Genomic DNA, 57,671 nt, shown 5'->3' on the forward strand with positions numbered 1-57,671 from the left:
CAACCGTTGGCATACAGAACATCTAAATCATAATCACTTATAATTTTATATAACTTAGATACTTTCGATATATAATCTATTCCCATCTTGTACCTTAAACTGTTCAACTGTAGATTAATTATCTTAACTTTCTTATTTATCTCTTTTATATATTCCGTATCACCAGGACAAAGTAAATAAAGATTAAGATCTTCTTCTTTTGATAGACTGTTTATCAAAAGTATCATACTTTGTTCTGCTCCACCTTTTTTAGGTGAATGAGTCATAAAAAGTACATTCATTACGTAATCACCAATTATCTTATATATTTTAAAAGTAATTCTTCTTGATTGTAGTTCTCTTTAATAAATTCTTGAGACCTATCAACATAATTCTGAGATAATTCTTTTGAGCCTAATAATTCATTAATAGCATCTGCATACGCCTTTTCTTCATCTCTTACAATTAAGTGTGTATCATTTATTAAGCCCGTACCCTCATTACCAATTGTAGTAGAAACTACAGGTAAGCCATTCATTATAGCTTCAATTGTTTTAAGTTTAACTCCAGCACCGTTTAGCATTGGATTCACAAAAACTCTACCTTGTTCATAAATATCATCTAGAGACTCAGGTGAATCATGAATAGTTATACAATTGTCATGCTTCGCCAACTTAATTAACCAATCTATACTATTATTGCGAGAGTTACCTGCTACAATAAACTCGTATTCAGAATTGCTTCTTTTTACAAGAGGATGTACCTTTTCTATATACCATTCAATTGCTTCCTTGTTATTTGTCATAAATAGCGATCCAATAAATACCACTTTTTTTGTATCTAATTTGCGAAGGTGAAATTTATCACCAGTAGGAGGCGGTAAAAAATATGTTTTTTTATCTTTGTATTTTAAGTCGAATTGCATCTTTTCTTTATTAGAAATAAACAAATAATTTTCTATTTTTTTATTAACTGATTTAGATATAAGGCTAAATTTGACCATTTCAGATAGAAAATAAATTTTCTTCAACCACTTTTTTTCGCTATTCTTAAGAGATTTAAGATAAACAAGCTCATCATTGTGTACTCTTAAATAAACTTTTGCTCTATCACTTTTCATAGCTTTCAGTACTGGATATGTATATTCTCCTTCTAAGAGAACAATGTCATAATCTTCTTCTATATTTATTTTAGATAAGGATCCCCTTGAGGTCATTTGGTAAGGGGCTATTGATAATAAATTTCTCACCTTAAAATCTCTTTGAATACAAGTTATTTTCTCAACATATTTTTGAACTACTTCTTTATCATTTACTGTGGGCGTTGCTTCAGGACTTGTAGTACAAATTAAATCGATTTTATATCCTAGACTACTTAATTTTTTTATCCTACCCCAGATGTCTACTCGACCACCATGGTTAGCAGGATAAGGAAAGTCACTTGAAACAATAAGAATTTTTGTCATGTCCGACCCCTTACTTTCGTTTGTAAACTTTAATTGTTTCTATAGCTACGTGATTCCAATTTAACTTATTATCTAATTCTAAAAAGGCCTCATCGTTAAAATCGGTTTCCATAGCCAATAACATTTTAGAAAGTAAATCTTCATTTGAATTATTTTCGTAAAGAAGAGCCATATCTTCGTTAAAATATTCTTCAAAAAAACGTCCCTTTGGTGCTATTATTGGCCTTTGGAAACTAGTTGCTAGTATTGCTGTACCTGATGTTGTAATCTCTTCATACGGTAAAACAACAATATTTGATGCTTGTATTATACTTACTATTTCGCTATCCGGAATAAATCTTATGTCCATGACAATATTCTCTGAGTTACTTTGTTTCAAATAATCATACTTAGCGTCGGGTTTGCCTGCGATGACTAAAGTCGCTTTCTTGCTCTCTATTTTCTTAAAGGTATTAATTAATTTTTCAACACCCTTATATTCCTTTATTGCACCAATAAATAAAAACACGAAGGAATTTCTATTTATATCCTTTTGTTCTCTATAATCATAGTTCGTCTCCTCATAAGCTTCTTTGTAATGTCCGTGCGGCACAACTTTAATTTTATTTCCATTGATATTATATTCTTTGATAATTTCGTCCTTTATAAATTCACCAGCAGCAATTAGATTATTGCAGAAGAACATAACCATTTTTCTAGCAAACTTTTCAGCCTTTTTGTATTTAAGTTTATGAGGATATAAGTTATGTACAGTCCAAATTAACTTAATGCCTTTAAATTTTAAGAATATCAATGTAATAATCATAATAAATATTTTAAAAAGTTGTACTAAATATATATTTGATTGGTACATGCGATGAATCCAATGAAAGTGTAGAATTTCTCCTTTTTTTAATTTAAAAAGGTAAATCCATCTAAAATGCTCTACACTATGCCCATTACGTTCCAATGAACTGCTCAATAATTCACTATACATATTTGTTGTACTAGTTTTTGGCCACATCCAAATTTTCATTTTTTTACCTCTTTAGTAAGCATCTTTTGATCCAATTAAAACTGTAAAAGTTTTAATTATAAGTTTTAAATCTAAAAGTATACTTTTTGTCTTTATATACCTCAAGTCTAGCTCTACCTGTTCATTAAATCCTAAATTACTTCTCCCATTTACTTGCCATAAACATGTTAATCCTGGTTTAACATTTAATCTCTGTCTTTCATATTTTGTATAAAATTTTACTTCACGTGGTAATGCTGGTCGAGGACCAACTAAAGACATTTCTCCTCTTAATACGTTAAATAACTGAGGTAATTCATCAATACTCGTTCTACGGATAAATCGTCCAACTTTAGTAACTCTCGGATCTTCTTTAATCTTAAATAAAGGCCCAGTTGCTTCATTTTTCTCTATTAATCCGTCCAGTAAATCCTCAGCATTAGAAACCATTGACCGAAACTTATACATACTAAAGGTCCGACCATTTTTTCCGACTCTTTCTTGTTTAAAAATAACTGAACCTTTTCTATCTTCCATTTTAATTAGAAATATAATTAATATAAAAATAGGGACAAGTAAAGTAATACCTATTAATGACAAAGAAACATCAATGGACCTTTTAATTATGTGATATGATTTATTATTACTTTCTATTGAATTATCAATATCTACACTATCAAATAATTGCTGATGTTTAGATTCTGCCATACATTAACCTCCTATCAAAAAATACCCAAGAACTTCTTCCTTGTGATTTTTTCTGGAATGTCTCCGACAATAGTTTCTCCTTCTAGCACTTTATAGGCATTATCTTGAAATGCGTAAATAATATCAATTCCATATTTTTCTTTCATATCTTCTAATGCTTCCTGCATAGCAAAGCCTCTACTGCGCACATTATGTGCATCAGAAGCTATAAAATGAGTAAGATTAGCTTGTATTATTTCATGGCTGAAATTCTGTATTTTCTTTCCAAACTTCCCAACTAGGCTTGCAGCTGTGACTTGAGTCAGCACTCCGCTTTTGACAAGTTCATAGAGTTTATCTGGTTTTGATAGCAATTCACTGTTACGTTCTGGATGAACAATAATTGGTGTATAACCTTCCACCTGAAGATCATAAAGCAGTTTGTTCGTATACTTAGGAACAGTTGAAGTAGGTAATTCAACAAGGATATAAGGAGTATCAAGATTCACGGGTAAAATTTCTTTGGCTGATAACCCCTCAGCAAGGTCACCGTAAATTCTGGTTTCTTGTCCTGGCAGGATATTAACTTCTATATTTTCTTCCTCTAAGATTCTGTTTAATTCATCAACACGCATAAGGATGTCTTCTCGATAATTATCAAATTGATTATTGCGGTGATGCGGGGTAGCGACAATGGTATGAATACCTTGTTCCGCTGCTGCTTTTGCCATCTCTATACTGTCTTCCAATGTTCTTGCTCCATCATCAACACCCGGAAGTATATGGCAATGAATATCTATCATACGATCTACACCCTTCATTTCCCCAAATTATTCAAAAAAGTAATGACATATTTCCTATATCCCGCGCGAAAATATATCCTCGTTAATCGAGGACATATTTTTGCTTAGGTTAACTACCATAATAGTAGTAAGTATTCGACTTCTTTTGCGCTACATCATTCAGCACAATTCCAAGCAGCTTAGCATGTGCCGGTTCAAGCAGCTCTTTTGCTTTTTGAATCGCATCGTACTCCGTCTGTTCGCTCCGCACGACGATTAGAGCTCCGTCACACGTATTAGCTAGGATCTGTGCATCTGTTACAGCCAGTACTGGCGGTGTATCAAAGATAACCATGTCATACGTTTCTTGTGCTTTTAGAATCAATTGTTTCATAGCGTTAGAACCTAATAGCTCAGATGGGTTTGGAGGAATTGGTCCGCATGTCAGGATGTCCAAATTCGGAACATCTGTTTCCTTGGTTGCTTCCTCTAAAGGTTTCTCGCCCACTAGTACAGTGCTAAGGCCCGCACGGTTATCTAGCTTGAATGTGTAATGTACAGTTGGCTTACGTAAATCGGCATCAATTAACAATACCTTTTTACCCTGTTGCGCAAAGACAACAGCCAGGTTTGCAGTAGTAGATGATTTCCCTTCAGATGGACCCGACGATGTCACAAGAAGTGAACGCATCGTTGCATCCACTGATGCAAATTCAATATTCGTACGGATTGTACGATATTGTTCAGAAATAGGAGACTTGGGATTAAACTTTGTTATGAGAGAACGGACATTTGTCTTAAACTGTTTTTTTCTTTTGGCCACTGTACTCTCTCCTAACTTGTCTCTTATTAGCAGACGCTGTATATTGCTTATTTGTTTTCATGTCTTCCTCGGTCATATGGCTAATGATACCGATAACTGGGATACCAATGCGTTTCTCGATATCAGCCTCTGTTTTAACAGTATTATCAAGATACTCTAATAGGAATGCCAGACCGATTCCCACCATTGCACCCAGTACAAGAGCAATAGCAGTATTCAATAGGATGTTTGGACTAGCCGGTGATGGATCTTCTACTGTTTCAGCTAAAGATAAAGGCTTAACGTTTTCTAAATTCATTAATTCCGGAATTTCTTTTTGGAAAACATCAACTGTAGTGTTGGCAAGCTCTGCAGCTTTTGCCTGACTTGTATCTGTTGCGGTTACGGTGATGATCTGTGTATCAGCTTCGGAGGCAACTTCCAGCTTCTCCGCCAATTCGCTGGAAGAGAGGGATAAGTTCATTTCCTTTGCGACTTCATCCAGGATGACTGGGCTTGTCATGACAATCTTATATGTATTGATTAAGCTGATATTGGATTGGATAGCATTATTCAGAGTGGAAACATCCACGTTTTCTTCCTGATTGACTACGACAGATGCACTAGCTTGGTAGGTCGGGGTAATTAAAAAATAACTTACTAAAAAAGCGATAGCAGCGAAACTAACGATCAAAGATAAAATCATCAGCGCTCGTTTTTTCAATACTGCAAAAATTTCCTTTAAAGAGATTGTCTCTTCCATTCATGTCCCTCCGATGAGTTGTACTAAAAAATAAGTCCAAAGACAAAGAAAAATGCTAACTTTTAGAAATTTATATGTACTTTTTTATTATATAAGGTTTCCATAGCCTTGCAATGACTGTTTTTGTCGAAAATATGTAAGCGCTACAATAGTCACTTGCATCTTGTCGAAACATCGATATAATATATAGTCCAATTTTCTTAGTCAGCAATTAAAAACATGAAAAGTATACCACAAATTTCCCAGATACAACATAGAATTACCAAATTATAATAAAAAAACCGAACCCACTTGCGCAGGTTCGGTTTCTTCTTATTTGTTTTCTGTTACAACACTGTTATTCAGATATTCCTGAAGCTGATCTTTTAAGTCAGGACGATCAAGTGCGAATTCGATTGTCGCTTTGATGAATCCAAATTTATCACCAACGTCATAACGATCGCCAGTGAACTCACAGGCGTAAACAGCTTGCTTCTTGTTCAATTCCTTGATCGCATCTGTCAGCTGGATCTCTCCGCCAGCACCTGGAGGAAGAGTTTCCAAGATATCGAATATCTCCGGAGTCAATACATAACGACCCATGATAGCGTAGTTAGATGGAGCTTCTTCTTTTTTAGGCTTCTCAACCAAGTCACTGACTTGCATCAGGTTCGGCTCGCTTGTAGAACCTTGAGGTGCAACAACACCGTACTTGGATACTTCAGATTCAGGTACTTGCTGAACACCAACAACAGAACCGCGATACTTCTCGAATGCCTCTGTTAATTGTTTCAATGCTGGTGTGCCTTCTGTTTTCACAATGTCATCACCTAGCAATACTGCGAATGGCTCGTTGCCGATGAATTTCTTAGCAGTAGAGATTGCGTGGCCAAGACCTTTTGCTTCTTTTTGACGGATATAGTGGATATCAGCCAGATTGGAGATGCCTTGGATTTCCTCAAGCATCTTCATTTTATCCTTCTTGATAAGCTGATCCTCTAATTCGTAGGATTTATCGAAGTGGTCTTCAATCGCACGCTTACCGCGGCCACTGACAATGATGATATCCTCGATACCTGATTTTACGGCTTCTTCAACAATGTACTGAATTGTCGGTTTGTCGACGATCGGCAGCATTTCCTTTGGCTGTGCTTTTGTTGCTGGCAGGAAGCGTGTACCTAATCCTGCAGCTGGGATGATGGCCTTTTTGATTTTCATACGTTCTGCACCTCTTTATGTAATGTATGTAGATAGCGTGTAGAGTGTTTCGTACAAATTATACTTCCCGATGCAATGAAGATAAAACATATTTCCATACGGTAAAGTGCAACTCATACTAAAGTCCCTATACTTTTACTGAATCTGTAAAAATAGTAACATACTTTTCAGAATTGGCTCAATAGATAACTTTCTACATTTCCCTACAATATACGAGTTTAATATTACAGTTACATTACAACTGCGTAAATTCTGGTAATCTATGTGCCAAATTATGCTATAGTATGATTAATTTCTATGGATTATGAAAATAAAGGAGAACGTTATTAGAATGAAAAAGACGATTGTTACCCTTGCTGCTACTGCGGTAATTGCTAGTTCATATGCCACAACTGTTGACGCTGCATCTTACAAGGTTCAGAAGGGCGACTCGCTCTGGAAGATCGCTAGCCAAAATAACACTTCCGTTTCTAAGCTGATGGAAATCAATGGACTGAAAAGCTCCATTATCTTCCCTAACCAAGTATTGCAGACTTCTGGTTCATCCAGTTCATCTAAATCTACTACGAAAACATCTTCATCATCTTCTAGCAGTGCTTCTACTTATACTGTTAAATCTGGTGATACGTTGAGTGGTATTGCATCTAAGCATAAAATCTCTTTGAGCAACTTGAAAAAATGGAATAATATCTCCGGATACTTGATTTATCCTGGCGACAAGCTGAAGGTTTCTGCAGGAGGTTCTTCTTCATCGAATAACTCTTCCTCCAATTCTGGAAGCTCATCCAACAATAACAGCAGCTCTTCTTCTACTTATAAAGTGAAGTCTGGTGACTCACTATGGAAGATCGCTAACAACAACGGCGTATCTGTTGCGAACCTGAAAAGCTGGAACAACCTATCTTCTGATGTGATCCGTGTTGGTCAAACATTGAAGATCAATGGCAAAGCGAGCAGCGGTTCATCTTCTTCTTCGAAGCCTGCGAATAACACACAAGTGGATTCCGCTAAGACTTCTAAGAGTGTGGACAAGCTGATCAGCGTTGCTAAATCCCAGCTTGGCAAACCATATGTATGGGGCGGCTCTTCAACTGCTGGCTTCGACTGCAGCGGATTCATCTATTATGCTTTCAAGAACGCTGGATATGATATCTCCCGTACATCTGCGGAAGGTTACTTCAACCGTTCTTACTATGTAAACTCACCGCAGCCTGGTGACTTGATCTTCTTCAAAGGTACGTATAAAGCTGGTATCTCCCATATGGGTATCTACCTTGGCGGCGGCCAGTTCATCCATGCGGATAACGACGGTGTACGTATCACAAGCACAAGCAACTCTTACTACGCGAAGCACTTCGATAGCTACAAGCGTTTCTATTGATCATAAGAGCTTGGGACAGAACCTTCTGTCTCAGGCTTTTTTATTTTGCTTTCTGGAGAAATGAGCTGGCGCAGGTCCGTCAGCTGACGCGCTACTTCCGCCACCAGGAATAGCATAACAAGTACACCTATTACATAGATAACGAGCTGAAGCATTTGTTTCCCCTCTCTTTATTCTTGTTATCTATTAGACGGTTCAGAACCGTGCTTGGTTTCATATTTACTATAAAAAAAGGCTTATTCCTATATTCGGAATAAGCCTTTTGTATGAACGATCCGGTATTTGGCTACTTCTACACGTGTACCTTCCGTTGTGGAAGACGTAATATCAAAGTTGTCCATAAGTCGCTTCACTCCTGGAAGGCCGCGTCCCAATCCGCCACCTGTCGTATAGCCATCCAGCATGGCTTCCTGCAGGTTTTGTATACCAGGGCCGTTATCTTTGGCTGTAATATGAATGCCAATCCTTCTTGTATCCTGTTCGCTGCGGATACAGATTGTTCCGCTGCCTGCATATTTATATATGTTACGGGCAAGCTCTGAGATGGCTGCAGTGATGCGTGCTTGTTCGACCGCACTGAATCCTAAGTCTGCTGCTAGCTTCCTGCCGCATGATCTGCTTGTGACAATATCTTTTTCATTTTCTATCTTCATTTCAGTCACCTTCCCCTCACCAGGAGCTGACGCCATGTGCTTACTTATATTGATAGATAGGTCTCCTTCTGATTGGCTTGGACCATTAAAATAAGCCAAAGTAAAGACGCTTCCCGCTGCCCCTACTTTGGCTTTATCGCTAGTTCCATGCCCAGCTGATTGCTAGCCAATATCTTTTAGTTTGTTCAAAGGATCGATTATAACGACTATGATGCTCCGATCTGATTCGAATTCCCAATCAGCGAACACCTCTTGTACAGCGCCTTCCAGCAGATGACTTTCTTTATCAAATGCCTTGCGGAACGCTTGCTTTTCCAGTTTACTCTTTGCTCTTCGCAATACTTCTGTCTCGCCTAGATTGAAGATTTCCTTCTCAATGTCGACCAGAATGCCATCGCGGTAGATAACTAGAGTTCTACTATTCAGTTTAACTGTTTTTACTGTATTTGGCAACTTTTGAATCGATTCCGTAATCATAGCGACCAGCTCATTGATTTGCTGAGGATATTCCATTTGTTCAAGTGCGATGATTGTTTCCCTTGTGGCTACGATAACACCGCCATTCGTCTTTATATCCCAATCATAGAAGAAGTGTTGATAGTCGCGCCCAGTCCACTTCTCAATTTGTTTTTTCAATTCAGGGAGACATTTTTCCATGAGTGTATCTCGTGTGTCGTACACCATAGCATATTGCTCTTGTTCCAGAAGCACCTTTTCAACCGGTGTCAGCAAATCCCGCACATAAATACAGACTATAGCTTCAGAAATAGAAACAAATACCCCTTCAGGTCCTTTTCCGAAATGTTTTCGCAAAAGTCCTGCTGTAAAGCCTGCCAGCTCTTTTTGTTGTTCTTTTATGTTCATTCTCGTATACCCTGTTTCCGATAGATTTTTTTATTTTAATTGTACTGTATAAGCGCCTTATTTGGATATAAAAAAAAGCCTGCACTAACGAATTTTAATCGTCATGGTGTAGGCTTCGTTGTTCTGTTCCATTGACATGGATAATTCTTCTCCTTCCAGGATAATGCGGGGCATATCGTCCAATGTCCGCTTCGCTTTCGGATTTTCATAAATGAATGATTGTGGCATAAAGAACAGGCTGTTCTTACCATCTGTTCCTTTTTCGAGTACGATGTCATGCAGATCCGGTATTTCGATCATATGATTGTCTATATATATTTTTGCGACTATTGGTTTATGGTTGAAAACGAAAAAGTAATTATCGTTGATGGACGAACCTCTTTTTGTTCTCTCGACAAAATCCTGCACACTTAACGTCAATGAAGGGCAAGTCATCTCTTACCACTCCTTTCCTTTCTATGCATATGGAAAGCTTTTTCTTAGGTGGCTTGCTACTTGTTATGTACCCTTCTACTAGAAATATAAACGAATTATCCACAGGCTTTCTGAAACTTTTGCCCCAGGCAAATGTGCTTTAAACCAGGGGTTATGATACACTAGGTGCTGTGATTTTACTTTATTCGACAACTGGGGGCAGACTTATGTATCCTGCGAACACGATACGTGAAAAAGCGTCTTTATTCTTTCACATATTATGGCCTATCCTCGTGACACAGATCAGCTACAATGCCATGACTGTGCTTGATACGATGATGTCTGGACGTGCCGGCACAGATGATTTGGCTGGTGTGGCCGTTGGCTCCAGTCTATGGATGCCCGTCTATACCGGATTGACTGGCATCATGCTGGCCATCACGCCGATGGTCGGACAGCTGATCGGCAACAACCGCCGCAGCGATGTCGGACGGACAGTTATGCAGGGATTTTATCTGGCTATTGTAATCTCACTGGTTGTACTGGCTATCGGCGCAATTGCTCTGCAGCCTGTGCTCGGAATCATGGACTTGAGTGCTGACGTACATACAGTGGCTACAGATTATCTGCACGGACTATCGATCGGTATCATCCCGCTGTTTGCCAGCGCCGTTTTGCGTAATTTCTTTGATGCACAAGGCTATACGAGAGTATCAATGGTGATTTTGTTAATGGCACTGCCAATCAATGCGTTGCTGAATTATCTGCTCATTTTCGGTAACTTCGGTTTTCCGGAACTTGGCGGGGCCGGTGCCGGCTATGCGACAGCCTTTACATATTGGTTCATATTCGGGGCAAGTGTGTTTCTGACATTCAAGCTGAAAGAGATGCGGACGCATTACCTGTTTGTCCGATGGTATAGGGTATCATTTCAGGCTTGGAAGGAGCAGTTGAAGATCGGTGTGCCAATGGGTCTCAGTACATTCTTCGAAGCCAGTATCTTCAGTGTTGTTACGCTGCTGATGGGTTCCCTATTCGATACGACTGTCATTGCAGCCCACCAGACGGCATTGAACTTTACGACACTCATGTTCATGGTACCGCTAAGCATCTCAATTGGGATGACAATCGTGGTATCACATGAGGTCGGTGCCCGACGGATGAACCACGCTAAGCAATACGCCATTCTTGGTGTCAGTTCTGCACTAGTGATTATCGGTATTTTGAGCTTATTGTTATTCATTTTCCGCGAACAGATCAGTTACTTCTACACATCTGATCGTGCGGTCGTACTGCTTGCCATGCAGTTTATGCTGTTCGCGATCATGTACCAGTTTTCCGATGCAGCCCAAGCATCCCTGCAGGGTGTCCTGCGCGGATACAAAGATGTTACTATCCCATTCATCATTGCTTTTGTTTCCTATTGGATCGTCGGTTTGCCTAGCGGTTATTTACTTTCCCGCTTCACTACATTAGAACCCTTCGGATTCTGGGTCGGCATTACGCTCGGTCTGACCTGTGCCGCTATTGGTTTCTTCCTTCGACTGCGATTCATTCAGCGCAGACAAGTGAAAGCTGCTGTATAAACACCTCCATCTCGGAGGTGTTTTTTTGTACAACTTTCCTAGTTTCCCCAATCAACGCTTCCAATCTCAAATTAATGTCTCAAAATTCAACCTACTTTCCCAATAAAAATCTACTAGGAAACATGCTATGCTTGATACAGGCAAAATCTTACAGACTAGGGAGTGTAACTGATGCGTTCTGACGTCACATTCAACTCAGAAGAGCTAAGGGAACTGCTCAATTTGTGGTATATGAATATCAAATTGAAGAAAGTCCAAGCCGCGGAAAAGCTTAAAACGGAAGTATCCGAACAGCTCGCTAAAGGTGAAGCGAATGACGACGTCGTCAAGCTAGCACTTCTGATCCATAGCCGCCACCATATCCTGTGCAAGAATTATTCCGAAGCAGAAAAGCTCATCAGCCAAGTAGAAGGATTCTCCCCTTATCTCAAGGAAGAGCACCTCTACTATCTGCATCTGTTCAAAGGCATGTATCTGTATTCGACCAAGGATTATTACAATGCCATTGAGGAATACGGGGAAGTTGAACCCTACCTCGGCTATATCCAGGATGAAATCGAAAAAGCGGAATTCTTTGATCTGTTTGCATCGGCGCTTTATTACTTGGATTATACGAATCGGTCGGCTATATATGCGGAGAAGGCGATTTATATTTATCAGTTGTATCCTGCGTATGAGAAAAAGCTGACAAGAGCTAAAATCTTGATTGCTTTAAACTATATCGATATGTGTGAATTCGATTTAGCCGAAGAATATCTTCACTCTGCTTTACAGGATACTAATACAAAACATGATGTTATGGTGCAAGTTAGTGTCTATCATAACTTAGGGATTCTTTATGATCGAAAAGGACTCAATGAGGCAGCCAAACGTTATTTAACAAAGGTCATCCAGCATGAGGACTTCGAAAATTACTTATCTACTGTTTTTCTTTTATGTGAGATATCATTTCGGGAAAAGGAATATGAAAATGGGGTTACCTACCTTAAAATGGGTACAAGACGCTTGGAACAGGAACCAGATGAAGATTACTATTGGAAATTTCAGATCTTACACGCTAAATATATTGAACCAGATAAGTATATAGATACACTATCAAAAGCTGTAGATTACTTCTCAAGTGCTCATCGCATTTACGAGACGCAAAAATACGCTGATGAGCTAGCTAGCTATTTTAGTAATGAGAGAAATTTTGAAAAAGCGAATCATTTCTATCGGTTGGCTTTAGGTAATCAAAATAATATTATTATGTTCCATTCAAGGAGGTGATGATGATGACAAAGAAAAGAATCGTAGGATTACTAGTACTTGTAACAATCCTAAGCAGCATTGCAGGCATTTCATTCAATGATACTGCTGAAAAAGGACACCTGCCTAACGCACCTGTTTTGACGGACTTCTAATACTTAAAACAGAAAAACCGGCATCCGCCGGTTTTTTTCTATTTTCCGTATCTATAGCTAGGTGCTCCTACAACATCTGTCTCATATACAAAGATACCACCAGCAAGTGGCTCCTTCTCCAAGTCTTCTTCCGTCAGACCCTGTCTTGCTGTCGTGATGTACAATGTCTTCCGTTCCGGACCACCGAACGCACAGCTTGTCACTTGACTGACTGGCAAATGTACATCCTCAAGCCGCTCACCTGTTTCAGGGTTCCATCGAGACACCTTGGATCCGCCGTAATGTGCGACCCACAGATTGCCTTCTTCATCGATCGTCATACCGTCTGGTTTACCATCCTTGAACGAAACAACTGTACGAGGGTTGCTGATCTCACCCTTCTCACCGTCGTAATCAAAGCATTGCACCTCGCCGGTTGGTGTATCTATATAGTAGAAATACTTATGATCCGGGCTCCACGCAAGACCATTGGAGTTTCCAATACCATCAATGATGCGTGTCAGCTCTTGATCCACTTCCATACGATAAAAGGCTCCTTTATGGCCGCTACCCTTTTTCGGCATCGTACCTGCCCACAGCCTTCCGTAAGGATCCGCCTTTCCATCATTGAAACGGTTGGAAGGTCTGTCCGTTTCCGGGCTGTGAAGCAGCACCTTTGCTTTTAACTCGCTATCCGTTTCATAAATGCCTTCTTCCATCGCCATAATAAGTCCGCCATCCTTTTTCAATATGACAGCTCCGATTTTCTGGTCGACTGGAATCTCCCGATGTTCTTCCGTTTTCGTATCATATACATGAATTGCTTGACCATTTATATCCACCCAATATAACTCTTCCGTTTCTTCCCGCCAAAAAGGACCTTCGGCCAAGCTCTGTTTCGCATCTAGGAATAATTTCGCTTCTGCCACTTTCTCCACTCCTTTACGTATGTATTACCTGCTATAGTAATAATACCATTATATGATTTACTTATTACCTGAATTGCTATCATCTAAGCATCCTATTGAAAAAAGGAGGGAATACCATGTTCGAAACAGAACGACTGCTTATTCGCCCGTATACAACTGAGGATCTTCCTTTTTTGGAGAGCTTGGTCAGCGACCCACGCGTGGTCCGTTATATCGGAAACGGAAAACCAAGAACAAAGGAAGGCGCCCGTTTATTTTTCAATTGGAATTTGTCTCATATGAAAGAAGAGCAGCCATTAGGGCTGCAGCTTTTGGTTGAGAAAGCTAGCGGGGAACCAGTTGGGCACGCTGGGCTGGTTCCGCAGGAGATAGATGATGTAACGGAGCTTGAAGTTGGCTATTGGATTGCTCCAGCATATTGGGGAAAGGGCTTTGCCACGGAAGCTGCTGCTGCATTCCAGGAGATGGCATTCGATCAATTGAATGAAAATAGAATAATTGCCTTGATTTATCCCGGGAATATTGCCTCCTGCAGAGTTGCTGAGAAGCTAGGTATGCATATTTGGAAAACGATCGAGCGCCATAACAAGGAAGTATTCGTTTATGCCAAAGAAAAAACCCCTCCTATTTAGGAGGGGAGGAAATTATGCATCATAGCCATTCGGACGATTCTGATGCCATCTCCACGCATCACCGATGATGTCTTTCATATCTGTTCGTGACGGATTCCATCCAAGTACTTCCTTCGCCTTCGCAGAGCTTGCGATCAAGACAGCTGGGTCACCAGCACGGCGCGGACCGACCTTGGCCGGGATTTCCTTGCCAGTCACTTCTCGTGCAACGTCAATCAACTCTTTAACAGAGAAGCCTTGGCTGGAGCCGAGGTTAAAGATATCACTCTTGCCACCTTTATCCAAGTAATCTAATGCCAGCAAATGGGCATCGATCAAGTCGACAACATGGATATAGTCGCGGATACATGTTCCATCTTCTGTTGGATAGTCATCACCGAAGATGCTAATATGCTCTCGCTGTCCGAGTGCTGTTTGCAGAATGATTGGAATCAGATGGCTTTCCGGATCATGATCTTCGCCAATCTGTCCGCTCGGATGAGCGCCAGCGACATTAAAGTAGCGTAGTGAGACATATTTAATACCGTATGCCTGGTCACACCATTTCATCATTTTTTCCATCATCAGCTTGGACTCACCGTAAGGACTTTCGGGATTCGTATCGAGATCCTCTGTAAGTGGCACAACGTTTGTATCGCCGTATGTCGCTGCTGTAGAAGAGAAGACAATTTTCTTCACTTCATGCTTACGCATTGTCTCAAGAAGAACCTGCATACCATACACATTGTTACCAAAGTACTTCAAGGGATCTTCTACTGATTCTGCAACAAGGGAGCTAGCAGCAAAGTGGACAACCGCATCGACTTTTTCCTTTGTGAATACATCATCCAGGAATGCTGCATCACGAAGATCTCCTTCATAGAAAATGGCATTCTTGTCCGCAGCTGCGGCATGGCCTGTAATTATGTTATCAATGATGACTGCCTCATGCCCTTTCTCCAAAAGCATGGCTACTGCATGGGAACCAATATAACCTGCACCGCCTGTAACTAGTACTTTCATAGATTTTTCCTCGATTCTCTTATTATTATCACTCAAATTATAGCATGCTTGCGGTCAAATAAATGGTAAAGTTTACACCTTATTCCATTCGTGAAGATGCAGACTGCGCACGCCATTAACCAAGTACGGATCCTGCTCAGCAAGAGTTCTTGCTTCTGCCTCGTTTTCTGCCTGATAGATAACCAGTCCGCCTGTTCCATCAGCGAACGCTCCTCTTGCAAAGATAAATCCCTTTTCATCCAAGTCAGCCAGGAAATCCAAATGTGCCTGGCGGTATTGCTGGTTCAATTCCGGTTTCTCCATTTTAAGAAATGCAGCAAAATATTTCATTGGAAATCTCCCCTTCTATTTTATTCTGCGGTCTTGGCAAGCATGAGTGCTCCGACAATACCTGCATTATCCTCCAGACCTGGCGGAACGAGATAATTTTCCGGCAGCGGGACATAGCGCTGCACAAGTGCTTCCAGCTCACGCTGAACCATCTCATGAAGCCCCTCCTTCTTCATGACGCCGCCGCCCATGACGATTTTCTCGGGGCTGAGCACCAAGGTGTAGCTCATGATTGCCTGAGCCAAATAATAAGCTTCCAGCTGCCATACCGCTTCTTGATGATACAGCTTTTGTGCCTTCTCCCCCCAGCGTGCTTCAATAGCCGGTCCGGCTGCCAGTCCTTCCAAGCAGTCCTTATGATACGGACATTTCCCAGGATACGCATCATGCGTATTCCGACGGACAAGCAGATGACCCATTTCCGGATGGGAGAAGCCTCTTAAGGTTTCTCCATTCACAATGGCCCCTGCACCAATACCTGTTCCAACCGTAATATACAGACAGCTTCCTGCATGTTTTGCTGCTCCGTGCATATACTCCCCTAAAGCAGCTGCGTTTACATCGGTATCCAGCTTTACCGGTACACCGAGCCTGTTTTTAAGCTCCGACAGCAGCGGATAGTCCTTCCACTGCAGCTTTGGTGTGTTGCCGATGGTGCCGTAAGTCGGGCTGTCTTCTTTTACATCAACTGGCCCGAACGCTCCGACTCCTAGTGCTTCGATCTGTCTGTCATGGAAGAAGTCAAACACCAGCTGCAGCGTTTCTTCCGGCTTCGTTGTCGGGAAAGATGCTCTTTCTTCTACATTTCCATGTTCATCACCAACAGCACAAACGAATTTTGTACCGCCAGCTTCAATTGCTCCATATCGCATCACTATCACCTCATTTGTCTCTCTTATTCTACTATGGGATTTTTCTCCTTCTCCGTCAATAGTTACCCTGGACTGTACAAATGCGGGAATTGTTATAAAATAGTAATACTGAATTGTATCTAATAATCTTAAAAACTAGATTAGTCTGTCAGAAATGGGGGATGCATGATGACTGCTCTGCAAGCAGTAACTGCATTTGCGCATGAACGCGATTTACGTAAAAGTTTTAATAAACTAGCCAGAAAAACTTTCGGCTTTGATTTTGAATTATTATATAAAAGCGGCTTGTGGAACGAACGGTATCATACCCATGCCTTCGCTGATGACAAACAAATTGTGGCGAATGTTTCTGTAAGCGCGCTCACAGTACATATCAACCAGCAGAAGACAAAGGCGGTTCAGATCGGAACCGTCATGACTGACCCAAGCTACCAGAACCAAGGACTGGCTACCCAGCTGCTGCAGCGTGTTATGCAGCAATACGAAACGGACACTGATCTCATCTATCTGTTTTCCCGTCCAGGAGTGGAAAACTTCTACGAAAAACTCGGTTTCACTGCTGTGCAGGAAAAATTGTTTTCCATTCCGGTATCTTCTGAGCCGCGTACGGTGCCGGATTATCGGAAGCTGAAGCCAGCTGTCAACCCACAGGACATGGTTGTGCTGCTTGATCGCTATGGCAAACGTCATCCGCAGTCCACCATTCTCGATGTATCAGACGGTCAGCATCTTCTTGGCTTCCACACATTATATGATCCGGAAATAGAGATTATTGAGCTATTGGAGCCTGCAGCCCTGCTGCTTTATAAAAAGATTGGGCAGACAATCCATCTGTATGAAGTGATCAGTCAAACACGGCTTGTCTGGCGGCAGATTGCAGATTACGTCTCCCAGCCAGGGATAACCGAGGTCATCTTTCATTTCACACCGACTTTTCCGGACTTGGAGCCTCTCTCTCACACGCACACGGAACGAGATTCACTCTTTGTAAACAAACCGGAGCTGCTGCCCGCAGATTTCCAGTTTCCCGAATTGTCCCACGCATAATATAATGGGAAGAAAGCTGTAATAGAAAGGAACGAAAGCAATGCTAGATTTAGAAATGCTGAAAGACAAGGTCGAATTTTTCGAAGCACATGACTTGTCAACATTAGAAAAGAAGATCAATGAACAGATTCAGCACAACAAAGCAATTCTGCTTGAGCTGCACCATGTAGCGCATAACATGCATGTAGATGAGAATGGCAGACGGTTTTTTAGTGCTGTTGCTCATTTTAAATCAAAGTGAAGAAACCACATTAAAACTTCACACTAAAATACCGTCCATTCCGGACGGTATTTTTTATATTCCTAGAAGATAATACCCGTAACAATCGCTACCGCAATTACAGCAAATGCTGTTCCGGTTGCCCAGAGAATGGTGAATCGCTGGAATTCCCCGAAATCCACCTTCGACATTCCGACGAGCAAGTATGTAGCCGGAACGAGCGGGCTGAGTAAATGGACAGGCTGTCCAAGCAAGGATGCACGTGCAATTTCCGCTGCAGAGAAGCCATAGTTAGCTGCTGCTTCTGCCAGGATCGGAACAACACCAAAGTAATAGGCATCATTAGACATAAAGAATGTGAATGGAATACTTGTGACTGCAACGATGATACTGAAAGCAGGCCCCCATGAATCAGGAATGATGGAAATAAGGCTGGAAGCCATAGCATCTACCATTTCAGTTCCTGATAGGATACCCGTGAAAATACCAGCTGCGAATACAAGCGATACAACGGCAAGTACGTTGCCAGCGTGATCAGCAATACGCTCTTTTTGCTGCTTCAGGTTCGGATAGTTGATTGTGATAGCAGCGGCAAATGCAAGCATGAACAGCACCGGCAGCGGCATGATACCTTTGATCAAACCGAACATCAAAAGTGCAGTCAATGCAAAGTTGACCCACAATAGCTTCGGACGCTTCAATGATGCATCGACTGTGGCAGCCTGCTGCTGCAGGATGCGCTGCTCTGCATCATCGAATGTAACAACACCAAGACGTTTCTTTTCGCGGCGTCCCATGATGAAGGCAGTGAAGAAAATCCAGATTGCTCCGCCAATCATAGTAGGGATTAGCGGAACGAATACATCGCCAACATCAACATTAAGGGCTGCAGCAGCACGCGCTGTCGGTCCGCCCCACGGCACCATGTTTGTCAAGCTTACACACATGACGGCGATGGCAGGCAATATGAGCGGATTCATTTTCAGGCGCTGGTACAGCGGGAAGAACGCAGATACAGTAATCATATAGCTTGTCGTTCCATCTCCATCCAAGGACACGACAAGTGCAAGAGCAGCCGTACCCATAACGATCTTCGTCGGATCTCCTTTAACCGCTTTCAAAATACGGCCGACGACTGGATCGAATAAACCTGCATCAATCATGATCCCGAAATATAGAATCGCGAATAATAGCATGATTCCAGTGGGTGCCAAATCTGTGATACCCTGCAGTGACATTTCCCCTAAGTCACCTGCATGCCCGGTCAGAACTGCAAATATAGCCGGGATGATCATCAGCGCAATGAGCGCAGATAGCTTTTTCGTCATAATCAAATACATGAATAGAAAGACCATCAAGAATCCCATTATTGCTAACATGCTAAATCCCCCTCATCGTCTCCTGAAACAATTCCCCCAAATCCTAAGCAGCGTTGAATAATATATTACAACTATTGTATGCGCTTCCAAATATATTTTCAACAGTTTTGTTACTTTTTTAAGTAAGAAAAGTAGGCAGAGAAGCTGAAATGGCTCTGCGACAGCTTTTCTTACTTAAAATCGGGTAGAATACCCTATGTTTACATCATTATAAACGCAAGTCACCCTATATACTGTATAACACTTATACATATAATGAGTTATACTACATCATCTTGCCGGATTTCCAATTTTAATAAACCTATTGCATGCTGCACTCTATAACTTTTAGCTGCTTCTATTAAAATATATGCTCTATCCAAATAGAATGCCGGCCAAATACACCACGATGGTAACAGTAATGCTGCTCAAAATTGTCGTCACCAGAACAGTCTGCGCCGCTAAATCCGGATTGTTATTATACTCCAGTGCGAATATCGAACTGTTCCGGGAAGTCGGGAATGAGCTGGCAATGAACAGTGACTGCGCGACAGTTCCATCCAGACCAAGCAGGAAAATGATACCCAAGGCTGCTGCAGGTCCGATCAGCAGGCGAGCTATCGTACTCATATAAAGCACAACATGCGGACGCTTCAGCTGAATCTGTGCTACCTGGGCTCCAAGCGTGATCAAGGCGACAGCGAGGAAGGCATCAGCGATTGACGTAATCGGATTCCATAGAATTATTGGAATGTCCACGTGGAATGATGCGCATAAAACTCCAAGTATGATAGCATAAATCATTGGCAGCCGGAAAAGTTCCTTCAATATAGCATTTCCTTGGCTTTTGACACTCACCATATTGTAAAGCCCATATGTAAAGGTGAGCAGATTCTGGTACACCATGACAATCAGCTGGATGGATACCCCTAGCGGATTTGACTGGAAAACGAGCTGGCTGACTGGAATACCGTAGTTCCCCGAGTTCATGAGCACCACGCTGTTCTTATAGGTGGCAGCCACTCCTCTTTCAAGCTTGAACAGCCTGCTCGTGATCTCCGTAAAACCAACGGAAAACACTGTGAACAGCAGCAGGAATAAAATGATTTGACCGAACACAGAAAGCGGCATACTGCTTTGATACATATTGATAAAACCATTCACAGGAAGGAAGCAATACGTCAGCAGCTTGGACAAGGTCCCAAGCTGTAATGAAAATTTTCGCTGCAGGATGACACCAACAGCCAGCAAAATCAATAAAGGCGCAATTACTTCCAGGAAAATCAATGATAATACAGCCATGTGCTCCCTCCTTTTGTAAGCGTATACAGGCTCATTATACTGCTAACATTTTCAAAACTCTATAGGAAGCAATCAAAAAAACAGCCACCTTGTTGGTGGCTGTCACGTCTATGCACGCTTTCGAAGCTTATTGATGCCAAAGAATATGACACCTGCTGCCACTAGGGCAACCCCGCCCAGCAGCCAATTGAATACATTCGTACTTGTATTCGGTAATGGCTGCCCTTCTGCATCATCCGTATCTGATTTTGCAGAAGCAGCTGTCTGTCCACTATCCTTCTCATCAGTTGCTGGATCTGTCGTTGTAGTTTCCGTTTCTTCTTCTACTGTTTCTGTCTCCTGCTTTGGTTCCTCATTTACCGGTGCAGTTGTCTCTTCTGCTGGTTCTTCCTTCTCCGGCTCATTCGGTTCTGTTACAGGCCGTTCAGGCTCTTCTTCCGGCAAAGGTTCTGGCTGTATTTCAGGCTTCTCTCCAAGTGCGTAGGCAGCAATTGTTCCTGACACTTCATGGGCCGCTAATAGCAGTGTCTGGCCAGTCGGACTTTCTTCTGCCGGAATGTATGTCAGCCCTTCCGGTGCCACATCGCCGCTTGCACTATCCACAGCTGCTTCACCTCCTTGGAAGTTCCGGCTGGAGAAATACGTCGAGAACGCCGGGCTGGCTGGATTTGTCACGTCATAAGCCATGATACCGCCTGTCCGCTCCAGACCGATGAATGCATATGTTTTGCCATCTACGTCTCCAGTAATGACTGTTTCTGGTTCCGGTCCTTTGTCGTCACTGCGGTTATCAAGCTTGTCTTCGTCGTTTGTCGTATTGAAATACTCTGGATTTGCTTCAGCTGTGATTTTCTCAAAATCAGCACCGCTATCATATACTTGCTGCAGCGAATCTGCATCCCAGATCGAGAAGCTGCGCCCGCCGAATCCGTAAACTGCTTCATATTTACCCTCTGCATTTTTCGGTGCCACAAAACTTGTGTTCAAACGTCCAAGCTTATCATCTTCAAACAGCCCATCCTGCACTAGCTGATCAAGCTGCTCCTGTGTGTATCCTTGATATAAATCCGCATTCAATGCATAAGCATCCTCTGCTGCCAGATCCGCTACCCGTACTTCCTCTGAAAAGCCTTCCCAGTCCTGGGCATCACCTTCATTGGCAGTAATGAGATACGTCTTGCCGCCTGATTGGAAAGCTGTCATCCCATCCGGCATATACATACTGAGCACCGGCCAATTGCCGATTTGGATACCCTCATCTTTATTAGATGGATCAAGTTCCACGCCCTCTTTGGAGAAATCCTTGTATCCTAAACTCTTCACCGTTGTGAAGCTGTTCGACTGTAAGTCAAGCTTTGCGATGGCATTGCTTTCCTGAATAGCAACATAAGCATAACGGTTGTCCTTGTCTACAGTTATGTATTCCGGCTCCAGGTTTTCAGCATACGTTGCGTTTTCCGGATCTGGATTCACTTTACGGACATCCGAATCGACGATGTCATCCGTAAAATTGGCTGATACCGCTGTAAGGTTGTCCAACCCACTTCCTACATCAATAATGCTGACCGAGCCCTCTGGATTGACTGTGTAATCATCGGATGGCTCCCCCTCATTGGCAACAAGCACCTTTGTGCCATCGTGCGTGAAAGTAACCATATCGGGCAAAGCTCCGACCTCGACGCTAGCAAGCTTGTTCCCGTCTGTATCTAGCAAGACGACATGACCTGGATCGGTCTTCACCTCACTAGGTACCGACACCGCTATATAATCACCTTCCGGATGGATAGCTACGCTAGTCACATCAGAAGCACTTACCCCAAACGATTCCAGAGATACCCGTTTCAGAAGCGGAATCTCTCCTTTCCCATCCTTCAATCCATTCAAATCGAGAATATCCAGAGCTCTAGCAGCACCATTCACTGAAAAGGCACGTTTTGAATTAGCATCGTACGCTACAATCTCAGTACCGCCTTCACCAATACCGCTGCCGCTGTTATAGCGGCCAATCTGTTCTACTTCAAGTGCTTGCGCTTGACCTCTGTTATATGCCTTCAGCTCTTCTGCATGCCCGACAGCAGGCAATGCTAAACTAGCCGCCGCCAGCGACATAGCCGTCCACTTCTTCCAACTCTTCACTTTCGCCACCCCAACTCTATCATTAGAATATTATGATAGTCATGATAGCTTAGTGGCGTGAAGTTCCTGTTAAAAGTGTATGAAGTTCTTGTAATGTTGCAGGACAAAAAAGAAGACTGCCATTACATGGCAGCCTAAAGGTTTCATTCACCGTATCCCTCAATGTCCCCAACGCTTTAAAGATACTATAGATTGATGGTAAATCATCGCCTGCGCATTATCTAGTAAACAGAAAATACATGGACAATAGACAAGCATAGAACAATCCAGATACCAGAATGGCATTCCACAAACCAACAAAAAAGTCGTTTTCTTTCAGGATCATTGGTCCATCCTTTCTTCAGCAACAGCAGGGTTTTCTTATATCTTATCGGTTTGTATCTGGCTCTTCTTTAGATGTTTACCAATATTCGTATGAAGTGGTTGTAAATCCACCGGTAGCGAACTGTTCCAAAGTGAAGCACATCATCAGCTCTTTTGTACCTCTATTAATTTACCTGTCACAGCAACTCGCTGTTTACCTGAGAGCGTACATGTGACTAACGTAATCTCTGGTTCATCTGTATTTTCCAGTATCGCGATATTATTAGGCTCAACAATCTTTACACTGTCTACTTCGTAGATATAGGTCGCATCCTTATCCTGAAGTTTAATTTCTGCTCCTGCTTTCACCTCAGGCAACTGTCTGAAGAAACGATCGCCACGGTATCCGCGATGGCCAGCTATCGAGAAATTGTCCTTAGCAGGATTCTGATCCGTCTTAATTTGCGTCAGTGCTGCAGCTAAATTCTCATCAGTTGTCTCATTAAGCACATATTGCTCTAATTCGATTGATGGAATTTCGAGCTTCATCATATTCGCTAATTCATCCTCCGACCACTTTTGACCTTGCTCTCCCCCTGCTTGCGGTACGTCTCCTGCCTCAATACTGGCGAATGCTTTTTCTAATTCACTTACTTCTTTCGCGTGCATTCTTTCTATAGAGAGGGGAGTGGCAACTAGCGCCACTCCTAGCAAAAGAAACACAACACCTGCTATCAGCTTCCCTTTTTTCATCCTACTGCCTCTTTCTTACTGTCTGTGTTCGGAATGCGTTCCAAATGAACAACCCTCCAACACCGAACGATATGATACCAGCCATCAGTATCAATGATAGGAGCTGCTCGCCAGTCTGCGGCAAACTTGCTGGCAGTCCATTTTGGTTATTAGCAGTTGGCTTTGCACCTTTTCCGTCACCTGCTGCAGGAACAGTAGTGTTTCCTGGAGCAGGATCTTTATCGGATTCATTTGGTGTATCACCATTTGCTGGCTGCTCAGGCGTGTTAGGCTCTTCTGGTTCCTCAGGATTCTCTGGTGTTTGTTCGCGTGTATTTGTCACCGTAACAACTACTGCTTCCGCTTGCGCTTTTTCAACTGTAAATACAATCGGCTTATCGTCTAACTGATATCCAGCCGGAGCCTTTGTTTCAACGAATTGATAGTTTCCTGGCTTCAGATCGTTAATAGTGATTTGACCAGCTTCGTCAGTAACTAGGTCTTCTTGGATTGTTTCTCCTTTGTCATTTACTAGTTTGAAAACAGCGCCTTTTAGTTTCTCAGTACTATCATCTGCATCGACTTTCTCCAATACAGCTGTTCCTGGTGTCAATTCGTTTACTGCTGTGACAACTGCTGCTTCTTTTTGACCTTTTTCTACAGTCACTTCGATAGGTGTAGTATCCAGCTCATACCCGACAGGTGCCTTCGTTTCAACGAATGTGTAAGAACCTGGTGCAAGATCTTCGACTATGATGCGTCCTTCGCTGTCTGTGTGCAAATGGTCTTTCACTACATTACCCTTTTCATCCAACAAAAGGAATTCCGCATCAGCAAGATGAGTTTCCGGATTGTCCTTATCTACTTTGACAAGCGACACAATGCCTGGCTGAAGCGTATTTTCCGCTGCTACGGCCAGTGGTGCTTGCTGCCCTTTTTCGATTGTGAAGTTTATCGGTGTTTCATCCAGCACATAATTTTCCGGTGCACTCGTTTCGATTAGCTGGTAATCTCCCGGCTTCAGATTTGTTATTGTCAGAAGACCATCGATATTCGTTGTCAGACCTTCCTGCAGTGTTTCTCCATTGCTATCCTGCAAACGGAATACAGCTCCCGCTAATCTGATGTTGTTATCCTTGCTGTCCACTTTCTCCAGGTGAACTGCTCCTGTTGAAAGTTGATTGTTCAGCTGAATCACAGCAGTTTCTTGCTGGCTGCGTTCAATTGTTACCTGTTTCGGTGTCGGATCCAAGTCATAGCCGAATGGCGCTTCTGTTTCCTTGATAATATAATCACCAGGAACTAGATCACTAAATTGCAGCTTTCCTTCTTTATCCGTCTTACCGGAAGCTATTTTTTCTCCAGCAGCTGTCAATAAGTCGAATGAAGCTCCCTCTAACTCGACTGTTTCATCCTCACTGTCAACTTTATAAATTTCCAATGATCCTTTTTTCAGATCGTTCTCTGCTGTAACTGTTACTTTTTCTGTCTGGCTTCTTTCAATTGTGAACGGAATTGGCGTGCTATCTGTCAGGAAGTCAGTCGGTGCTTCAGTCTCAACAAATTGATAGCTTCCCGGTGCCAGACCGTCGATTGTTATCTTACCAGCTTCATCTGTCGTCAAATTCTTTTCGATGACATTGCCATCCTGATCTTGCAGGTCAAATACAGCTCCCGCAAGTTTTTCGCTATTGTCATGCGCGTTGACTTTCGTCAATTCCACTCCGCCAGGGATGAGTGTATTCTTTGCTGTAATGAGTAACGGCTCTTTCTGGCTCTTCGCAATCTCGAAGTCTATCGGTTTGTCATCTAGCACATAATCTGCTGGTGCTTTGGTTTCAATGAACTGGTATGCACCAGGTTTGAGATTTTCCACTACTATTCTGCCGTTTTCATCTGTCTTCAGTTTCTCTGCCACAACGTTGCCTTTGTTGTCCACCAGCTTGAATTCCGCATCGGACAGTGTAATAGATTCATCCACGCTGTCTTTCTTTTCTAACACAACACTTCCAGGAATCATCTCGTTTTCTGCGTATACTACAGCAGCTTCCTTCTGACTCCGTGTAACTTCCACATCAATTGGTGTTGCATCCAGCACGTAATTTTCCGGTGCTTTCGTTTCAATGAATTGATACTTACCTGGTGCAAGATCTGTAACAATGATACGTCCATCTTGATCAGTGACCAAGTTTTCCTGGACAGTTGCCCCAGTATCATCAACTAGCTTGTATGCTGCTCCAGAGAGCGGCACATTTTCATTATCTTTATCCACTTTGATCAAAGATACAGCACCAGGTGTCAGTGTATTTTCCACTTCCACTGTCGGGATGACTTGCTGTCCTTTTTCAATTGTGAAAATGATTGGTGTATCGTCCAACTTATAATCTGTCGGTGCTTGGGTTTCGATCAGCTGATAATCACCCGGTTTTAAATCTGTGATGGATAGTTCGCCATTTTCATTGGTTGTCAGTCCTTCTTTAATCGTCTTGCCTGTTTCATCCTGCAATTCGAATACCGCTCCGGCAAGGCCTATCGCATTCTCTTTGCTGTCGACTTTCTTCATTAAAACAGAACCTGTTGTCAATTCGTCCACTTGCTGCACTGCAAGCAGCTTTTCTTGGCTTCGATCTACTGTTACAGGGATTGGATCCGCATTCAAGTCATAACCAAATGGCGCTTTTGTTTCGACAATCTCATAATCGCCAGGAAGCAGATCTTTGAATTGAACTTTTCCTGTCTCATCCGTTTTGCCTGTTGCAATGACGTCTCCAGCTTTTGTCCGAAGCTCGTATTCTGCGCCTTCCAGACCTTTTTCCAAATTGTCTTCGCCGACTTTAGTAATCTCGACAGCGCCTCTTTTCAACTCGTTGACAGCTGTTACAGATACTGCTTTCTCTTGGCTGCGCGCAATTTCGAATGTGATTGGTGTTGCATCCAAAACAAAGTGCTCTGGCGCTTTCACTTCCACAAATTGATATTTTCCTGGCGCTAGACCAGCTACAGCAATTTTGCCGTTTTCATCAGTCACTAGATTTTCTTTCACAACATTGCCTGCTGCATCCTTCAGAGCATATTCTGCACCAGCTAATGTTTCGCCTGTATTGTGTTTATTGACCTTCGTCAGTTCGACCTCGCCTGGCTTCAGCGTGTTCGTCTGTTGAATCACGAGCGCTTCTTTCTGGCTCTTTTCAACAGTGAATTTTATTGGTTCTGCATCCAGCTCATAATCTTTTGGTGCATCGATTTCAATGAACTGGTACTCGCCTGGCTTCAGATTGTCGACTGTGATACGTCCATCTTTGTCCGTTACCAATCTTTCATCCACAACATCGCCCTTGCTGTTCACCAGCTTGAAGGAAGCACCTTCCAGCGTGATGCTGTGATCGGCACTATCAATCTTCTCCAGTACCACACTTCCTGGAATAAGCGTATTCGCAGCAGTGACAACAGCAGCTTCTTGCTGTCCTTTTGCCACTTTCACTTCAATTGGTGTTTCGTCCAGCTGGTAATGTTCCGGTGCTTTTGTCTCCACGAAATAATAAGTTCCTGGAGCAAGATCTTCAACAACAATTCTTCCTTCTTCGTTCGTGACAAGATTATCTTTCACAACCTCGCCACTCGCATCTTGCAGTTTGTACTCTGCGCCTGCCAGACGTAGATTTTGATCATCTTCATCTACCTTGACCAAAGAAACTGCTCCTGGAGTAAGTGTATTCTCCGCTCTGACCTGGGCAGCTTCCGCTTGACTGCGCTCGATCGTAAATGGAAGTTTTTCTCCATTCAACTCATAATTCACCGGTGCTTTCGTTTCTTGGAAATAATAGCTGCCTGGCTGCAAATCGGAAACAGTCAGCTTTCCTTCTGCATCAGTCTTTAATCCTTCATGGATGAGCTCTCCATTTTCTGTATAAAGCGAGAACTCTGCGTCAGCTAGAAGAGAATTATCTCTACCATCCACTTTTGTCAAAATGACTTCTCCTGGCAAAAGCTTGTTGCTCATTTCACGCTCTACCTGGATCGTTGCTTCATTGCTTTTCTCGATTGTGAAGGCTATTGGCGTCTGATCAAGTTGATAATCCTTTGGTGCTAATGTTTCGACCAACTGATAGTCACCAGGTGCAAGCTGATCGACAACGAGTACACCAGCTTCATTTGTTGTCAAACCTTCTCTCAGCGTCTTGCCGTCCGCTGTTTGCAGTTCGAAAACGGCTCCTGCAAGCAATGTCTCCTTCTGGTCCCTATCAACCTTTGTCAGTTGAATAGCGCCAGTGAATAGCTTATTTTGAATTTTACCAAGATCAATTTCAGCCTGTTTAGCTGGATTAATTTCAAACTCATGCACTGCTGTGTCCAGCTGGTAGAATTCCGGTGCTTTCGTTTCCACGATTGCATATTTGCCTGGTCGCAAATCCTTTACTTCCACCAATCCATTTTCATCGCTTGTAAGGTTATCTTTGACGACTTTGCCTTCGGCATCTTTCAAAGTGAAGACTGCACCCTGCAATGGGTTGCCTGCTTCATCGACCTTCTGCAGTTTCACACTGCCCCTTTTGACTGCATTGTCTTTTGTGACAGTCGTCACAGTTGTCTGGTCGGATTTGATTTCAAAGTAAACAGGATCTTTATTTAATTCGTATAGTTCCGGTGCCTCTGTCTCCATAAAACGGTAATTGCCAGCATCTAAATCTGTCACGGAAATTGTTCCATCTTCATCTGTTGTCAAGTTATCCTGGATTTGTTTCCATTCCCCATCCACTTGCTGCTCCAATGCGAAAACTGCTCCTTGAAGTTTCTCTCTCGTTTCACTATCGTATTTCGTCAGTTTCACATCTCGTGTGATTTCTTTGTTTTGAATAGTCGTTTTTGTGTCGCCATCCACAGTAACTTTTTTTGTATCTTGGATGCCGACTACGTAACCATCTGGCGCTTTATCTTCTTTCAGAAGATAATCGTCATACAACAGGTTCTTGAATAACGCTTTGCCGTCTTCACCTGTTGTCACGGTTCGGATTGCAATCTTTCCTTCACTGTCGTACAACGTGAATGTTGCACCAGCTAATGCCTCGCCTGTCGCTGCATCCACTTTGGTCACTTCCAAGCTGCCATATTCCCCAGAACCAGTTCCACTGCCCCCGCTTTTGCGGACAATGATTGTCTTACCTGATTCGACTGTTTCTGTCGTGATATTTTCACCCGAGAAGGTTGCTTTATTGCTGACAGACTCGCCATTCGCGGCATTGATATACGATTGGTATTCCAGGATATAAGCACGATCAATATCATCCAGGAACGATAACTCAAACGTCTGGCTGCCATCATCAGCCGTAATGATATCGAGCTTATAAGCCTCCTTCGATACTTCCTCTCCTTTTGAAAGACCTCCATTTTGTGCGACATTCGTTTCATATAGCTTGAAGCTGTCTTCTAAAAGGATCTGGTTAGCTTGCTGTTCATCTGTCACTTTCGCTTTCGATACATGGGATTGACCTTTATTGATGTCAATCTTCCAATTGATCACATTGCCGTTCTGAGAACCATCTTTTACGTTATAGCTGCCGCCATTCGCAACGGAAACCTGCGCATTCAAATTGATTGGTTCTTTGCCATCACTCGTCAGGGTAGCGGTGTTATCGTAACGATTGACAATCAGCTCCCCAGCAAGGCTGGTTTTGTATTCGATCCAATATGCTTTACTGTTATCTTTAAGAATGTGCAACTTGAAACCAGGTTCATTCTTATCATTCTTAACAGTTTCCACATTATAATCTGTGCCTTCTTGCAGCTCTGCACCTTTTCTGACACCGTTATTGCCGCCAGTCAGCTCTACTTCATACACCTTCAACGAGCCATCAACTAAGTTTTGCTTGCCTTGGATGTAATCTGTCACAACAATATTATCCAAGTCCTTCAAGTCATAGTTGACTCCGACATTCCATGTGATTCCCTTTGAAACAGCATTATAAGAACCGTTCTTGAATCCGTTGTTTACTGTGTAGTTATCCGGATTGAATCCTGCTGCTGCCTCTTTGGTCTGGTCTTTGCCTGATTCATCTTTCCAATCAAGCTGGACATGGTTTCGGAATTGTTTTTGCTCTCCAAGCTGGTCGTAATTAAATGCAGTAGTATAGGTAATACGATACGGCGTCTTGATCTCGTTTTTGAATTTGATCGTAAATCCGTCTGCTGATACGACAAGTTCATAATCGTTTTCGGATACTGTTTCACCAGTAGCACGGTCTACTATCTTAAACGTATCCTCTTTCATCGTCAGTCCCTTGTTCGGGTACGTGTCTGTTATAAAAACATCTGTCATCTTATGGGAATCTTTATTGAAATCAATGGTCCAGTTATTCGTTTTATCCCTATAGTTAACATTGGAGTAGCCCTTAGAAAGTACTTGCTGACTGACTCCTTGACCCGTTTCACTAGTGTTTTCTCCGACTACCACACTATTGTTGATGCGGCCGTCATCCATAACTCGGCCATCAGCTTTTGTCTGATATGTTATTTTGTAAGCGTTCTGAATATCTTCTTTAAATTGGAGCTGGAATCCGCGCTTTCCATCCGCAGCAGGCTGTTCGTCTACTTGATAGTTCGTATACAGTTCGGCCCCTGTTTCCTGTCCATTTTCACCAATCGTGATTTTTTCGACATTCAATGAGTCACGAATCAGTACGTGGCTAGCATCGAATAAGTCTTGCAATACAGCGTCTTGCTGCTGGATGTTTTTTTCATTGTAGTTGTATTGAATTTCCCATGTGATTGTTTGCTTTTCGGCATCATAAGCAATACTGCGTTTCGCAAGCGGTTTACCCCGGCTCACACTGACAGAAGCCTTTGCAGACAATTCCTCGATGTTCGAACCTGCTAGGAATGCTGTATTCTCATATCTCGTACCTTCAGCGTCCGTAATATCTGTCTTGAACTCCACACGGTAAGCATCTTTAAGCTGACCGAAATTGATCTGGAAAGGTTCCTCTTGGACCGTATAGGCGGAAGGACTTACCTCTTCCCCTTGCTTCACACTGCCATCCAGCTGAACATCCAGCTTATACACCTTGATAGAATCAGGCTGCAGCTGTTGATTGGCTTGAAGCGGGTCTTTCAGTACAGCATCTTCGATAGTCTTCAGTTGTTTGTTAAAATCAACTGTCCAAGTAATTTCTTTTGCGTTATAGCCGCGATCTGTCTTCCCGGATTTATCAATTGCACTTCCAGGTCTCGGCTGGAATGTAACTGGAATTACCGCTACATCTTCTTCTTTGATCGTAAAAATGATTTCCTGTTCGATACTTCCTTCAATTCTTTCATGGAACTCTGTCCAGAAATGCAATGTACCTTTTACATTGGATAGCTTAGTAATATTGTCATTGAAGGTCATGACAACCGTACCATCCATGCTCATCTTATATGTTCCGACACTTTCATTACCAAATTGAAGCTGGCCATCTACATCGTTATAAAGCTTAAAGTAGGCTGGCAAAGAGAAAGTAAAAGTCGATCCAGCTCCGTATGGATGGCCATTTTGCAAGGCCCAATCCATATCAATGGTAACTTCATCCCCTAAAGCCGGCTGATTATCCGGGTTTTCATCAGCATGTATGATGTTTCCGTCTTTGTCCTTTAATACGATGTTTGAGATGATATTCTCTTCTATTTCACCTGTAAGGCGATCTTGGGCTGCAATTTCATTGTTTGCCTGTTTTACTTCAGCGTTTTCTTCAGCCTGCTCTTGATCTGTGTCCTCAGTCTCTTCTTTCACTGGCTCATCTGTTTCCTCTGTCTTGTCAGCTGCAGCTTCTTCCGCTGCTTTCTCTTCTTCCACAGGCTGCTCCTCTTCCTTCACTGGTTCAGCTGGAAGCTCATCTCCTTGTGGTTCCTCTGAAGGCTCTTCCTCCGGCAGCGGTTCTTTCTCAGCTGCTGGATTCAAAAATAGCGGAATTACCTGTTCTTTGTTTTCTACGTAGAATGTTAAGTTCGTCTCTTGTTCCTCGCTGGCTTGAAGGGTCTGAACAACCTGTGCTGTTACCTCCAGCTCCCCACTTGCAGGCTCTTGATCTTCATTCGTAAATTGGAAAGATAATACCCCATCTTTCAGTTCATAAATTCCGACTTCGGCTTCTTCTGCATTAAGCAGAGTTGTTGATTCAATTGATGTAAAGTCAAGTTGGTCTGGTAGTGTAATCTTGTATGTATGATCTGATGTGTGCTGGTTTTTGTTCCAATTCACTTTCAGTTTCAGCTGTGCGTCTCTGTCTAGACGATTATCTGAACTGATAGTGTTGTCTTCTCCATCTGTTACTTCGATTACCGCCTCAAAAGCTTCCGGATCATTTCCTTCTGCAAACACTTGTGCGGTTCCAAGTGAACTGGACAAAACAGTTTGCATAAGCAGGATGGCAATAAGCATCATTACAGGAATCTTTCTTATCACTCTCTCGTTCTCCTCTACAATTTTTTATCGGGTACTGCTCAGACTTCCTCACATTAGCAAAGGCTTCTGAACAAAAACTGTACATTTTATCCAAAAAGGAGTGATAAAAGACCTGCAAATATTGTCGAAAGGCAAGAATTCTTCCAAATAAAGGCTGATTTCCCACAACTGATTGTTATAATACTAGCTAGAAGACTTTATGCAGGAGGCTATAGTATGAAAGTGATGCTCGTAGACGATGAGCCGTTAGCGCTGCAATTTCTCGAAACACAATTACATAGCATTGGAGAATTTAAGATTGTCGGTGCTTATAAAACATCTCGTGGACTAACCGAAAAAATTAAAGAGAAGAAACCTGAACTTCTTTTTCTAGATATAAAGATCGGCTCTGTAAATGGCGTCGAACTTGCAGCAGCCATCCAAGAAGAACATCCAAATTTACCAATTGTATTTGTCACTGGCTATCATGAATATGCTGTTCAGGCATTTGAATTAAATGCCCTGGATTATATAGTGAAGCCAATTCAGAAGGATAGATTAAGGAAGACGATCCAGCGCTTGTATACGGAAGTAAAGAAAAATACATCTCATGCACCTATACAAATAAACTGTATGCCAACGTTACAATTTCTTCAGAATGGTGAGACATTGCCTGTACAATGGAGAACATCCAAAGCGAAGGAGGTATTTTGCTATTTGCTTCATCACGCAGGAAAGCCGATACGCAAAGATGTACTGATTGAAGAATTCTGGGAAGAAAAGGAGCCGGAAAAAGCTTTTACGCAGCTATATTCCACTATCTACGTTATCCGTAAGACCTTGGCTGCATCGCTTCCAGGCCTGTCATTGAGCAGCGCCAATCAGTGCTATCAGCTACACCTGGGAGATGCTGAAGTGGATGTTATGGAATGGCGGAATCAAATAACCCATTTACCGGAACTAAATGAACATTCTCTATCCACTTATCAGAGACTGCTGCTGCGACAATACAAAGGGGATTATTTCTCTGCAGAGACTTACGCCTGGGCAGAATCAGAGCAAAGGCAGCTGAGAGAGATTTGGTATAAAACCGCTGCACAGGTCGGGGTATTCTTAGAGGAGCAGAACATATTGGAAGATGCTATTTCCCTTTACTTGCGTATGCAATCGGATTATCCGTATATTGCACACAGTTATATACGTCTCATGTATCTATACGATAGCTTGGGGGAAACCGGAGAAGTTGTCAGTCACTATGAACGCTTAAAGCAGATGCTGGATGAAGAATTTGATATTGCTCCAGAGGCAGAACTGATGGATTGGTATGAATCGTGGAGAGAGCGGCATATGCAGGCTTAATTAGCAGGAGGACATGATGAAACGCAGTACGAAACTGATGATGATTTTAGCTTTTGCAGCTGTCTTGACGTTAGGGAGAGTGGTCTGGTATCACACTCAGACACCTGATGTTCAGCCTGAGGCAGCCGACGGGCTGATGGATGCTCGCCATATAGATTTTTCAAACAGTCATTCCATAGAATTGAGTGGGGATTGGAAACAGCTAAACAATGCTGATAGCCCCCTCTATACACAGCTTCCGAAATATATGGAAGCAAAAGCTGCAGGAACTTATGAAATGACGATTCAAACCGGTGAACAGGTTGATTGCTATGCCCTGTCCGTCCGATCGCTTTATTCCAGTTTCTCGGTATATGCCAATGATCAGCTTGTCTACCAAAGCACAGATCTTGAAAAAGGACCTCCCACTCCGGTTTCCATCACTGATTTGCGTGCAAACGAGAATGGTCAAATCAAAATCAAATTCACGTTTGATGAATTCCACGGCAATAAGCGGGCACGATCATTGATCAGCGTGAGATTCGGCTCATCCCAGCAGATTCAAAAGGAGACATATCAAGCAGGCCTGCTCCAGTTTTTTGTTGGTGCCATCATATTTATCCACGCAATATATGCATTTGTACTTTACATAATGAAACCAAAAAAAATTGGTACTTTCTTTTTTTCCATTGCAGCTTTATTGGCGAGCATAGCTGTTGTAGCTTCCGATTACAATACACTGGGCTACGTCATGCCGCTGAGTCACGAGTGGTATGTTCGAATGGTTTATTTCAGTTATATTGGCTTAAGCTTTTTCTTTTTGCTTTTTGTCATCTTCACCTATACAAAAGCAGCTTACAGGTGGCCATTTAAAATCCTTTATGTCCTTTTTATTGCCTATTTGATTTATATCCTTGCAGCACCGATTGAATTCGTTCGGTATGTTATCGGCATCGCTATTTCTTTGGTAGTAGCTTTCTCCATCATATTCTTGATATTATTCCGGACTGTTCTTCTCAGCGGCGAGAAAGCTTTGCCACTGTTCTTTGCAGGTGCTGCTGTTATCTCTCATGTCGTCTGGTCTATCATTGTAAGTTTTCTCCCTATCGGGGATACGTTGCGATCTGCTATCAAGGCTGGCTTTTACCCTTTCGATATAACAGTTGCATTGGTATGCTTCTGCAGCTTTTGGTTCCTTCGCTTCTTCCAGTCGGAAACGGAGAACGAGCAATATATTAAGCAACTCGAAGTGGAGCAGCGACGGAAGGACCAATTCTTAGCAAATACATCCCATGAGCTGCGCACACCATTGCATGGAATGATGAATATGGTTCAAAGCGTACTGGAACAGGAAAACAAGCTGACAGATCACAGCAGATATCAGCTGGAACTTGCGAAAACACTCAGTCGGAAGATGTCTTATCTTATAAATGACTTGATTGATGTCGATCAGATGAGGACCAATAAAATCCGACTCCAACCTTCTGCTATGTCCATTGAACCTATCCTGGTCGGAACAGTCGATATGCTTCGTTTTATGGCAGATGAGAAGGATGTAAAGATCCATATGCGACTGCCGCAAGGCCTTCCTTACATACATGCAGATGAACACCGTGTCACGCAAATCATGACAAATATACTGCATAATGCTTTAAAGTTTACATCGGAAGGTAACATAACCATTGAAGTTTCAGCGGATGAGTCCCATCTCTTTGTTAAGATAATGGATACTGGAATCGGAATGGATGCCAAGACGCAGGCAAGGATTTTCAGCCCTTATGAAAAAGGAGAAAATTCCATTTCTGAAAGCGAAGGAATCGGTCTGGGGCTTAGTATCAGCAGACAGCTGGCCGAGCTGCATGGGGGTTCTTTGTCTGCAGAATCAGTTCATGGAAAAGGTTCGGTTTTTACTCTCAGTTTGCCACTCGAGGCTGACTGTCCGGAAGAATACAAAGCAGAGGCAATGGCACGCGTCGAATCTGCCGCTTCAGAGCAGATTGCCGAACCGGATCTTCAAGTAGACAGCGGCTATCGCATACTTGCAATAGATGATGATCCCGTGAACTTAAAGATCTTAAAACAAGCACTGAAAACAGAAGGCTACCAGATCAAAACAACTGCATCACTGAATGATTTTTTCCGGCAATTGGATACAGACAGATGGGATTTGTTGATTATTGATGTGATGATGCCTGAGATATCAGGTTTCCAATTAACGAAAATAGTACGCAGCCGCTACAACCTTACAGAATTACCTGTTTTATTGCTTACTGCGCGCTCACAGCCTGAGGATGTGTATGCAGGTTTTCAAGCAGGTGCCAACGAGTACGTCACCAAACCAGTGGATATGCTCGAGTTGAAAATACGTATCAAATCACTGCTGGAACTAAAAAGGTCCATCGAGGACCGGCTCAGTATGGAAGCAGCCTGGCTGCAGGCTCAGATTCACCCACATTTCCTGTTTAATACATTGAATACAATCGGCGCATTAAGTGCGATTGATAATGACCGCATGCTTCTGTTGCTTCAAGAGTTCGGTAACTACCTGCAAGCAAGTTTCAATGGAAAGAACCTATCAAGCAGTATCCCCATTGAAAAAGAATTGGAATTGGTTCGATCTTATCTATATATCCAAAAGGAACGATTTGGAGAAAGGCTGCATATCAGCTGGGATATTAATTATGAACTTAAGTTCAGTATTCCTCCTCTGACGCTACAGCCCTTGGTTGAAAATGCTATTCTTCATGGCTTACAGCCAAAAGAAGATGGTGGCACCATTCTGATACAACTGTTTAGAAAAGGAGATAATGCCTTTATTCGAATTATAGATGACGGCATTGGTATCACTCCCGATAAACAACGGCGATTGAATATATCTGCTGGCCACCGAGATAGCATCGGCTTAATCAATACCCATTCCCGACTGCAAAAGCTGAACGGCTGCGGGCTGATACTTTGCAGCGAAGAAGGATTAGGCACCACGATACAAATCAGCATCCCTTTAATGGAAGGAAGGAAAGAAGAAGACCAGTAATCCCTAAGGAAGCTGGTCTTCTTCTTCATTTCAGCTTCTCCGGCAGACTATGGATGGAAGCAATCAGTGTATTCAGCTTGTTTTCGATCCGGTGCATCAAATAAAATGTGACAGCTGCCGGAAACCCGAATTCCTTTATGATCGCAAGCCATGGATCCATCAGCTACGCCTCCTTTCTTATTAAAAAGGAGTGCAGCACGCAGCGGCTGCACTCCTTTAAGGTTAGAATACTTCCTGTACAGTACGATCGACGATACGGGCTGCTTTTTTAGAGACAAGCGCTCCGCCGCTCGATGCGATGACATTCTGTGCGAGAATCGCATCCATCGCCTGATTAATTGCTGTCTCGTCGAATGGTTCCACAGGCTGCTCCAAACTGATGGTTACAGTCTTGCCAGCTTCATTTAAAAACTGCAGATCAAGCTTCTTCATGCTTTATTCCTCCTTTTTTGTCGAATTAAGTTTCACGCAGGATGGAGTGGTCGTTCTTCTCCACTGCGTACAGATTGCGCTGCTGCAATGGTACCAATGCATTGGCGAAAGCCTGCAGCTCATCCGGTGTTGCATCGAGTCTGATGTTGTTAAAAGATTTTGTTTTGTATTTGTCTTTGCCTGTGTCAGGATCTACACCGTCATATAAAACGATGCTGAGACGTGTTTTATTATGGGTTGCAATGACTGCCATGTTTCTCCCCTCCTTTCACAGCTATAATCGGAGCATGGCCCGAAAAAGTGTGGAAAAAGTTTAGAAAAATGATCAAGGGTACAGCTTCAGCCCAGTCACGAGCGGGATAGGCTTGTAATATAATAGTAATTTTACGTTGCTGCTGTTTCATAGTACAATTAAGGTTAGCATGTTCTGCTAACAGGTAGACTTTACCAGCAAAATTAATGAATAAACATACAGATACATCAGTAAATAAAGGAGTTTAATCATGAGAAGAAGGTCACCTTACCAATCCCAGCCTCCCAGGCGAATAGTGAAGAAAAAAGTAAATAAAAAACGAATTTTGATGCTGCTCCTTATCCCCGTTTTAATCCTTGGAGCAGGCGGAGCAGCGTATGCTGCTCATTTATGGACCTCCGCAGCCAGTGCCATTGACAATGCCCATGTCGCAGATACACGGGATAAATCAGCATTACGGGATGAAGCAGTCGACCCCGTCGAGGATAATGTTTCGATTCTATTCATGGGAGTGGACGACAGTGACACCCGCGATGAAGGTAATTCCCGCTCCGATGCGATGATCCTTGCTACTTTCAATAAGAAAGAGCATAGCGTAGATTTACTGAGTATTCCGCGCGACTCCTACGTATACGTGCCGGAAGTCGATCGTCAGACAAAAATCACCCACGCACACGCTTATGGCGGTGCCCAGGCTAGTGTGGAAACCGTTGAGAATTTCCTCAACGTCCCAGTCGACTATTATGCAGAAATCAACTTCAATGCCTTCATGGACATCATCGATACACTAGGCGGTATCGAGGTGGAAGTTCCTTATGAGCTATATGAACAGAACTCAAAGGATCAAAAAGACGCTATCCATCTGGAAGAAGGATTACAGGAGCTTAATGGGGAAGAAGCACTAGCGCTTGCCCGTACCCGTCATTACGACAATGACATCGAACGCGGTAAACGCCAGCAGGAAATCATCAAGGCGATGATCACCAAAGCATCATCAGCTGGATCTGTATTCAAATATGATGCATTGATTCAGGATGTAGGCGACAACCTAAGTACAAGTCTTACATTCGATCAGATCAAGAGTTTCATCTCTTACGGAACAAGCAATGACCTGACGATTAACACATTGAATTTGAACGGAACCGGCGGTAAGCTATCTGACGGCATTTGGTACTATCAAGTCGACCCAGCTTCACTGGCAGATGTACAGACACAGCTTCGTAAACATCTCGGCCTGTCTGAGGAAGTAGACACGGATAGTGTGGAAACGGATGGAAGCGGCGTTTACGATGATAGTACCGGAACGACTGACTCTACTGGTTCTACTAGCAGCGGAACTGGAGAAACTGGTACCACTGACAGCAGTACTGGAACAACAGGAAGCACTGGTACATCTGACAGCAGTACTGGATCTACTGGAGCCACTGATAACAGTACCGGAACTAGCGGATCAACAGACAGCAGTACAGAATCAAGCGGGACTTCAAGCTATGATACAGGCAGCTCTAGCACTGACAGTACGTCCAGCAATTCAACTAGCGGTTCAACCTATGAAGGTACGACAGGTACCACAACGAATGACAGCACTTCGGTTGGCTCGACAGGAAATACTACAACACCATAAAGCAAACAAAACTGCCACCCCTCTTTTGGGTGGCAGTTCCTTTTGTCACATTAGTCTTCGCCATTGTAAAGACAGTGTAAATTAAAATTGTTTTCTATTGTTGTTGCTAGTATAATTTAAGAGGTCTGAACAAAAGAACATCCTAGCAGGAAGGACTTTTTTATGAAATCAGCAATTACTGTTCTTAAAGAACAATTCAAGCATTTTAATCTCATTAGACGCATATCGCTTTATGAACTTAGGAATAACAATAACGCAAACTATCTAGGATTGGCATGGGAAGTAATAAGTCCGCTAATACAAATTGCTATCTACTGGCTTGTGTTCGGCTACTTAATTAGTGACGGTAAACCACGTGTGATTCCAAATCCTTCAGGAGGAGACGATTTACAATTCTTCCCGTGGCTCGTTGCAGGTTTAATTATTTGGATGTTTTTCCAACCGGCAGCTACACAAGGTTCTAAATCTATCTATTCACGACTGCGGTTATTGTCGAAGATGAACTTCCCGATGAGTGTGATACCAAATATCACGATCTTCTCGAAGCTTTATCCTCATTTAATTCTTGTTGTATTTACTATCATTCTTATGCAATTTACCGGATATCCGGTTAGTATCTATATAGTGCAACTCCCTTACTTTATCATAGCTACAGTAGCATTTACGTATGCTTTTGTACTGCTTATGACCACCTTAACAACGCTTATCCGAGATATTCAATTGCTGTTACAAGCAACTTTAAGGATGGTGCTGTATCTTACACCTATCCTTTGGGTCTCTCACAGGCTTCCGGATTTCTTGGTTTTGGTAATGAAGCTTAATCCACTTTACTATCTTGTTGAAGGCTACCGCGCATCATTGATGGGACAAAATGGCTGGTATATCGTTAACTCATGGGAGTACACAATCTACTTCTGGGTAGTCACTGCAATCATCTTCATGATTGGTGCTGCCTTACACGTCCGTTTCAGAAGACACTTTATCGACTTTCTCTAATTAGAAAGGGATTTTTATGGATAAATCAATCATTGTTGAAAATGTAAGCAAAAAATATAAATTGTATAGCAAAAGCTCAGATCGTATTAAGGACATCATTTTCCCGAAGGAATACGGGGAAGATTTTTACGCATTGCGCAATGTAAGCTTTACGGCTGAAAAAGGTGATGTTGTCGGATTTATCGGTATCAACGGTTCCGGTAAATCTACATTGTCGAATATCATAGCTGGCATCGTTCCCGAAACGACGGGCTCAGTTACCTTGAATGGCGATGCAGCTTTGATCGCTGTTTCCGCTGGTTTGAAGGGTGATTTAACGGGCAGACAGAACATTGAATTGAAGTGTTTGATGCTTGGACTTAACAAGAAGGAAATTGCCGAGCTTGAACCGAAAATCATCGAATTTGCTGAGCTGGAGAAGTTCATCGACCAGCCAGTTAAAAATTACTCGAGCGGAATGAAATCACGCCTTGGGTTCTCTATCTCTGTTAATATCGATCCGGAAATCTTGATTATCGATGAAGCGTTATCCGTAGGTGATAAGGCATTCGCTGAGAAGAGCCTTGCCAAGATGCATGAATTCAAGGATAAAGGCAAGACGATGATATTCGTCAGCCACTCGCTTGGACAAATGAAGCAGTTCTGCGATAAAATCCTTTGGCTGGAATTTGGACAAGTACGGGAGTATGGCTCTATTCATGAAGTCATCCCGAGATACGACCAATTTCTGAACGAATACAAGAAGATGTCGAAGGAAGAAAAAGAAGCATATCGTGAGCGCGCCATCGCAGGTGCAGGGAATTAAAAAAGACAGAGAGGCTACTCGCCTTTCTGTCTTTTTATTTGCGTATAAGGACGCGGAACATAAATTCAAATGCTTTAAGGATCCGTTTCCACCGGAACGGCTGCTTAATCAAGCGGTAAAGCCATTCCAAATTCAGTTTTATCCATGCACGAGGTGCACGCTTCATTTCTCCGGCTAATATATCGAATACACCGCCGACACCCATGAATACACCTTTTTCGAATAGATGCTTATGAGCAGCGATGAAGTTCTCCTGTCTCGGGAACCCCATTGCAACAAAGATAAGATCTGGTTTAGTTGTAGCTGCTTGCTCTGCAACTGCAGCTTCTGCATCTGCATTAAAATATCCATGGTGGCTTCCGGCAATGCGGATACCGGGATACTGAGATCGCACACGGTTTACTGCTCGTTCGTTCGCTTCCTGTTTCGCTCCAAGGAAGTAGCAGCTAAGGTTATGCTTTTCAGCATAGCTGAGCAGCTTGAACATAAGATCGAAGCCAGTCACGCGTTCTTCAATTGGGTTACCAAGTATTTTAGAGGCAATGACGACCCCTGCACCGTCCGGTATTATATAGTCAGCACTTTTGACACTTTGTTTATAAACAGCATCCACTCTTGTCTGCATGACAATCTCTGGGTTAGCCGTTACGATATACGTACTTTCGCCAGCGTTGATCCGTGGATAAAGATGCTGCTGCAATAGTTCTTTTTGCGTTAATTTATTAAAAGGAATATCCATTATTTCTACGATTTCTTGATTTGACACACTTGTAACAACCTTTCAAGATCAAACCATCAGGTAGGAATCTTCGTATGATAGACTTTCCCATTATGCCACGAAAACAATAACTTTACAATTATTCACATAGAATTTACACAAATAGAAAACAGCCGGTAATATACCGGCTGTTTTCTTATTTACGGCCAAATCCGAAGAAGGATCTTTTCTTCTCCTGCGGCTTCTCGTTTTCTGATGGCGTATAGGATTGTCCGAACATTTCTACCCAATCCTTTTTGTAGCTCTCTTCACTGAATCTCTCAATCACTTCTGTTGCACGCTCTGATAGTCTGTCACGAAGATTTTTGTCATTCATGATAGCGACTACTTTATCAGCCAGTGCCTTCTGATCGCCTTTTTTCACAAGATAGCCATCGATATCATCCCTGACAATATCTTTTGGTCCATACTTGATATCATAGGCGACCGCTGGCGTTCCCGCTGCAAGTGTCTCTGTAAGCACCATGCCGAAGCCTTCGAAATCGGAAGTTAAGATTGTACAAGCTGCTGACTGGTAGGATGCTGTCGGATCAGAGGAGAAGCCTAACAGCTTCACGTTCTTCTCCAGTCCAAGACGTTTGATTTGAGCCTTCAGCTCATCCTCAAGCGGTCCAAATCCGTAAATATGGTACTCTGCATCCGGGATCTTGTCCACCACGTGTTTAAAGGCTGCAATTCCTTCATCCAGGCGCTTTTGTCCCTCAAAGCGAGCCAGTGTGACAGCTACCTTCGGCTGATAGGCTTGTTGTGCAGCTGGCGTGTCCGGTGCTGCGTGCGGAATGACATGCAGCTTCGTTGTTACCTGGTAGCGGGAAGTAATATCCTTTTCCTGTTCATGCGTCAGGAAGACGACATGGTCAAAGCTATTGATACCTTCCACGAAATGATTCCAGGATTTCTTCGTTTTCGCGCTATCATCATAAGGTGATTCGAAGTGGTTATTGTGCGCAACTGCAACTTTTTCCACATCTGCTTTTACGAGCAGGACAGTTTCATCTGTCTTTCTTGAATCAGACATGAGCACAGGCGCTTCATAATCTAGTACTGCTGTATCAATCCAAGCAGCATACGCATGGTTGATAGAATCGTATTCGACATCTTCTTCACCGAAGAGGATGGTCCTGCCTTCACTGCCCGATGGATTGACCCATACCGTAATACGGCATGTGCCGTCTCCCAAAAGATAGCGGTGCAGTTTCGGCTTATTCGTAAAGTGATCCATGTGGCTCGTTCTCACAAGACGACCATCCCGCAGGTATTCTGCTCTGCTGAGACGTGTACGGCTGTCATCCATATAATCGATGAGCTTCAGTGAGCCGTCCCCATTAAAGCGACGATATTCTTTATAAACGCCATCCTTATAATAGCGAAAAGCAGGCTGCTTGCTCTTTTTATCCTGGATAGCGTGCAATCCCTCAACTTCGGCAGATGCTTCTTTAGGTATATCCACCTTGCTGATATGAAGAAGATCCGTGAAATAATTTCTCACTTCGACTCTTCTATCCAGCTGGCCTGACTTATACAATTTTTCGATGATGTTCTTGTGGTCCTGCTGAAAAGCCAGTGTGAAGAAAACAACTTTCCCGTAATGGTCTGCGAGAATATTCGCCCGCTTCATTACTGCTTTCGTCAGGCCGCCTCGCTCCACATTCAGTGAATTGAACACGAATATTGGGGTCTTCATCATTTTATCCTCCTACTGGTATGCAATTTCGCTAAAAACACAGTACCAAACAGTCATTTACCATATCTAAGGGTATTACTTTTTCATAAAACCGAATAATGATTTTTTCTTCTTATTCCCTTGTCCTGATTGTGAGCTGAACACTTCTATCCAAGACTGATTATAATTGTCTTCGCTGAAACGTCCGGATATATCAATAGCCTTTTCAGCCATCTCTCTGCGCAGTTTACTATCCTCCATGACGGATAGTATCCGATCAGCGAGCAGTTTCTGATTGCCGGCTTCCACAATGAAGCCATCGACTCCATCCCGGATGATTTCCCTTGGGCCGTATTTCATATCATAGGTGATTGCCGGTGTACCTGCGGCCATACTTTCTGTCAGCACCATTCCAAAACCTTCGTATTTTGATGTAAGGATGGAGCATGCTGCTGATTGATAAGCTGCTGCCGGATCAGTGGTAAAGCCCATCAGCTTCACATTATCCTGCAGCCCAAGCTCCTTGATCAGTTTCTGCAGCTGCGATTCCAATGGTCCGAAGCCGTAAATATGATAGCGTGCATCTGGCAGCTTGTCTACGACATGCCGGAATGCACGAATGCCCTCATCCACAGCTTTCTCTTCCGAATATCTCGACAAGGAAACCGCAAGATGCTGATCGACGCTTCCTGCAGCAGCAGGGGCCGTTGGTGGCGCAGCATGCGGAATAACATGCAGCTTTTGTGAATCAACTTGGTATCTGGAAATAATATCCTGTTTCTGATGTTCTGTCAGAACGATGACCTTGTCATAATCATTGATTCCATCAAAGAAGGTATGCCATGTGATTTTCGTTTCAGAATCATCTTTATATGGTGCAGCGATATGAGAACTATGCGCGACGCCTATTTTCTCGTAATCACCTTTTACTCGAAGCACCGTTTCATCTGTTTTTCTGGAATCGGATAGAAGAACTGGTGAATCATAGATCTTGACCGCCTCTTCAATCCAATCCGCATAAGCATGCTCGATCTTTGCATATTCCTTGTTCAGATCGAACCGAATAGTACGTCCTTCTGTATTTGGTTCATCCAGCCAAACAGCAATCCTGCAAGAACCGTCTGCATGAAAATACCTATGCAGCTTCGCCTTATTATTAGAGATATCCATGTGACTTGCCCTGACTAGACGACTATTACGCAAATATTCTTCTCGCCGCTGCCTTGTTCGGCTCTCGTCCATATAATCAATCAGTTTCAGCGAACCATCCTGCTCAAATCGGCGATACTGTTCATAAAATCCATTGTTATAGTAGCGATAAGCTGGCAATTTACTTCTCTTATCAACAATATGGCTGTAGCCTGGAAGCTCCACGGCTGTTTGCACCGGTTCCGTAACATGCTCCATTTCGAGCAGCTCGGCGTAGAAATTCCTCACCTTGATACGCCTGTCCATCTGTCCAGATTCGTAAAGCTTTTCAATAATATTTTTATGATCCTGTTGATAGGCAAGTGTAAAGAAGACAACCTCCGGACAATGATTGACCAAGAGGTTGGCACGTTTTAATACCGCTTTTGTTAAACCACCGCGTTTAACATTCAATGAGTTAAACACGAAGATTGGTGTTTTCATTGCTGTGTCCTCCTAAGCGGAATTATTGTTCATTTAAGATAGCATAACTTAACAGTTATTTAAAACGATAACCTTATCATGCTCTTAGCATCCGCTTGATTTTGTTGGCGATACGCTGTTTTTTGCTAAGCTGTTTCGGTTTCTTTTTCGTCGTATCCTGCAGTTTAAAGGATAGGTTTCCGTGCTTTGTATTGTAGGTTGTGACATTAAGCAAATGATTCTTTTTCTTGGAAGATGTAAGCTTAGTTGTCGCATGACGAGGCATCTCACCTAAGATTCGCGCGATAGCTGTATAATTCTCGATTCTGCTGACAAGATGCAAATCTACTATGTCCTTCTCCGCTTCGATCCTTTCGATTATGGATGCCGGGATGACAACATGGAATGCCGATAGCATCTGCTCTTGCATCACTTCAGGATTCACAGGAACTGGATTGTCTATATGATAAGCACCTTTTTGAACAGCAAGAGAGGTTACGCGGTCACTATCCCTGTCGCTAAGCTTCAAATAAAGCTGTTCCTCGGAGGCGTCAACCAAAGAATGATAGCTATACCCTTCTAGTAACAAGCCTTCTGCTTTTTTCTCCACACGTGTTACAGCTGCCGTAAGCTTATTTGAGCGGTGGAAGGATAAAGATTCAGCCTTAGCCAATTCATAAGCTTTTTCTGCCTTCGGATAGATGAGACCATGGAATACTTGCATATTACCTGGATGACGCTCTGCATACCAGAAGTTGATAAGATCATCAAGCTCACCTTGCTCAATGATTCGAAGCAGCAGCTTCTCCCTTGTATTGAAATTCGCATAAATCTCCAGGAAATTATGCTGCTTGATCAATTCTTTCAAGGAATTGAAGATGAATAGCTTATCCTCCATCTGGAAGGAGCGTGTGATCGTCGTGCGCAGTTCAATATTCAATACTCGTGTTAAGTATTGATAATAGGTGAGCAGCTTTTTCTCTTTAGGAAGCTGCAAACCAGCAACAGCAGCAAGCGTCTCTTCAAACTGATGCATATAAAGACGGCCAGTAATCGGTTTTTTTGTAAGCTGCTCCCTGCCTACAGTGAGATTATTCGTGAGATAATAGCACGGGTAATCTTTTACGATAGATATAGAATTAGAGTAAGCATAAGCTTGGATGACGAATGGCTGATCCTCACCAAGCGAGTAATGTTCTGGGAACCGGATATTATGCTCACGAAGCAAGCTTACTCGGAACAGCTTCTGTACGCTGACTGTGTACATGGCGTTAGAGCCATAGAAGCTGAAATTATCTGGGTTCCGCTTGAAAATGGCTTGCGGAACACCTCTATTGATACCGACATATCTCCCGACAACGATGTCACTGTCGTATTGAAGGATTTTCTCCTCCATCCGCTCTAGTGCTTCTTCTCCAAGATAATCATCTCCGTCTACGAAGAAGATGAAATCACCTGTAGCAAGCTCGATTGCCTTGTTTCGCGGACCGCTCGGTGAACCGCTGTTTTCCTGGTGGACAATACGTACAAAACTGTATGTATTGCTGTACTCTTCCAAGATTGCTGGACTTTGGTCGGTAGACCCATCATTTACACAGATAATCTCCAGTTTGTCTTTATCAATGGTCTGATTGATGATACTGTCCAGACACTGCCTGATTGTATTTTCGTCATTATAAACTGGAATTGCAATTGTATACTTCAACTTCATCTTATCCTCCGATATTTACATTCATTTTACACTAATTTCATTTTACAACTAATTCCTACAATATGTAACAAAAAATCACACCACGTACGTTCTCGCGTGGTGTGATTTTTTTATTTTAAGTATGCTGAATGAATCCATACTTCTTTCCCAGCCAACATACCTCGATACCAAGTATTATTTCCGACTTTCTCCGTTAAATTGACCTGAAACTCTTTACCAGCATAACTCGAGAGATCATAGACGAGGTCTTTCGAGCCGCCCCATGCTTTGGCATAAGCACTGCCTGTTCCTAAGACATGCAAGGTTTTACTTGTCTTATCAACTGTAACGTGTGAATACGTCTTAATCTGTGCTGCTTCCACCCAGCCAATGGTACCGCTTGTGCTACTCGGCTCACTGCTGATCAGATAATATGTTTTCTTATCAAAAACAAGTTGTTTCTTTATGTAATATACCTGATTTGTATAGCCATTCGTTGCTTTTTTGGCACCTGTTGTTATACCAGGGGAAGTCAGAATGAGGGCTTCTGCCCTCAAATGACCAAGCCTGCTTGTCTTGCTCTCTTCTTTTGTAGACAAATAAGCACTGTGCAGCCACATCTGCTTTCCGTCAAGAGTTCCGCGATACCAGGTATTATTGCCGACCTTCTCTGTCAGATTCACATAAAAAGCCTTACCTCTTGATGCAGACAGATTACCGCTGACAAGATTCTTACTGCCGCCCCACGCTTTATTGTACGATTTCCCTAAACCTGTTATATAAAGTGTTTGAGCAGTTTTACTGACTCCTGTGTGGGAATATGTCTTCATCTTACCTGCTTCCACCCAGCCGACAGTACCGCTTGTGCTGCTTGGATTGTAGCTGATAAGGTAATAGGTCTTCTTATCGAAGACCACTTGTTTTTTAATATAAAATACCTCATCTGTATAGCCATCGGTTGCTTTTTTGGCACCTGATGCGACGCCGGGTGCAGTCTGAATGACTGCATCAGCGTTTAATTGTCCCAGTCTGCTGGTCGTACTTTCTTTCTTAGTCGACACATAAGTACTGTGGAGCCACATTTGTTTTCCGTCAAGTGTTCCGCGATACCAGACATTATTGCCGACTTTCTCTGTCAGATTCACATAAAAGGCCTTACCTCTTGATGCAGATAGACTGCTGCTCACAAGATTCCTGCTTCCGCCCCAGGCTTTATTATAAGACTTTCCAGATCCAGTCAGGTAAAGCGTCTGAGCAGTCTTATTGACGCCCTTATGGTCATGTGTCTGCAGCTGTTCCGCTTTTACCCAGCCTACTACTTCTTCTGTCCTGCTTGGTGCATAGCTGATAAGGTAGAACAGCTGTCCATCTCTTTCAATCTGCTTCTTGATGTAATAGACCTGATTATATTCATTGCTTGCAGCATTTCTGTATTTAGCTGTATTTTTAGCTTCTGTATAGATTTTGGCTCCACTGCGCAGATGTCCCAGCTTGCTTGTATTGCTTTCTTTTCTCTTATCAGTGACAAAGCTGGAGTGCACCCACACTTCCTTCCCATTGAGGGTACCGCGTATCCAAGTATTGCTCCCGACTGTTTCCGTAAGGTTTGAGGTGAAAACCTTGCCCTTCATTGACGCTAAGTCATACACTTGGTTCTTGGAACCGCCCCAGGCTTTATTATAGGCTTTACCGACTCCCGCAACTGTGTACATATACTGATCATGATTAACCGTTTTATGATCATATACTTTCACATCACTTGCTTTCATCCACCCTATTGTCCCGGAAGAGGCACTTGGCTGAGTGCTTAATAAATAGTAAGTGGTTCCGCTGACGTTGGCTTGCTTCTTGATGTAATAGACTTGGTCTGTTTTAGTTGATCCTGCTTGTGTACTGCTGGACAAGTTCGATAGATTCGGATAGATTCTCGCACTCGTAGTCCGAATATGTCCTAGTTTGCTAGTGCTACTGTACTTAATCGCTTTCTGGTTATACTTCTCCGTAACAAGTGTTACAAATTCGCTCCAGTTGTAGCCGTATTGTGCAAAGTAGCCATGCGGGTCTACATGTGTCGTACCACCCAGGAAATTGCTTACAGCTTTATGCGACCACAACGTTCCTCGTCCATTTGCTTCTGCACTTGTTACACCAAGATTATATTTTGCCAGCACATAAGCAATATAATCCGCATAGTTATTAATAGATTTTGCAAAGTCCTCGAAGTTATCCTCCCGGACCAATTCCACATGAACAAAACGTTGGTTCGCGTAATATCCCCCGCCCCATGCGGCATAATCAGTCGGATGGATTTCGATGATATTGCCATGATCGACAAATGCATGAACAAATGCATTATTGTAATTTTCTGTCATGTAATTTATCTCACCGCGGATTGTAGAATTTGGATTTGCTGTTTCATGTGCTACGACACCTTCCACAGCACCTCTCCCGTTTCGGTAATTGAATTTGGGAAACTGGCTTTTATACTCATATTTAATGGAAGACGTAGATGGCGTATTTTTTTTAATCCAATCGTTAACGTCCGGATAACTAGCTCGAATAGATAAGCGAGGTTCTGAAGAGGATTGAATCTCAGATTCATCCACTCCATCACGCCACTCTAGCGGAATGTATTGAAGCTCTTCAGCAGATAACTTACTGATATCAATGCCATAAACCATCGTACCTTCTTTAATACCGAGTTCGTTGTATCGCGGCTCTTCTTCCTTTTGCTCTTTGACTGCCGATTCCTGCTTCGTGCTGTCTTGTTCTGTATCTGGCGTATCTGTTTGTAATTCTGACTGCTCTGCCTGTTCTTCTGCTGCTGGCAGATCAGTTTCTTCCTTGCCAACCGATTCATTATCTATCTGAGCAGACGACGCAGCAGGTTCCTTTTCGGTCTCTTTTGCTATCGCTGAATCTTCTGTGCCTATTTCCTGAGGTGCAGCATTAGTATTGGAATCACTAATGTCATCCTCTTTATTCTGAACATCATGCTCTTCTGCAAAAACTCCCACTGGCATGATACTGAAACATACCATCAAAACGACTATCAAGCTAATAACTTTTTTCATTTTTACCCTCTGTCCTCTTATTAGAAAATGGTTATAGCTGCCGTTTCAAATTTCGCCTCCTTCTCGGCCTGATTGGATTAGGAAGTATATGATGTAAAATAATTGCTAAAACCTTTCCTACCTAATATATCGACAAAAAATTTACAATCTGAAATACTAATTTACAAAAAAAGCACATTATCCTCATCGGATAATGTGCTTTTCTGATTTAACGATAGTTTGGTATATCAAGATACAAGGTATAAATACCTATATTTTGATATAAGTTGTACATTGTTGAGACTTGCTTGGATGCCCAGCCGATATCGGTAGCGTACTGCTTGCCGAATGTACCGGTTGCTGCCATCGCCTCAGGGTTCCATCTCATCTTATACAATGTATTTTGACCTGAATTGATGTAGCCGGATCCTATATACTGTGCTCCCCCGACTATCGCAAGATACGGAGAAGTCCAGCCTTCTTCATAAGCACGTTTTGCCCCGCAATCTATTGGACAGGAGTCATAAGCTCCGATGCCATACATGTTATAGACCTTCGTGCCGTTATACATTACTCCTTGGGCAAGTGTGGACGAACCATTACCTGTCTCAAGTGTAGCATGTGAAACCAAATAAACATCATTGACTCCATAAAGCTTAGCTGCATCAATGAATGCTTGTCCTTGTCCGGAAAGTGTTCCTTTTCCATTAAGGTATTTATTCAATGTCGCTGCGTCTGCATCACTGGCTCTCGTCAGATCCAGGAATTGGAAACGCTGTCGCTCATCATTGATGAAGTTATTCGGATCAAGATAGTACTCGATATCCTCCGGACTTGCATTCACCCACTGACGTGAATTCGTGAACTCGATTTGCAGCCAGCTGCCTGATTGACCAAGAACAGTGACTTTTGCTCCTTTGCTCAAAGTTCCGACTACCCAGTAGCTAGTACTAGGACCGCCGCGTACATTCAGCAGGTCTGCCGTAACTTGGTTATTGCTGTTGATGTATTCAGCAGATACATATGTCTTGTACTCGCTGTCTGTCTGTGCAGATGCAGTACTCTGAATAGCTACTGCTTCTTCCAGTGTCAAATCGTATTGTGTTTGTTTATCGTAGCTTTCAACCACAAATGCTTCATGCAGCCACATCGTTTTCCCATCCAGTACACCACGGTACCAAATGTTGTTTCCGACTTTTTCTGTCAGATTGACTTTGAATTGAGAACCTTCATATTTGGACATATCGCTTGCGACTAAGTCCTTCGAACCACCCCACGCTTTTGCGTAGGAACTGCCTTTTCCATTCGAGTAGAATGTTTTTGCAGTTTTGTCGATAGTCGTATGTTCATGTGACGACATCTCAGTGGATTTCACCCAGCCGACAACACCAGTTGTACTGCTTGGCTCTCTACTGATCTTATAATACGTTGTGCCATTCACTTCAACTTGTGCCTTGATATAGTAGACAGCATCCGTCAGCCCTGCATCAGAAGCATTTCTTCCTGATGTATCAGACCAGTTATCGTACACTGTTGCACTACCATTCAAATGGCCAAGACGGCTGATCTTCGTTTCAATTACTTCCTGGACGTAAGCACTGTGAATGAACACTTTTTTACCACCAAGCATTCCGCGGTACCACGTATTATTCCCGACTGTCTCAGTCAGATCAACACTGAAAACTTCATTCTTATAGTCTGATAGATTATAAACTAGATCCTTGGATCCGCCCCAAGCTTTGGCAAATGCCTGGCCAGTTCCTTTCACTAGGAAGCCCTTCTTCTCTTTGCTGATCGTTGTGTGATCATGCGTAGACAATTGGGATGCTTTCACCCAGCCAACAACTCCGTTAGTTGCGCTCGGTTCCTTGCTGATTAAGTAGTAAAGCTCACCTGCAACAGTTGCTTCTTTTTTAATGTAATAGACAGCATCTGTGTATCCGCCATCTACAGCTGAAAGAGTAGAAGCCGGGTTTTTCAAATCAGGATAAATCACTGCATCGGCATGCAGATGACCAAGCTTACTTACACGCTGCTCAGTGATTTCAGGCTCGTATGCTGATAGATAAGCAGAATGGATAAACACCTGCTTACCATCCAGCATTCCGCGATACCATGTATTGCTGCCGACAGTCTCAGTCAAGTTTACATAGAAGGTTTTGCCTTCTAGATCGCTCAGGTTGTAGACAATATCCTTCGATCCACCCCATGCCTTCGCAAAAGCTTGGCCAGATCCTTTAACAGTGAAGGTCTTCTTGTTTTTATCGATTGTCGTATGAGTATGCGTAGACAACTGGGCTGCTTTCACCCAGCCAACAACACCGTTAGTTGCACTTGGTTCTTTGCTGATCAAATAATGCAGTTCTCCGTTTATCTTCGCCTGCTTTTTGATATAGTAAACGGCGCTTGTGTATCCGCCGGCTACTGCATTGATTGCAGAAGACGGATCATTGATATCTGGATAAATAACCGCACTGCTCTTCAGATGACCAAGCAGACTAGTTTTCTGTTCCTCTTCGATTTTAACTGGCTCATATGCTTCCACGTATGCAGAATGGATATAGACAGTCTTACCAGCTAGGGTTCCTTTGTACCAAGTGTTGGCACCGATTTTTTCTTCAGCGCTCACTTTGAACTGCTGGCCTTTGTATTGGCTAAGGCTATAGACTAGATCCTTAGATCCTCCCCAAGGCTTGCTGTAGGCATTCCCAGATCCGCTGATGATAAATGTCTGCTGATTGCTGTTCACTACCGAATGCTCATGTGTAGTCATTTCAGTAGACTTCACCCAGCCGACAACACCAGTCGTACTGCTTGCCTGTTTACTAATAAGATAATATGTTTCATTATTCCATTTCGCTTGTTTCTTGATGTAGTAAACAGCATCGGTATAGCCGCCAGCGACAGCTCCTTTGAAAGTATCCATATCGTTAAGATCAGGATAGATGACTGCATTGGAACGCAAATGACCCATTAGGTCAATTGAAGTTTCCACGGGAGCAGCTGCTGCAGCACGCATCGTCTGCTTTTCAGAATCATCAGCCTCTTCGGTGTCAGTTTCGGAATCTTCCTCTACTGCCGGAGCATCTGTTTCTTCTTCCTGATTCACAGCTTCATCCTCAATCTGCTGATTTTCGCTGTCGGTTTCTTCTCCTGTTGAAACATCACCCTCGTTTTCTTGCGCTTCTTCAACAGGTGCTGTTCCTGTTTCATCAGTCTCATCGACAGTGCCAGTTTGATTTTCTGGAGCAACAGTTTCTGACTGCTCTGTCTGTGTCTCATCTACTTGCTGGACAGATTCTGTCTGCTGATCAGACTTTATCGTTTCTTCCGCAGACACATAGTTGGCCGGAGACACTAAGCTAAACAAAAGCAGAAAGATTAAAACATATGCAAATTTCTTCATTTCACCCTCCAAAATATTCAGTTTTCAATGTGCAGACGCCATAGCATCGTTATTGTGTATCGAAAAACGCATCGACCACTCCTTCGTTTTTACTAGGAATAGGCAACAATGGTATGTAGTAGGCAACTATTTACCTATTTATCTATAATTCTACAAAATCAAACAAAGCTTTACAATCTAATATCTGATTTTCATTTAGTTTACAATTAAAATAGTTCTATAGATTCAATTTTTTCCATTATATTGAAAAAGACTTTTCCCGCTTTTATAAATCAAAATTAAATAATAAAAACCACCGTCAGCTAGTGACGGTGGTTCACATTATTTAATAACTTGTTTTACTACGCGTTCCGAAGCTTTCCCATCCTCTAGATAACAGAAACGGTTGTAGAATGCTTCAAATCGTTCATCCGGCTGATAGCCTTCCCTGTCAATACGTTTTACTTCCTGGATGATTTGCTCTGTTTGTTTCAATAAAGGTCCAGGAGCAGTTTCTTCAAAATCAAAGTAGAATCCGCGAAGATTATCCCGATAGTCATCCAAATCATACACGAAGAACATCATAGGTCGACGCAGGTTGGCATAGTCAAAGAATACGGAAGAATAATCCGTAATCAGCATATCAGCCATCAAGTAAAGTTCACGGATATCTTCATGCTTGGAAAAGTCATAAGCAAATCCTTCATAGCTGGAAAGATCCAAATTCTCAGCAACAAGATAATGCAGACGCAATACAACGACATATTCGTCTCCCAGTTCCTGACGCATACGTTCCAGATCCAGCTCTAAATCAAACTTATATTTTCCTTTCTGATAAAACTGATTATCCCGCCAGGTTGGTGCATACAGGATAATTTTCTTATCCTCAGAAAGCCCGCAGCTTTTTTTAAGTGCTTCTATATTCTCCGGCTTATTATGTGTATAAAGGAAGTCGTTTCGCGGGTATCCTGTTTCAAGCATATCCTTCTCAAATCCGAACGCCCTCGCGAAGATTTCACTGGAGTACGCATTTGGCGAAACAAGATAATCCCATTTGGAAGCTTCGAATAAGAAATTGCGTTTATACGCCTCGGTATTCGTACCAGGCATATGCACCTCGTCCATGTCTGCTGCAAGTCGCTTCAGCGGTGTACCATGCCAGGTTTGCAAATAAATCGTATGATTTGGTTTTGGAATCCATAGCGGCAGACGGCTGTTGGAGACCCAATACCTTGCCCTTGTCATAAGGAACAACCAACGGATGGAGAACCTGCGCACATAAGGAACGTCCTTTGTTTCAAAGTAAGGAACTGCACGTCGGTCCGAGCTCCAATACATTTTGTACTCCGGATGGTGTTCCAGCATGTACTCATAAATCGCTCTTGGATTGTCACTGTATTGTTTGCCAAGGAAACTTTCGAAAACCATAAGTTTTTTATCAACAGGCAAGATAGCTCCAAAAAGCTTGAACACCTGCTGATAACTGTTTTTAAGGAATCTGCCTCTGCGGATATTAACCCACTTGCGTCTCGCTCGCGAGATACTTTCCCGGATAAAGAAATACTCAGAAGTTTGAACAGAAAGATATTTCGACTTCTTCGTTAATCTCACGGTCATTTTATATTTCTTACCATTGATAGTCGTTTTCGCAGCCGCTGGCAAGGTTGAATCTTTTTTCAGATGGCGCATGCGGATACTGCGGATGGTCTGGCGCACACCATTATGTGAATAAGTCAGCTCTACATAAAATTTCAGAAACTTCTTATCTGACAAATCAATATGAGGTGTTATATCGAATAGTCCCTCGAATCCTGAGTGCCGGAGCAGCTCATTTCCTTCATATTTATCTGCTAAGTCCTCGCGTTCCTTAAACTGAAGCGGGAAGACTTGTTCTTCCTCTTCATTCAAGTTGTTTGTCACCACGAGTTTCAGTTCTTCCAATTTATAAGCTTCGCTTTGGTATAGCGGAGCATAGTTAATTGAACCGGAAAAATGCATGACTCCCGTTTTCTTTAAATGGACTTCTTCCAAATTGGCAAAGAAAACATAATCGTTTACTCGGAAAGAGATGTTACCTTTTCCGGTGCGATACGGGTAGAAAACCTTGTCCGTTCCTGGTATGAAATAGGAATTATATTGCAGGTGCTCCGGCGGATTAGAAATCCGAGCCCGCTTCGTTTCTCCTTCATTTTCCCGTTCAACGTACAGATCCCACATAACTCCATCCTGAAGCATCTGTGTATGCTCGGAAGGGTCCAGCGTTACCTTACAAATCGTATATTCATCTACGCTGTGGTCTTCATTAAAAGTAAGGTAAATGTCCTCGTTTGTATAACGATTCATCAATAAGAATCGATATGTTTCATAATCAGCGATGTAGGAGGCTCTTATCGGAATTTCCATATAGAAAATTCCCGCTTCAATACGAACCGATATGGCTCTCCTATTTCGAAGGCTGATGTTTTCCATGCAGTACTTTCTCCTCTCGACTAGCAAATCCATTCCTTATTATAAATTTCATATGTAGGTAATTCAACAATGCTTTTGTAAAGTTCTTTACATATACTTCGTATTTGAATTGGTTTTTTTGCTCTTCCTTAGCATGTTTCATACCAAGTCATTTATACATTTTCTTAACCAATTGTAGGAAAATTAGGTAAATATGTATGCAGATTCGACAATTCGCGCATATATTTGCATTCTATTATCATAGCAGACTTGAAATTTAATTAAAATGTAAATATAATGTTAATCAGGTGTAAATGTTATGATCTATACTTACACTGTGACAATGATGATGCAGACAACTTTTATATATGAAAAACCAAAACTAATAAAGGAAATGAGGCACAACAATGAAGAAAGTAATTACGTACGGTACATTTGATTTGTTGCACTGGGGCCATGTAAACTTGCTTCGCCGCGCGAAAGAAATGGGCGATTATCTAGTAGTGGCAATCTCTTCTGATGAATTCAACAAGCTGAAAGACAAAAAGTCTTACCACAGCTTTGAAAACCGCAAAATGATCCTTGAAGCGATTCGTTATGTGGATGAAGTTATCGCGGAAGAAAGCTGGGATCAAAAAGTCCACGATGTAGTGGACCATAATATTGATGTATTCGTCATGGGCAGCGACTGGGAAGGCAAATTCGACTTCTTGAAAGAACATTGTGAAGTCGTATATCTTCCACGTACAGTTGGTATCTCCACTTCTAAGATCAAAGATGATCTTTTAGAAGTTAATAATGGTTAGAGAACTTGCTATTTCTCTCTATCTAGCGTTCTTCAAAATGCTATTTATATGTTTCAAGCTATTTCCCCAAAAGAACAAAACCACCTTGGTTTCCTCTTTTGGGGATAATGTTTTGTATACGGCTAAATCGCTTGAAAAGTGGAACGCGGGAGAAATAGTCATATTAAAAACATCTTCCTGCAGGGAAGAATTCACTGATCTGGATGCGGAGATTGTACCATTTGCCATGACGAATATCAGCGCTTTTGTAAAAGGTATCTATCATCTGGCCACTTCGCGCGTCGTGATGGTAGATAATTACTTCGGATTTCTTGCCGTAACGGATTTCAAACCAAATGTCACATGCATTCAGCTGTGGCACGCGGCAGGTGCGATGAAGAAGTTCGGCTTGATGGACCCTTCTGTCCAGACTAGAAGTCCAAAGGCACAGGAAAGATTCAAACAGGTATACAGCCGTTTCACATATGTTACGGTCGGTTCGGAAAAGATGGCATCCATCTTCCAGGAGAGCTTCGGTCTGTCGAATGCGAATATATTGCGGACTGGTATGCCGCGAACGGATTTCTTCTTCGACGATAGTCAAATCGATCAATACGAAAGAGAAATCACCGAGCAATATCCAATTATCAAGAAGCGTAAGGTTATCCTGTATGCTCCGACTTATCGTGATGATGAGCTGGCCAAGCCTAAAATAGAACTTGATATCGAACGCTTGTATCGGGAGCTGGGTCAGGAATATGTATTGTTCCTTCGCCTTCATCCTGCTGTTACATGGGATCTGGCAAACTATTACCCGAATTTCGTAATCGATGTCACACACTATAAAAATATCAATCCACTTTTACTAGTTACGGATATCTTGATTACCGATTATTCTTCCATACCATTTGAATATTCGCTGCTGAACCGCCCGATTATCTTCTTTACGTATGATCTGGAGGATTACCAGAAAAAACGCGGTGTGTCAGACGAATATCTTGAATCATTACCAGGACCAATGGTCAGAGATACAAAAACAATTATTAGAGTGATCAAAAAGGGTGATTTCCAACTGGAGAAGGTACAGGCTTTCTCTAAACAGTGGAACCAATACTCAAACGGACATGCGAGTGAGCAGCTGGTACAGGCGATGTATACATCCAACCCGGCCGTTGCTGCCACAGCCAATCCATCCACTCAGACGACACGCTGATAAATTCAGCGTGTTTTTTTTGTATAAAAAAACCCCTTCTCCATTGGAGAAGGGGTTTTCCTTTATTGCTGATGCTGTTTGCGCCGTTCTTCTTCTGTCACTTTCGGGAAACCTACCATATTGAGTAATGGACGATAGCGGTCGCTGATCAATCCCGTAATCTCAACGATCAGTTCAATCAGTATTGCCAAGGCAATAATCAAGATGGTTGAGCCCCACATGGTTGCTTCCGTGTAAAGGACACCTGTAATGCTGAAGATTCCGCTGATCGCATAGATAACAATAACAGTCTGGCGATGCGAGAATCCTAGATTCAAGAGACAGTGATGCAAATGCAG

46 protein-coding genes (1 of these 46 running past the window's edge) are annotated in these 57,671 nt (G+C 42.6%); 14 read left to right on the top strand and 32 right to left on the bottom strand.

Features of this window, described 5'->3' with window-relative positions:
- The 8 genes from CHH91_RS20880 to galU all read right to left on the bottom strand — a co-directional run.
- On the bottom strand, window positions 1-281 hold a 281-nt coding region (locus CHH91_RS20880), incomplete at its 3' end, for a glycosyltransferase family protein (protein WP_217973680.1).
- A 14-nt stretch (window positions 282-295) separates the two neighbouring features.
- The gene (locus CHH91_RS00035; RefSeq protein ID WP_095220854.1) at window positions 296-1,444 is read right to left on the bottom strand and encodes a glycosyltransferase family 4 protein; all 1,149 of its coding nucleotides are present in this window, start codon (window positions 1,442-1,444) and stop codon (window positions 296-298) included.
- A gap of 10 nt (window positions 1,445-1,454) precedes the next feature.
- Complete coding sequence (locus CHH91_RS00040; RefSeq protein ID WP_095220855.1) at window positions 1,455-2,459, bottom strand: glycosyltransferase; 1,005 nt, start codon at window positions 2,457-2,459, stop codon at window positions 1,455-1,457.
- 12 nt (window positions 2,460-2,471) lie between these two features.
- Entirely contained in the window at window positions 2,472-3,146 is a 675-nt protein-coding gene (locus tag CHH91_RS00045) for a sugar transferase (protein WP_095220856.1), read from the bottom strand.
- A 14-nt stretch (window positions 3,147-3,160) separates the two neighbouring features.
- Window positions 3,161-3,928, bottom strand: coding sequence for a tyrosine-protein phosphatase (locus CHH91_RS00050; protein ID WP_095220857.1), 768 nt, complete (start codon window positions 3,926-3,928; stop codon window positions 3,161-3,163).
- 109 nt (window positions 3,929-4,037) lie between these two features.
- On the bottom strand, window positions 4,038-4,730 hold the full coding sequence (locus CHH91_RS00055) for a CpsD/CapB family tyrosine-protein kinase (protein WP_095220858.1): 693 nt from the start codon (window positions 4,728-4,730) through the stop codon (window positions 4,038-4,040).
- Window positions 4,705-5,472 carry a YveK family protein gene (locus CHH91_RS00060; protein WP_095220859.1) on the bottom strand — a complete coding sequence of 256 codons (768 nt, stop codon included), beginning with the start codon at window positions 5,470-5,472 and terminating at the stop codon, window positions 4,705-4,707. The genes CHH91_RS00055 and CHH91_RS00060 overlap by 26 nt, the downstream gene beginning before the upstream one ends.
- Before the next feature lie 312 nt (window positions 5,473-5,784).
- Entirely contained in the window at window positions 5,785-6,669 is an 885-nt protein-coding gene (galU, locus tag CHH91_RS00065) for a UTP--glucose-1-phosphate uridylyltransferase GalU (RefSeq protein ID WP_095220860.1), read from the bottom strand.
- Window positions 6,670-7,000: 331 nt separating this feature from the next.
- On the opposite strand from galU, the gene CHH91_RS00070 reads away from it, so the two are divergent.
- Window positions 7,001-8,050, top strand: a complete 1,050-nt coding sequence (locus CHH91_RS00070) for a C40 family peptidase (protein WP_095220861.1) — start codon at window positions 7,001-7,003, stop codon at window positions 8,048-8,050.
- Here CHH91_RS00070 and CHH91_RS20390 read toward each other — a convergent pair.
- The 4 genes from CHH91_RS20390 to CHH91_RS00085 form a co-directional block, all read right to left on the bottom strand.
- Window positions 8,044-8,205: a hypothetical protein gene (locus CHH91_RS20390; RefSeq protein ID WP_176465601.1), complete on the bottom strand. Its 162-nt coding sequence runs from the start codon at window positions 8,203-8,205 to the stop codon at window positions 8,044-8,046. The genes CHH91_RS00070 and CHH91_RS20390 overlap by 7 nt on opposite strands.
- An 87-nt stretch (window positions 8,206-8,292) precedes the next feature.
- Window positions 8,293-8,703, bottom strand: a complete 411-nt coding sequence (locus CHH91_RS00075) for an ATP-binding protein (protein WP_286160655.1) — start codon at window positions 8,701-8,703, stop codon at window positions 8,293-8,295.
- Between the two features lie 162 nt (window positions 8,704-8,865).
- A complete protein-coding gene (locus CHH91_RS00080; protein WP_095220863.1) occupies window positions 8,866-9,567 on the bottom strand; it encodes a Na-translocating system protein MpsC family protein in 702 nt (233 codons plus the stop codon).
- 84 nt (window positions 9,568-9,651) lie between these two features.
- Window positions 9,652-10,002 carry a hypothetical protein gene (locus CHH91_RS00085; RefSeq protein WP_095220864.1) on the bottom strand — a complete coding sequence of 117 codons (351 nt, stop codon included), beginning with the start codon at window positions 10,000-10,002 and terminating at the stop codon, window positions 9,652-9,654.
- 206 nt (window positions 10,003-10,208) lie between these two features.
- On the opposite strand from CHH91_RS00085, the gene CHH91_RS00090 reads away from it, so the two are divergent.
- The 3 genes from CHH91_RS00090 to CHH91_RS21125 all read left to right on the top strand — a co-directional run bounded on the left by CHH91_RS00090 (window position 10,209) and on the right by CHH91_RS21125 (window position 12,970).
- The gene (locus tag CHH91_RS00090; protein ID WP_095220865.1) at window positions 10,209-11,567 is read left to right on the top strand and encodes an MATE family efflux transporter; all 1,359 of its coding nucleotides are present in this window, start codon (window positions 10,209-10,211) and stop codon (window positions 11,565-11,567) included.
- Between the two features lie 171 nt (window positions 11,568-11,738).
- Window positions 11,739-12,836, top strand: a complete 1,098-nt coding sequence (locus CHH91_RS00095) for a response regulator aspartate phosphatase (protein ID WP_095220866.1) — start codon at window positions 11,739-11,741, stop codon at window positions 12,834-12,836.
- A 5-nt stretch (window positions 12,837-12,841) separates the two neighbouring features.
- Entirely contained in the window at window positions 12,842-12,970 is a 129-nt protein-coding gene (locus CHH91_RS21125; RefSeq protein ID WP_286160643.1) for a hypothetical protein, read from the top strand.
- Between the two features lie 38 nt (window positions 12,971-13,008).
- On the opposite strand, the gene CHH91_RS00100 is transcribed toward CHH91_RS21125, so the two are convergent.
- Window positions 13,009-13,878, bottom strand: a complete 870-nt coding sequence (locus CHH91_RS00100; protein ID WP_095220867.1) for an SMP-30/gluconolactonase/LRE family protein — start codon at window positions 13,876-13,878, stop codon at window positions 13,009-13,011.
- Window positions 13,879-13,994: 116 nt separating this feature from the next.
- Between CHH91_RS00100 and CHH91_RS00105 the strand changes: the two genes are divergently transcribed.
- Window positions 13,995-14,510, top strand: coding sequence for a GNAT family N-acetyltransferase (locus CHH91_RS00105; protein WP_095220868.1), 516 nt, complete (start codon window positions 13,995-13,997; stop codon window positions 14,508-14,510).
- 12 nt (window positions 14,511-14,522) lie between these two features.
- Here the strand turns inward: CHH91_RS00105 and galE are convergent, their stop codons facing one another.
- The 3 genes from galE to CHH91_RS00120 form a co-directional block, all read right to left on the bottom strand.
- Complete coding sequence (galE, locus tag CHH91_RS00110; RefSeq protein ID WP_095220869.1) at window positions 14,523-15,512, bottom strand: UDP-glucose 4-epimerase GalE; 990 nt, start codon at window positions 15,510-15,512, stop codon at window positions 14,523-14,525.
- A gap of 72 nt (window positions 15,513-15,584) precedes the next feature.
- Entirely contained in the window at window positions 15,585-15,842 is a 258-nt protein-coding gene (locus CHH91_RS00115) for a YciI family protein (protein WP_095220870.1), read from the bottom strand.
- Between the two features lie 20 nt (window positions 15,843-15,862).
- Window positions 15,863-16,717 carry an ROK family protein gene (locus CHH91_RS00120; RefSeq protein WP_286160644.1) on the bottom strand — a complete coding sequence of 285 codons (855 nt, stop codon included), beginning with the start codon at window positions 16,715-16,717 and terminating at the stop codon, window positions 15,863-15,865.
- Window positions 16,718-16,882: 165 nt separating this feature from the next.
- On the opposite strand from CHH91_RS00120, the gene CHH91_RS00125 reads away from it, so the two are divergent.
- Both CHH91_RS00125 and CHH91_RS00130 read left to right on the top strand, forming a co-directional pair.
- A complete protein-coding gene (locus CHH91_RS00125; RefSeq protein WP_176465602.1) occupies window positions 16,883-17,761 on the top strand; it encodes a GNAT family N-acetyltransferase in 879 nt (292 codons plus the stop codon).
- Window positions 17,762-17,801: 40 nt separating this feature from the next.
- Entirely contained in the window at window positions 17,802-18,002 is a 201-nt protein-coding gene (locus tag CHH91_RS00130; RefSeq protein WP_095220873.1) for a DUF2536 family protein, read from the top strand.
- Between the two features lie 62 nt (window positions 18,003-18,064).
- Here the strand turns inward: CHH91_RS00130 and CHH91_RS00135 are convergent, their stop codons facing one another.
- From CHH91_RS00135 to CHH91_RS00155, 5 genes are all read right to left on the bottom strand, one after another.
- Complete coding sequence (locus CHH91_RS00135; RefSeq protein ID WP_095220874.1) at window positions 18,065-19,360, bottom strand: CitMHS family transporter; 1,296 nt, start codon at window positions 19,358-19,360, stop codon at window positions 18,065-18,067.
- A gap of 354 nt (window positions 19,361-19,714) precedes the next feature.
- Entirely contained in the window at window positions 19,715-20,641 is a 927-nt protein-coding gene (locus tag CHH91_RS00140) for an AEC family transporter (protein WP_095220875.1), read from the bottom strand.
- Window positions 20,642-20,749: 108 nt separating this feature from the next.
- Window positions 20,750-22,777, bottom strand: a complete 2,028-nt coding sequence (locus tag CHH91_RS00145) for a choice-of-anchor I family protein (RefSeq protein ID WP_176465603.1) — start codon at window positions 22,775-22,777, stop codon at window positions 20,750-20,752.
- 468 nt (window positions 22,778-23,245) lie between these two features.
- On the bottom strand, window positions 23,246-23,833 hold the full coding sequence (locus CHH91_RS00150; RefSeq protein WP_095220876.1) for a class D sortase: 588 nt from the start codon (window positions 23,831-23,833) through the stop codon (window positions 23,246-23,248).
- A 1-nt stretch (window position 23,834) separates the two neighbouring features.
- Complete coding sequence (locus CHH91_RS00155) at window positions 23,835-32,246, bottom strand: SpaA isopeptide-forming pilin-related protein (RefSeq protein ID WP_095220877.1); 8,412 nt, start codon at window positions 32,244-32,246, stop codon at window positions 23,835-23,837.
- 216 nt (window positions 32,247-32,462) lie between these two features.
- Between CHH91_RS00155 and CHH91_RS00160 the strand changes: the two genes are divergently transcribed.
- Together CHH91_RS00160 and CHH91_RS00165 are read left to right on the top strand one after the other, a co-directional pair.
- On the top strand, window positions 32,463-33,584 hold the full coding sequence (locus CHH91_RS00160) for a response regulator (RefSeq protein ID WP_095220878.1): 1,122 nt from the start codon (window positions 32,463-32,465) through the stop codon (window positions 33,582-33,584).
- Between the two features lie 16 nt (window positions 33,585-33,600).
- On the top strand, window positions 33,601-36,597 hold the full coding sequence (locus tag CHH91_RS00165) for an ATP-binding protein (protein WP_176465604.1): 2,997 nt from the start codon (window positions 33,601-33,603) through the stop codon (window positions 36,595-36,597).
- Between the two features lie 25 nt (window positions 36,598-36,622).
- Here CHH91_RS00165 and CHH91_RS00170 read toward each other — a convergent pair whose 3' ends face one another.
- The 3 genes from CHH91_RS00170 to CHH91_RS00180 form a co-directional block, all read right to left on the bottom strand.
- A complete protein-coding gene (locus CHH91_RS00170; protein WP_095220880.1) occupies window positions 36,623-36,757 on the bottom strand; it encodes a YvrJ family protein in 135 nt (44 codons plus the stop codon).
- A gap of 62 nt (window positions 36,758-36,819) precedes the next feature.
- Complete coding sequence (locus CHH91_RS00175) at window positions 36,820-37,029, bottom strand: DUF2922 domain-containing protein (protein ID WP_095220881.1); 210 nt, start codon at window positions 37,027-37,029, stop codon at window positions 36,820-36,822.
- 25 nt (window positions 37,030-37,054) lie between these two features.
- Window positions 37,055-37,282, bottom strand: coding sequence for a DUF1659 domain-containing protein (locus tag CHH91_RS00180; RefSeq protein WP_095220882.1), 228 nt, complete (start codon window positions 37,280-37,282; stop codon window positions 37,055-37,057).
- A 250-nt stretch (window positions 37,283-37,532) separates the two neighbouring features.
- Between CHH91_RS00180 and CHH91_RS00185 the strand changes: the two genes are divergently transcribed.
- The 3 genes from CHH91_RS00185 (at window position 37,533) to tagH (ending at window position 40,707) form a co-directional block, all read left to right on the top strand.
- Window positions 37,533-38,906, top strand: a complete 1,374-nt coding sequence (locus tag CHH91_RS00185) for an LCP family protein (RefSeq protein WP_095220883.1) — start codon at window positions 37,533-37,535, stop codon at window positions 38,904-38,906.
- Window positions 38,907-39,068: 162 nt separating this feature from the next.
- The gene (locus CHH91_RS00190) at window positions 39,069-39,902 is read left to right on the top strand and encodes an ABC transporter permease (protein ID WP_095220884.1); all 834 of its coding nucleotides are present in this window, start codon (window positions 39,069-39,071) and stop codon (window positions 39,900-39,902) included.
- Window positions 39,903-39,918: 16 nt separating this feature from the next.
- Window positions 39,919-40,707: a teichoic acids export ABC transporter ATP-binding subunit TagH gene (gene tagH / locus CHH91_RS00195; protein ID WP_095220885.1), complete on the top strand. Its 789-nt coding sequence runs from the start codon at window positions 39,919-39,921 to the stop codon at window positions 40,705-40,707.
- Between the two features lie 34 nt (window positions 40,708-40,741).
- On the opposite strand, the gene CHH91_RS00200 is transcribed toward tagH, so the two are convergent.
- The 7 genes from CHH91_RS00200 to CHH91_RS00230 all read right to left on the bottom strand — a co-directional run bounded on the left by CHH91_RS00200 (window position 40,742) and on the right by CHH91_RS00230 (window position 55,356).
- Entirely contained in the window at window positions 40,742-41,473 is a 732-nt protein-coding gene (locus CHH91_RS00200) for a WecB/TagA/CpsF family glycosyltransferase (RefSeq protein ID WP_286160645.1), read from the bottom strand.
- 148 nt (window positions 41,474-41,621) lie between these two features.
- On the bottom strand, window positions 41,622-43,172 hold the full coding sequence (locus CHH91_RS00205; RefSeq protein WP_095220886.1) for a glycosyltransferase: 1,551 nt from the start codon (window positions 43,170-43,172) through the stop codon (window positions 41,622-41,624).
- A gap of 72 nt (window positions 43,173-43,244) precedes the next feature.
- Complete coding sequence (locus tag CHH91_RS00210; protein WP_095220887.1) at window positions 43,245-44,780, bottom strand: glycosyltransferase; 1,536 nt, start codon at window positions 44,778-44,780, stop codon at window positions 43,245-43,247.
- A gap of 76 nt (window positions 44,781-44,856) precedes the next feature.
- Window positions 44,857-46,470, bottom strand: a complete 1,614-nt coding sequence (locus CHH91_RS00215) for a glycosyltransferase family 2 protein (RefSeq protein ID WP_095220888.1) — start codon at window positions 46,468-46,470, stop codon at window positions 44,857-44,859.
- A 110-nt stretch (window positions 46,471-46,580) separates the two neighbouring features.
- Window positions 46,581-49,523 (bottom strand): peptidoglycan recognition protein family protein, encoded by a 2,943-nt coding sequence (locus CHH91_RS00220; RefSeq protein WP_095220889.1) that lies wholly within the window; start codon window positions 49,521-49,523, stop codon window positions 46,581-46,583.
- Window positions 49,524-49,731: 208 nt separating this feature from the next.
- Window positions 49,732-52,908 carry an N-acetylglucosaminidase gene (locus CHH91_RS00225; RefSeq protein ID WP_095220890.1) on the bottom strand — a complete coding sequence of 1,059 codons (3,177 nt, stop codon included), beginning with the start codon at window positions 52,906-52,908 and terminating at the stop codon, window positions 49,732-49,734.
- Window positions 52,909-53,229: 321 nt separating this feature from the next.
- Window positions 53,230-55,356 carry a CDP-glycerol glycerophosphotransferase family protein gene (locus CHH91_RS00230; protein ID WP_095220891.1) on the bottom strand — a complete coding sequence of 709 codons (2,127 nt, stop codon included), beginning with the start codon at window positions 55,354-55,356 and terminating at the stop codon, window positions 53,230-53,232.
- A 386-nt stretch (window positions 55,357-55,742) separates the two neighbouring features.
- Between CHH91_RS00230 and tagD the strand changes: the two genes are divergently transcribed.
- Both tagD and CHH91_RS00240 read left to right on the top strand, forming a co-directional pair.
- Entirely contained in the window at window positions 55,743-56,141 is a 399-nt protein-coding gene (gene tagD / locus CHH91_RS00235; RefSeq protein ID WP_095220892.1) for a glycerol-3-phosphate cytidylyltransferase, read from the top strand.
- Between the two features lie 112 nt (window positions 56,142-56,253).
- Window positions 56,254-57,333 (top strand): CDP-glycerol glycerophosphotransferase family protein, encoded by a 1,080-nt coding sequence (locus CHH91_RS00240; RefSeq protein ID WP_286160646.1) that lies wholly within the window; start codon window positions 56,254-56,256, stop codon window positions 57,331-57,333.
- 62 nt (window positions 57,334-57,395) lie between these two features.
- Here the strand turns inward: CHH91_RS00240 and CHH91_RS00245 are convergent, their stop codons facing one another.
- Window positions 57,396-57,671, bottom strand: the 3' portion of a protein-coding gene (locus CHH91_RS00245) for a glycosyltransferase family 4 protein (protein WP_095220894.1). The gene runs 816 nt beyond the window's last position; 276 of the gene's 1,092 nt are visible here — the last part of the coding sequence; its start codon lies off the right edge, out of view; its stop codon occupies window positions 57,396-57,398.

Origin of the sequence: Virgibacillus sp. 7505, from assembly GCF_002272135.1 — a bacterium.
GTDB lineage: Bacteria > Bacillota > Bacilli > Bacillales > Amphibacillaceae > Terribacillus.

What these genes read in the sequence shown, in the direction of transcription:
- CHH91_RS00035 (WP_095220854.1), bottom strand. Translation starts at nt 1,444, where the DNA reads ATGACAAAAATTCTTATTGTTTCAAGTGACTTTCCTTATCCTGCTAAC.
- CHH91_RS00040 (WP_095220855.1), bottom strand. Translation starts at nt 2,459, where the DNA reads ATGAAAATTTGGATGTGGCCAAAAACTAGTACAACAAATATGTATAGT.
- CHH91_RS00045 (WP_095220856.1), bottom strand. Translation starts at nt 3,146, where the DNA reads ATGGCAGAATCTAAACATCAGCAATTATTTGATAGTGTAGATATTGAT.
- CHH91_RS00050 (WP_095220857.1), bottom strand. Translation starts at nt 3,928, where the DNA reads ATGATAGATATTCATTGCCATATACTTCCGGGTGTTGATGATGGAGCA.
- CHH91_RS00060 (WP_095220859.1), bottom strand. Translation starts at nt 5,472, where the DNA reads ATGGAAGAGACAATCTCTTTAAAGGAAATTTTTGCAGTATTGAAAAAA.
- galU (WP_095220860.1), bottom strand. Translation starts at nt 6,669, where the DNA reads ATGAAAATCAAAAAGGCCATCATCCCAGCTGCAGGATTAGGTACACGC.
- CHH91_RS00070 (WP_095220861.1), top strand. Translation starts at nt 7,001, where the DNA reads ATGAAAAAGACGATTGTTACCCTTGCTGCTACTGCGGTAATTGCTAGT.
- CHH91_RS20390 (WP_176465601.1), bottom strand. Translation starts at nt 8,205, where the DNA reads ATGCTTCAGCTCGTTATCTATGTAATAGGTGTACTTGTTATGCTATTC.
- CHH91_RS00075 (WP_286160655.1), bottom strand. Translation starts at nt 8,703, where the DNA reads ATGAAGATAGAAAATGAAAAAGATATTGTCACAAGCAGATCATGCGGC.
- CHH91_RS00080 (WP_095220863.1), bottom strand. Translation starts at nt 9,567, where the DNA reads ATGAACATAAAAGAACAACAAAAAGAGCTGGCAGGCTTTACAGCAGGA.
- CHH91_RS00085 (WP_095220864.1), bottom strand. Translation starts at nt 10,002, where the DNA reads ATGACTTGCCCTTCATTGACGTTAAGTGTGCAGGATTTTGTCGAGAGA.
- CHH91_RS00090 (WP_095220865.1), top strand. Translation starts at nt 10,209, where the DNA reads ATGTATCCTGCGAACACGATACGTGAAAAAGCGTCTTTATTCTTTCAC.
- CHH91_RS00095 (WP_095220866.1), top strand. Translation starts at nt 11,739, where the DNA reads ATGCGTTCTGACGTCACATTCAACTCAGAAGAGCTAAGGGAACTGCTC.
- CHH91_RS21125 (WP_286160643.1), top strand. Translation starts at nt 12,842, where the DNA reads ATGACAAAGAAAAGAATCGTAGGATTACTAGTACTTGTAACAATCCTA.
- CHH91_RS00105 (WP_095220868.1), top strand. Translation starts at nt 13,995, where the DNA reads ATGTTCGAAACAGAACGACTGCTTATTCGCCCGTATACAACTGAGGAT.
- galE (WP_095220869.1), bottom strand. Translation starts at nt 15,512, where the DNA reads ATGAAAGTACTAGTTACAGGCGGTGCAGGTTATATTGGTTCCCATGCA.
- CHH91_RS00115 (WP_095220870.1), bottom strand. Translation starts at nt 15,842, where the DNA reads ATGAAATATTTTGCTGCATTTCTTAAAATGGAGAAACCGGAATTGAAC.
- CHH91_RS00125 (WP_176465602.1), top strand. Translation starts at nt 16,883, where the DNA reads ATGACTGCTCTGCAAGCAGTAACTGCATTTGCGCATGAACGCGATTTA.
- CHH91_RS00130 (WP_095220873.1), top strand. Translation starts at nt 17,802, where the DNA reads ATGCTAGATTTAGAAATGCTGAAAGACAAGGTCGAATTTTTCGAAGCA.
- CHH91_RS00135 (WP_095220874.1), bottom strand. Translation starts at nt 19,360, where the DNA reads ATGTTAGCAATAATGGGATTCTTGATGGTCTTTCTATTCATGTATTTG.
- CHH91_RS00140 (WP_095220875.1), bottom strand. Translation starts at nt 20,641, where the DNA reads ATGGCTGTATTATCATTGATTTTCCTGGAAGTAATTGCGCCTTTATTG.
- CHH91_RS00150 (WP_095220876.1), bottom strand. Translation starts at nt 23,833, where the DNA reads ATGAAAAAAGGGAAGCTGATAGCAGGTGTTGTGTTTCTTTTGCTAGGA.
- CHH91_RS00160 (WP_095220878.1), top strand. Translation starts at nt 32,463, where the DNA reads ATGAAAGTGATGCTCGTAGACGATGAGCCGTTAGCGCTGCAATTTCTC.
- CHH91_RS00165 (WP_176465604.1), top strand. Translation starts at nt 33,601, where the DNA reads ATGAAACGCAGTACGAAACTGATGATGATTTTAGCTTTTGCAGCTGTC.
- CHH91_RS00170 (WP_095220880.1), bottom strand. Translation starts at nt 36,757, where the DNA reads ATGGATCCATGGCTTGCGATCATAAAGGAATTCGGGTTTCCGGCAGCT.
- CHH91_RS00175 (WP_095220881.1), bottom strand. Translation starts at nt 37,029, where the DNA reads ATGAAGAAGCTTGATCTGCAGTTTTTAAATGAAGCTGGCAAGACTGTA.
- CHH91_RS00180 (WP_095220882.1), bottom strand. Translation starts at nt 37,282, where the DNA reads ATGGCAGTCATTGCAACCCATAATAAAACACGTCTCAGCATCGTTTTA.
- CHH91_RS00185 (WP_095220883.1), top strand. Translation starts at nt 37,533, where the DNA reads ATGAGAAGAAGGTCACCTTACCAATCCCAGCCTCCCAGGCGAATAGTG.
- CHH91_RS00190 (WP_095220884.1), top strand. Translation starts at nt 39,069, where the DNA reads ATGAAATCAGCAATTACTGTTCTTAAAGAACAATTCAAGCATTTTAAT.
- tagH (WP_095220885.1), top strand. Translation starts at nt 39,919, where the DNA reads ATGGATAAATCAATCATTGTTGAAAATGTAAGCAAAAAATATAAATTG.
- CHH91_RS00205 (WP_095220886.1), bottom strand. Translation starts at nt 43,172, where the DNA reads ATGATGAAGACCCCAATATTCGTGTTCAATTCACTGAATGTGGAGCGA.
- CHH91_RS00210 (WP_095220887.1), bottom strand. Translation starts at nt 44,780, where the DNA reads ATGAAAACACCAATCTTCGTGTTTAACTCATTGAATGTTAAACGCGGT.
- CHH91_RS00215 (WP_095220888.1), bottom strand. Translation starts at nt 46,470, where the DNA reads ATGAAGTTGAAGTATACAATTGCAATTCCAGTTTATAATGACGAAAAT.
- CHH91_RS00220 (WP_095220889.1), bottom strand. Translation starts at nt 49,523, where the DNA reads ATGAAAAAAGTTATTAGCTTGATAGTCGTTTTGATGGTATGTTTCAGT.
- CHH91_RS00225 (WP_095220890.1), bottom strand. Translation starts at nt 52,908, where the DNA reads ATGAAGAAATTTGCATATGTTTTAATCTTTCTGCTTTTGTTTAGCTTA.
- CHH91_RS00230 (WP_095220891.1), bottom strand. Translation starts at nt 55,356, where the DNA reads ATGGAAAACATCAGCCTTCGAAATAGGAGAGCCATATCGGTTCGTATT.
- tagD (WP_095220892.1), top strand. Translation starts at nt 55,743, where the DNA reads ATGAAGAAAGTAATTACGTACGGTACATTTGATTTGTTGCACTGGGGC.